Genomic DNA, 55762 nt, shown 5'->3' on the forward strand with positions numbered 1-55762 from the left:
TAGACACCGGTTTCTATCCCGGAACGCAGCATTGAAACAAAGGCCACCTCATTAAATGCCCCGATACCATAGACGTAGTACATATGGGTTCCGGCGAAGACACCGGCAGAGAGCAGGCCGACAAACAGAGGAAACGCGCGGTCGGCGTACCAGAAGTTGTCTTGTGACGATTCCATGGTGATAAGTCTCCTATTTACCGTTCAGCAGGTTATGCAGAGCTCCCAGCCAGCCAGGAACATCCAGCCGGAAGGATTGCAACATCTGGATATCGAATCCGCGGAAGAAAGCGCTCATGGCAAACAGGACGATAACGGCGGCCATCATAATATTAGTGATCCTGTTCCAGCCACTTTCCTCCACACCCTTACCAATCAGGATCCCCAGTACGACACCGGGAACAGCATTCCCCATGATCAGCTGGGATAACCCGCCAAAAACCGTGGCCCAGAGGCCAGACTTTTTACCGGCATCGATCGCTGCCAGCCAGAAGATCACCGGCATAACCGTGTTAACCAGCAGGTTGGCCGCCGGGACCAGTACTTTCACCGCCGTAACCTGCAGCGCCGCCGGCACCGCCGAAGCCGTCGAATTGAGAAATGTCACCACCAGCATCCCGATCAGGGTGCAGGCAAGGGTCATTTTTTTCGGATCGTGCAGGGTTTTCGCGACATTACGGTTGCTGATTAGCAGAACGGCAGCTCCCCAGTTGGGGATAATACGATGGTCAACATCCTGGGTGAATGCACCCGCAGCGACCGAGGATGCCCAGGCATTAAAGAAAAACCCCAGTCCGAAGGAGAAATGAGAAGCAGGATCACCGGCACAGGAATTAAGCTCACCTAACGTTCTGAATGCTCCCATACCTTGTGTCGCCGGCGCATGAAACATACGCGCTGCCCCGGCACCGACCCCCGCGCCCACCAGACCGCCAATAATCAGTGATTTAAATAAAATGAGTAAAAACATAGTGCTTTCCTCGTCGCAGAGCTACTGCAGGGTGAAATTGATACTTTCCGTATCAACGGCAGAAACACTGGCGGTAATTTCCAGCTCAATACTGTAGCGGTAACGTTTTCTCGCCAGGAAAAAGAACAAAAATCGCTCACGCTTACACTGATAATTGGCCTGAATCACTTTCACTTCCCGGGGTTCAATGCGCAGTAACACTTTACGTGTCGATAACAATACCGTCCTCTGTACCTGGCCGAGGGCATCAGTAAAGGCATTGACTTTGCTGATACCGTTTCCCCTGACCCTGACGGTGGTGACAAATTGTTCCTTCATCGGCTATCCACCGTATTTTTTTATCCAGGCCTGCACCAGCCGCTCTCCGAGTACTTCCTGATCCATAAAACCGAAGCCCAGCACTTTGTTTCCCTCGTTAATCGCCGTGACACCCTCGTCAACCGAACGCATGCCATACTTTGCCGGATACCCATATGTTGTCCGGGCGGTAATCGCTCCTGCGCCGCCGCTGCCGCAAAAGGAGAGGCCGAATGATGCACCCTGCGCATGCATGGTTTCGCCCAGCTTCATATCTGCCGCAACGCCGGCAATCACGATGGCGGTACCTCCCGCTTTTTCTACCCCGGCCGCGACTTTCTGACCTTTGCCCAGACGGTCTCCAATCACTACGATCACCTTTGACATATTTTCTTCCTTATTGAGGGGGGGGATAACGCGCCTGTACTGTTTTTCAGGCGTGGCTGCAGGCGACAAAACCTCAGGGGGATTCTCTGGCCACTTCGAAATGAACCGATAATAGCCATGCTTCTTCCTGCGGCAGATTACCGAACAGGCTGACGATGCTGGTGGCCAGTGCCATTGACGCCGGGGAGATTTCATCAAATAGCTCCCTGTCGACCACTGGCAAGGCTTCGCCGGTTCGTGAGCGCAGAGCCATGGCCTGAACGTGTGATTGCAACATCTGTTGCTGTACCGCGGTGGGATGGATACCTGAGGCGGTAAACAGGCAGTGAATCTGTGACATTATCTGGTCGGCAAGTCCCTGAATGGCGAGTTGCTGATCTGTCATTGCTGCTGCCTGCTCCATAGTGACTCCTTTTGCCTGCTGTTTCGCGAAGAACACTGAATCCCTGTTTACGGAATCAATACAGTAGCCTGTGGCAGCGGGGCTGTGTAGCCGGCAGTTTTTCCTGCTGGCTGTGGAAAAAGTCGCGGTGAAGATGATCAGTCGCACAAAAAAACAGCGCATACACCAACGGATTATCTAATTCTGTTATGGCGGCAGAATGCTCCTGACGCAGCAGCCACGTGTGTATAACGGATGCGGACTTTCCTGTGACAGATTCTGATGTCATTATCGGAACCGTCGCCTTATACAGCGTATTATCTATTCAGACAGGAGCCGGTTATGCCGCATATTGAAATACAGTCTTTTCCACGTGAGTTAACTGATGAGCAAAAAACAGCCCTGGCCGGGGCCATGACCGCAGTGTTACAGGAACATCTGAACAGCAGTGATTCAGCGGTCAGTATTGCACTGAAATATGTGCCGCAGGAAAACTGGAAATCCACGGTCTGGGATACGCAAATTGCGCCACAGATGGATCAACTGATAAAGAAACCCGGCTATCAGCTATAAAATAACCGCATAACAGCCATCCGCGTAGCCGGCGGTACGGATTATTCATATCCGGCAATAGCTTTGCCGGATATATTATTTTTCCTTAACCGGTAATTCTGTCATGCTGTGGACACATTTTCTGCTGAAAACAACACACTGATAAGGGGACAGTCATGCGGGTAGTGACTTTAGCCGGAAGTCCGCGTTTTCCTTCGCGCTCTGCGGCATTACTGACACGTAGCCAGAAAATACTTGAATCCCGGGGGGTCGAAGTCCTGCCGTGGAATATTCAGCATTTTGAGCCCGCGGATTTAATTCAGGCCCGGTTTGATGCACCTGCAATCTCTCTGTTTAAAGAAGACCTTGCCAGTGCGCAGGGACTGATTATTGCAACGCCGGTATATAAAGCGTCTTACTCCGGAGCATTAAAAACCGTACTGGATCTGTTACCTGAACGGGCACTGGAAAATAAAGTAGTATTACCGGTGGCGACTGCCGGCAGTCATGCGCATATGCTGGCAATCGATTATGCACTTAAACCGGTGCTGGGTGCCCTGAAAGCCAGGGATATTCTGCATGGGGTTTTTGCCAACGATTCGCAAATCATCCCTGGAGAAAGGGATGTACAGATTGATGATGTGATCCTCACACGGCTCAATGATGAACTGGACGCGTTTCTCAATGCGCTGAACCGTTTGCACAGGGTGTCTGCTGAGCTTGTTGCCTGACCGATACGCGACGGTCGTTTCGGCCGTCCGTGTCTGTCACCCGTCTCATTGTGCGGTAGTTGTACTCTGCTGAACGGCGCGGTTCCGCGAAAAAATGGCGTTTTTGCTATTCCGTACTGGCGTATTGAATAAAATCCTATAACAATATGCTGTATACTTTACATCCGGGCACTGACCCTGATGACGCTTTTTCGCTGTTGCTACGTTTTGGAAATCTGAGTATGTCTGACGCTATCGAAAGAAAACCACTTCCTCTGCCAGGTGGTCATAATAAAGTATTACTGCATTCCTGCTGTGCCCCTTGCTCCGGGGAAGTGATGGAAGCCATGCTGGCATCGGGGATTGAATACACCATTTTCTTCTATAATCCGAATATCCATCCGCTGAAAGAATACGAATTACGTAAAGAAGAAAACATTCGGTTTGCCGAGAAATTTGGTGTGCCTTTTGTGGATGCGGACTATGACCGTGACAACTGGTTTGAGCGGGCTAAAGGAATGGAGTGGTCTCCGGAACGCGGAGAACGCTGTACGATGTGTTTCGATATGCGTTTCGAGCGTACTGCATTATATGCCCACGAGCATGGTTTCCCGGTGATCACTTCGTCGCTGGGGATTTCCCGCTGGAAGGATATGAAGCAAATCAATGGTTGCGGTGTCCGTGCGGCGGAAAAATATCCGGACATGATGTACTGGGAGTTTAACTGGCGTAAAGGCGGTGGCTCCGCCCGGATGATCGATATCAGTAAGCGGGAACGTTTTTATCAGCAGGAATATTGTGGCTGTATCTACTCGTTGCGTGACACTAACCGTCACCGTGTAGCGACGGGCCGTGAACGTATTACCATCGGGGTACAGTATTACGAACCGGAGAATAAAAAATAATTTTTCCGGTCAGTGAAAAGGCGTCCCCGCGGACGCCTTTTTTTGTGCTGCTCTGTCTGCCGGCGATTAGCGGGTCAGAATTTTCTGCTCAGCTAATTCCAGAGCAAAATAACTCATAATAATATCGGCACCGGCGCGTTTTATAGCGCCCAGGCTTTCCAGAACAACGTTCTGCTCATCGATAGCACCGGCCTGAGCAGCGAATTTAATCATCGCATACTCACCACTGACCTGATACGCCGCCAGCGGTAAATCAGTACGTTCGCGAATATCACGCAATATATCCAGATAGGCACCGGCCGGTTTCACCATCAGCGCATCGGCCCCTTCAGCCTCATCAATCAGTGACTCACGGATAGCCTCGCGGCGGTTCATCGGGTTCATCTGATAGGTTTTACGATCCCCTTTCAGTGCTGTGCCGGCGGCTTCGCGGAACGGGCCGTAAAAGGCAGACGCAAATTTGGTGGAATAGGACATAATGGCCGTATCAGTAAATCCGGCAGCATCCAGCGCCTGACGGATCGCTTTTACCTGGCCATCCATCGCTGCGGAAGGGGCGATAAAATCAGCACCGGCAGAGGCTGCGGCAACCGCCTGTTTACCCAGGTTAACCAGCGTCTGATCATTATGTACCGCACCGTTGCACAGGACCCCGCAGTGCCCATGAGAGGTATATTCGCAGAAGCAGGTATCTGACATAACCACCATGTCCGGCACCGTGTCTTTGCAGATACGTGACATTCTTGAGACCAGGCCATTCTCTGCCCAGCTGTCGCTGCCGGTGTCATCCAGATGGTGAGAGATGCCAAAGGTCATCACTGAACGGATCCCTGCCCGGGCAATACGCTCTATTTCATAGGCCAGCCGCTTTTCAGGAATTCGTACCACGCCAGGCATGGCCGTGATTGGCTGATAATCATCCAGCCCTTCTTCGACAAAGATTGGCAATACCAGATCATTCAGGCTCAGAGAGGTTTCTTTGAAGAGTTCACGGACAGATGAGTTTTTACGCAGCCTTCTTGGACGCTGCACAAGAGAGAAATCGGACATACTATACCCGGCACTGATTAAAATGTGATTCCAGTCTACTCCTTTTAACCAGCAGAGACGATGTAAGCCGCAATAATTGTTACATAATATCCCTCAGCGGGGGCCCGCTGAGGGAGAGGGGATTACTCGTTAATGTCCGGATGCTGTTGTACCAGGGTTTTCCGTTTAGCTTCCAGGCGGGCAATTTCCTCGTCAATATCTTCAATTTTGTGTTCGATATTGTCGTGGTGTTCCTGCAGAATCTCTCTGGCTTCTGCCAGATCAGAAGCTGCCGGTGTTGCACCGCTTAAAGGTTTGTTGGCGGTTTCTTTCATAAAGATACCGGTCAGTAAGCCAATCACCGCGATAACCATCAGATAATAAGCCGGCATAAACAGGTTATTGGTCGCCTCCACCAGCCAGGCGGCGAGTGTCGGGGTCAGACCGGCAACCAGAATCGAAATATTAAAGGCACTGGCCAGCGCACTATAACGGATATGGGTCGGAAACATTGCCGGCAGGGTAGAAGCCATGACGCCGGTAAAGGCATTGAGGATCACTGCCAGAATCAGCAGCCCTGCAAAGATCAGTCCGAGTACATTACTGGTGATCAGCATAAACGCCGGAATCGCAAAAATCAGCAGGGCAATACTGCCGATAATTACAAACGGACGACGCCCGAAACGGTCACTGAGCATACCCATTACCGGCTGAACGAACAGCATACCAATCATTATTGCAATGATGATCAGTACCCCGTGATCTTCTGAATAATGCAGATTATGGGTCAGATAGCTGGGCATATAGGTCAGTAACATGTAATAGGTCACATTGGTCGAAATCACCAGACCGACACAGGACAACAGGCTTTTCCAGTGTTTGGTGGCAATTTCTCTGAATGAGACTTTCGGACCATCCTGTAACCCTTCACGGTCGCCTTGCTCAAGTTTATCCACATGTTGCTGAAACGCAGGCGTTTCTTCCAGGGCGTGGCGTAAATAGAGCCCGACCACCCCTAACGGTAATGCCAGGAAGAACGGCAAACGCCAGCCCCATTCCATGAATTTTTCGTCACCGACGATGGTAGAGATAAGCACCACAATCCCTGCACCGAGGACAAAGCCGATAATGGAACCAAAGTCGAGCCAGCTACCCATAAAACCGCGTTTACGGTCAGGGGAGTATTCGGCAACAAAAATAGATGCTCCGGTATATTCTCCGCCGACGGAGAACCCCTGCGCCATTTTAGCAATTAACAGCAGGATCGGTGCCCAGATACCGATGGAGGCATATGAGGGGATAAGTCCTATACAGAAAGTACTGATCGACATAATGACGATAGTGATGGACAGGATTTTCTGTCGGCCGTATTTATCGCCGAGCATACCGAAGAACAGCCCACCCAACGGGCGGATCAGGAACGGAACAGAGAAGGTGGCGAGAGCCGCAATCATCTGGATACCGGGAGATGCTGAAGGGAAAAATACTTTACCTAATGCAAAGGCAACAAATCCATAAACCCCGAAATCAAACCATTCCATGGCGTTGCCTAGCGATGCAGCAGTAATCGCCTTCCGCAACCTGGCGTCATCGATAATGGTGACGTCATCAATCCCAATGGGTTTTATACGCTTCCTACGCAATTTCATATGAATACCTGTATTTTGTTCATAAGTTATCAGCATGATCCCCGGTAATCGATGTGTAAAAATATTACCGGCGATAGTAAGCATAGATGCAAATTGTCGTTTCGGACCACCCTGATCGTACAATAAATTAACGGACTTATTATTGTAATGAACGGTTAAGTATAACCTTTTTGTATACTAAAAGATATTTTGGGTATTTTTTGGTCGTTATGGAGAAGTCAGGGGGAAATGGCAGGTATGTGTCTCACTGACAGAACAGGATTATCACGCCCTGACGAGGCGTGATAATCGTCACTGAAAATTATTTCAGTGTAATTGTTTTCACAATATTTTCGGCGGTAGTTTGTGACTGGGCCTGATTATCGGCAGGTAATGAGATTTGCAGAGTAATCAGTTTTCCGTCAACTTTGGTCATCACCACCGTTGACCAGTTTGTCTGGTTTTTGGCAGAAATAACGCTGTCCAGCTGCTGCGCCGGGTGACCACTCAGGGTAATTTCTTTATCAGAGACGACCTGCAACTGCGGGTCACGGTTGCGCTGCTGTTGTTCCAGCCGCTGACTGAGTACATCCAGTGCTTCACTGGTGTTATCACCGGTAATCACGATAATCGCCTGTTGCCCATTATTGTTTGCATAAACATGCATGTTATTGCCGGTGGTGCCGAGTTTCCCGGTCTGATCTGTCATTCCTGATGGCAGGGTGAAACTCAGTTTTCCCCCGGCCAGGGTCACGGTTTGTGCATCCTGCTGGCTGGCGGCGGCATGCTGCCCGGCAGTATCCTCTTTCTTCTGGTCACATGCAGCCAGACCGATGACCAGTAATCCGACACTGAGGTATTTAAGTAACTTGCTCATCTGAATTCCTTTTTATATTTCACATCGGGTGATCACAACGAAAATGAACGGGAAAAGCAATCCGTTGATTGTCACCAAATCTTAGCTGTTGTCACAGACCCGGTCATTCAGTGTTAACCTGAACTGACCGCGGGTTGTTGCGTCCTGCCGGACATCTTTTTCAGGATAGCATTCAGCAGCACACCATAGGCAGGCAGGAAAAAGACCAGGCAAATAAATATCTTATAACTGTAGTCCGCCAGGGCGATTTCGAACCAGTGCTGAGCCATAAACGCATCACTGCTGTGATAAAATGCGATAAAGAAAAATGCCAGTGTATCGCTGATATTTCCCAGAAACATTGCCGCAGCCGGAGCCAGCCACCAGCGGGACAGGCGGCGCAGCCGGTCGAATACGTAAATATCCAGTATCTGTCCCAGAACATAAGCCATAAAGCTGGCCAGCGCTATTCTGGCGACGACGACATTGATGTGCTGCAGTGAATCCCAGCCCTGCCAGCTGCCCTGATAAAAAAAACAGGACACAACGTAAGAAACCCCCAGAGCAGGGAGCATCACCAGCAAAATAATGCGTCTGGCCAGCGGTGCACCAAAAATGCGTACCGTCAGGTCAGTGGCGAGGAAGATAAACGGAAAACTGAATGCACCCCAGGTGGTATGAAACCCGAAAATATCGACGGGCAACTGCACCAGGTAATTACTTGAGGTAATAATCAGTAAATGAAATACAGACAAAACGACACCGGCAAACCATTGCTGGCGGGGAGTAAAGGTGATCATAGCTGGCCTTTTTAGGTTGGGGTGAGGGAACCCATATATCGGCCGGAGGGCTGCGTGAACGCAGGCAGTCTTCCGGCATTACAGTGTACAATAAACCGCTCGCATGTTACCTGCCTGGCGAGACAATGCAAGAAAAGTCTCTGTTGATCACCGCACCTCAGGCGTTTGTCTGGCTGCCGGGCGCGGGGTAGAATAACCATCCTTTATGTTTATCAGAGTACGTCATGAGTGATCTCTTCAGTAGCGCCGATCATACCCTCGATGCGCTGGGTCTGCGTTGTCCCGAACCGGTAATGATGGTGCGTAAAACCATTCGTTATATGCAGGAAGGTGAGACTTTATTAATTATTGCCGATGATCCGGCAACCACACGCGATATTCCGGGGTTTTGTCGTTTTATGGAACATACCTTGCTGGAACAGGACACCGCGCAGTTGCCTTTTCATTATCTGGTAAAAAAAGGTCTCTGAGACAACAGCACCGCAGACAAAAATTACGGTGTCTGCCTGCGGGTCTGTATCAGGAAAGCCACAGGGAACGAATAATCATAAAGTGGCCGAGGATAAATAAGGCTTCATAAATTGCTCTGTCGGCCGGGAAACGATGACGGAAAAAACTGATTAACCAGCAAAAATTCGCCAGTAACAGTAAAATGGCCCCGGCCATTAAAGACAGCGTCTGATCGGTTTGCAGGCTGACATATTGCAGGATCGCCAGCCAGCACATCACTAATACCATGGTCAGCATGGTGCATACCGGCCAGCAGAGCTCGTCCAGTTGCTTACGAATGGTCATCAGTACCAGCAGACCGGCGACCAGCAGGGCTACCGGGACAGGCCAGTAAATCGTCAGGGTTATCCCGCGGGTCAGACTGAGCGTATACAGTAAATACGACAGGAACATGGTACCGAAGGCGTAGACCAGTTGCGGACGTGACAACAGACTCAGGACCCCGCCAGCCATAGCGGCAACCAGTCCGCCAATCAGTAAATAATCCGTGACCGAGCGGACAGGGGCCTGCCATGCCCATGCCAGCATTAGCAGAAAAGTTACGGGTTTAAACAACCAGCGCTGCCAGCGCGGGCCACGGTAAGAGGCGTCAATATACAGCCATCCGGAAAACAGTACTGCAAGAAATGACCAAAGCATATGCTCTTCCTTAATCCTTTTCGAATCTGGCCGGTAACGGGCAAGAGCGGTGCTATCCGCGATACCCTTTGACTTTCGGCCACTGCCAGCGATTATTACTGTGAATGATGAAAAATACAGGAAAAATAATACAGATTTTATTTCTTCCTGCGCACTGCCCCGGAGGCCTGATGAGTAAACCACCGCTTATTTTTATTATCGTCATCGTTGCTATTATTCTGCTGGCCGGCCGGCAGTTTTTCAGACAACGCAGTGAAAATGCCCTGAATGATGCGTCACCGGTGGTTACACAACAGGCGCTGGTGGTCAGTAAACGCGACTTTACGGCTGATAACCGGCGTTCACGACAACGAGAAGTGATTGCCGGTGAAATAGTGCGTTATGAAGTGACGTTCCGCCGCGAACCGGTGGGTGATGACTTCAGCGTACAGATGTCAGAGGAGCAGTATAATCAGTGCAGGGTCGGGACAACGGGCGCCTTACGTATGCAGGGCACCCGTTTTATCGGTTTTACCGCCGGCGGCCACTGATCAGGGAGTGGCGTTCCGTTGACGGAGTCGCTCAGTGTTTAGGATAATTTTTCTTCTGCCAGGCCAGCAGTTCAAAAACGCCAAAAAAAAATATTTTCAACTGAGTCAGACCGCCGAGTGCCGGCCCGTCTTTGGGCTGGGTGGCACGCAGTAAAACCAGCTGCAGGCCGTGCATCACCACCATAAAAAACAGTGCCACATCAATAAAGTATTTCAATGGTTTCGGGGCCGGATGCACTATATTCATCAGTAAAAAAGCCCAGACAAACAGCATCAGGATACGTCCGCCGATAAGTAACATAATTATTCTCCCTGAGAGTCCGGTGCAGAGTGATGATAGAGGCGATAAGCGACCTGACCTGCCACTTTCTCACGGTGCAGTTGCCAGCTGGCAGGTACCTGCGGAGCGCCTTGTTCCACTTCACATTCAATATAGATCAAGGCATTGCTGGCCAGCCAGCCGCCGGTATCCAGTAAGGTGATTGTCTGTGCCAGCAGTCCTTTACGGAAAGGGGGATCGATAAACACAATATCGTACGGCTGACCGGGAGTCCCTAACCAGCGCAGGGTGTCTGCCTGTATTACCTGTCCGGCGCTACTGTTAAGGGTACGCAGATTCCCTGTCAGCTGACGCGCCACCTGAGGTTCCAGCTCAACTAAGGTGACATGTCCCGCATAACGTGACAATGCCTCGATACCCAGAGCACCACTTCCGGCAAAACAGTCCAGGCAACGGGCCTGTGGCAGGTCTGCCGCCAGCCAGTTGAACAGGGTTTCCCGTACCCGGTCAGTGGTTGGCCGCAGCCCGGCACTTTCCGGGACCGGAAGTTTCCGGCCTCGCCATTGTCCGCCAATAATTCGTATTTGTCCGGCACCTGCCGGTGCCCGGGAATGTTTCTTCATTTCAATCACAACTCTTCATAATTTGTTGCTTAGTTTAACGGGCAGCGGCGTGATAAGAAACGGTAAAAAAGGGTGCTGTAATGCAATGCCAGGAAAATGATAGACTATCTGACTATGCTTTCACGATCTCTGCGGGTGCCTGATCGCGGCAGGGATTTGATAAATTAACATCTATGTTCCGAATTTTTTCTGGCAGAACCTGACGCGGTTCTCTGATTCGGGCCTAAAGGAGTGTCGTTAGATAATGGCAAAAGAAAAAAAACGGGGCTTTTTCTCCTGGCTGGGTTTTGGTCGCGATGAAGATACCGCAGAACCGGAAAAACAACCCGCAGAACAAAAAGAAACCCCGGACGCTGGCCCTGCGCAGGATCCCGCATCTGATACGGAAACCCCTGCGGCCGGCAGTACAGATGTTCCTGTAGTGACAGAAGAAACCTCAGAGCTACCTGCGGCGGCAGATATGGCTGCTGAGATTACAGAGGCTGAGTCGCAACGGCCACCGGCAGTCCCTGACCAGCCGGTTGACGTTGCTTCACCGGAGACAGAACAGCCGGTGACGGCTGACGTGCCTGAACCTGTGACCCTGATACAGGAACCCGGGGTGATGTCCGGCGTTACGGCACCTGACACGGATACGGAGCAGCTACTGGCGGCGAAAGTGGCTGAACAGCAGATGCCTGTTGCGGCTCCGGTCCCGGAGCACGCCGCTCAGGACAGTAACAGCCTGTCTGAATCCTCAGCGGCTGTCGTCGAAAGCCGTCAGGAGATACCGGCAACGATCGCGACGCAAAGCGAAAACGTTCCCTCCGTGTCTCAGAATAGTCCGGAAGCGCAGGTTGTTGATGCCCCTGAATCAGCGAGAGTTACCGAGCAGGAACGTCCGACACGGGAAGGTTTTTTTGCCCGTTTAAAACGCAGCCTGGTGAAAACACGACAGAATCTTGGCTCCGGTTTTATCGGTTTATTTCGCGGTAAAAAAATCGATGATGATCTGTTTGAAGAGCTTGAAGAACAACTACTTATCGCCGATGTCGGGGTTGAAACGACCCGTAAGATTATTGGCAGTCTGACAGAACATGCCAGCCGGAAACAGTTACGGGATGCGGAGGCGCTTTATGGTCTGTTAAAAGACGAAATGTCCTCCATTCTGGATAAAGTTGAACAACCGCTGGATATTGAAGGAAAAACACCTTTTGTTATCCTGATGGTCGGTGTGAATGGTGTGGGTAAAACCACGACCATCGGTAAGCTGGCACGCCAGTTTCAGTCTCAGGGGAAATCGGTCATGCTGGCCGCCGGAGATACCTTCCGTGCCGCTGCGGTGGAACAGCTGGAAGTCTGGGGCAAACGCAACAATATTCCGGTGGTTGCCCAGCACACGGGCGCGGATTCAGCATCGGTGATTTTCGATGCAATTCAGGCGGCTAAATCCCGCGGGATTGATGTGCTGATCGCCGATACCGCAGGGCGTCTGCAGAATAAATCTCACCTGATGGAAGAACTGAAGAAAATCACCCGTGTGATGAGCAAACTGGATGACAGCGCTCCCCATGAGGTGATGCTGACCCTGGACGCCAGCACCGGGCAGAATGCGATCAGTCAGGCGAAATTATTCAATGAAGCCGTTGGCCTGAGCGGTATTACACTGACTAAACTGGATGGTACAGCTAAAGGCGGGGTGATTTTCTCCGTGGCTGACCAGTTCAATATTCCTATCCGGTACATTGGTGTCGGTGAAGGCATTGATGATTTACGGCCATTTAAGGCCGGCGATTTTATAGAGGCATTGTTTGCCCGAGAGGACTAATTTGGATGATTCGCTTTGAAGAGGTCAGTAAAGCTTATCTGGGGGGACGCCAGGCGCTTCAGGGTGTGGATTTTCATCTGCGTCAGGGAGAAATGGCGTTTCTGACAGGTCATTCGGGAGCAGGTAAAAGTACATTGCTCAAATTGATCTGCGGAATTGAACGTCCCAGTGCCGGACAAATCTGGTTTAGCGGCCATAATATAACGCGTTTGCGTAATAGCGAGATCCCGTTCCTGCGCCGGCAAATCGGGATGATCTTTCAGGATCATCATTTGCTGATGGACAGAACGGTCTACGATAATATCGCCATCCCGTTAATTATTTCCGGCGCCAGTGGCGAAGATATCCGCCGCCGGGTGTCTGCCGCACTGGATAAGGTCGGCCTTCTCGATAAAGCGAAAAGTTTTCCGATACAACTTTCCGGGGGTGAGCAGCAACGTGTTGGTATCGCCAGAGCAGTGGTGAATAAACCGGCATTATTACTGGCGGACGAACCGACCGGTAATCTTGATCACGCCTTATCTGAAGATATCCTGCGTTTATTTGAAGAATTTAACCGCGTTGGTGTCACTGTATTGATGGCAACTCATGATATGTCTCTTATTTCCCGTAGAAATTATCGTGTGATGACCCTCAGTCAGGGACGTTTACATGGGGGAGTGGCATGAAGTTCGGTAAGGGAAATCAGGTTAACCGGCGGGTTAAAAAGTCGCCTGCGGCAGCGGCCAGACCAAGGTCTAAGCCAAAGCCAAAACGGGTATCTAAAGAGAAAGCACTGCGCGGCGGGTGGCAGGAGCAATGGCATTATGCCTGGCGCGGAATGCTTGCCGATATGCTGCGTCAGCCGTTAGCGACCTTACTGACGGTAACCGTTATCGCTATTTCACTGACACTGCCCAGTGTCTGTTATATCGTCTGGAAAAACGTCGATCAGGCTGCGACCGAATGGTATCCGGCACCTCAGCTGACGGTCTATCTGTCGAAAACACTGGATGATGACGCAGCACAGAATGTGATTAACCAGCTGAAACAGACAGACGGCGTGCAGCATGTGGATTATCTCAGCCGAGAAGAAGCACTGAATGAATTCCGTAACTGGTCCGGATTTGGCGGTGCGATGGATATGCTTGAGCAGAATCCTCTGCCAGCGGTGGCGATTATCACGCCGTCACTGAATTTCCAGAATTCAGAGACCATGAATACCCTGCGTGATCGGGTAGCAAAAGTGAGTGGTATTGATGAGGTCCGGATGGATGACAGCTGGTTTGCCCGGCTTTCAGCTCTGACCGGACTTGTCGGTCAGGTGGCTTTAATGATCGGGCTGCTGATGGTGGTGGCCGTCTTCCTGGTGATTGGTAACAGTGTCCGGCTGAGTATTTTTGCCCGCCGCGATACGATTAATGTACAGAAACTGATCGGTGCAACAGATGGCTTTATTCTGCGCCCCTTTGTTTACGGCGGTGCGATGCTTGGATTATCCGGCGCTTTTGTCTCGCTGATTTTATCAGAGGTTCTGGTCTTCCGGCTGGAGTCGGTGGTCTCCCATGTCGCCAGTGTGTTCAGTACTTCTTTTACACTGACGGGTTTCTCATGGGATGAAGCGTTACTGCTATTACTGGTTTCGGCGATGGTGGGCTGGATAGCCGCCTGGCTGGCGACGGCACAACATTTACGCCGTTTTACACCGCAGTAATCAGGGGAAATATTTTTTTGCTATACTTTTCCTCTGTTGCCAAAGGTCGGGGAGCAGAGGAGCTTTCCCCGCAGTACTCCGGGCCTTGTCAAAATATTCACAGGTAAAAATGAACCTGTGGATAACTTTTGTGTCTTAATGATTAATAGCACGCATTGCTTTCGATCTTTTGACACGGCTGACATAATAGAGGTGCTGGTTGTAAGGATCAGGCAATATTTTTTATGAATTCTGAGAGGGTTTGAATGACCAAAGAAATGCAAGCTCTGGCTATTGCTCCTCTGGGTAATCTTGATGCATATATCCGGGCGGCTAATGGCTGCCCGATGCTGACAGCCGATGAGGAAAAAATGCTGGCTGAACGGCTGCATTACCAAGGCGATCTGGATGCAGCCAAAAAGCTGATCCTGTCACATTTGCGCTTTGTGGTTCATATCGCTCGTAATTATGCAGGTTATGGTTTACCTCAGGCTGACCTTGTTCAGGAAGGTAATATCGGTCTGATGAAGGCGGTACGCCGTTTTAACCCCGAAGTGGGTGTGCGTCTGGTCTCGTTCGCGGTGCACTGGATCAAAGCTGAAATTCACGAATATGTACTGCGTAACTGGCGGATCGTGAAAGTAGCAACCACCAAAGCACAGCGGAAGTTATTCTTTAATCTGCGTAAAACCAAACAGCGGCTTGGCTGGTTTAACCAGGATGAAGTTGAAATGGTGGCGCGCGAGCTGGGTGTCAGCAGTAAAGACGTACGTGAGATGGAATCGCGGATGGCGGCTCAGGATATGACTTTCGATCCGACTCCGGACGATGAAAATGCCGAGGGTAAGTCTGCAGCACCGGTGTTTTATCTGCAGGACAAAACGTCTGATTTTGCTGATGGTATCGAAGAAGATAACTGGGAATCACACGCAGCCGACAAACTCAGTGATGCTATGCAGGGGCTCGACGAACGCAGCCAGCATATTATTCGCGCCCGCTGGCTGGATGATGACAACAAAACCACATTGCAGGAGCTGGCCGATAAGTACGGTGTTTCCGCTGAGCGTGTTCGTCAGCTGGAAAAAAATGCGATGAAAAAACTGCGTGTTGCTATCGAAGCATGATAAGACGACAGTGCAGTCACAGCAGGGTGGCCCATGGCCACCCTTTTTTATGCCTGTTATTCAACGGGTTTTAGACCAGCACTGCGGGTGCTGTGGCTGAAAACCACAGTATTGTAAAAAAAGGCAGGCCGCGTCAGAAAACGGGAACCCTGCCGTGCTGATTTCCCAGTGGCTGATCGCCGGATTCATCCGCAGGGTTTCTTCCAGCAAAAAATATCCGACACCGCGTCTGCGGGTGGCTTCCCTTACCATGAACCGCCGGATATTCCCGGTCTGGTGTTGCACCTGTAATTCAAGCCCCGCCAGCAGCCGCTGATTAAAACGGGCAACATACCATTCCGGGTGATTCGTGCTGTTCAGGTACTGTTCTGCCGGGGTCTCCGGCCATATTTTCTTCAGGTCAGCCAGGTCCTGTGCTGAGGGATCGGACAGTCGTTCTATGGTCAGTCTCATGGTGATATCCGGTTCTGTTGGCAGGCCGGGGAAAGGCATCCGGGCGAAGATACTATGATCTTTTCCTGATATCTGTCATTACCCGGTCATATCTCTGTCATCTTATATTAATTTTTCTGTCATTTTTCCGTGTCATTTTACCTCGCGAACTTCCCATAGCGCACGATCATGCCACAGGATAAAACTATGTCAGTTCTTAAATTTCGTCGTCATGCCGCATGTGTAATGCTGGCATTAGGGTTGAGCGGAAATGCTTTCGCTGTGACCGAAATACCTTTCTGGCATTCCATGGAAGGCGGGCTGGGTACCGAAGTTGATTCGCTGGCCCAGCGTTTTAACCAGACACACCCGGAATATAAAATTGTACCGGTGTACAAAGGTAACTACGAACAGAGCCTTGCGGCCGGTATTGCTGCTGTTCGCAGCGGTGATGCACCTGCAATATTACAGGTGTATGAAGTGGGTACGGCTACCATGATGGCATCGCATGCGATTAAACCGGTCTATCAGGTCTTTAAAGATGCCGGTGTGCCTTTTGATGAGCAGCAGTTTGTACCGACGATCGTTGGTTATTACAGTGACGCAAAAACCGGTCATATGCTGTCTGAGCCTTTTAACAGCTCGACACCGGTACTGTATTACAACAAGGATGCGTTCAAAAAAGCCGGCCTGAATCCTGATCAGCCACCAAAAACCTGGCAGGAACTTGAAGCGGATGCTGCTGCACTGCGTAAGTCAGGGATGAGCTGCGGTTATGCCAGTGGCTGGCAAGGCTGGATTCAGCTCGAAGAATTCAGTGCATGGCATGGTCTGCCGTTTGCTTCTGAGAATAACGGGTTTGATGGCACAGACGCCAAACTGGTGTTTAATGGCCCTGAGCAGATTCGCCATATTGAGATGCTGGAACGCATGAACAAGGCAGGTACCTTTACCTACTTTGGGCGGAAAGATGAGTCGACTGCTAAGTTCTACAGTGGTGACTGCGGAATGACAACCGCCTCGTCCGCCTCTCTGGCAGATATCCGGCAGTATGCCAAATTTAATTTTGGTGTCGGGATGATGCCATACGATGAAACAGTGAAGAACGCACCGCAGAATGCCATGATTGGCGGAGCCAGTCTGTGGGTGATGCGTGGTCAGAATGATGCAACTTATAAAGGGGTCGCTGAGTTTCTGAAATACCTTGCACAGCCGGAAATTGCTGCCGAATGGCATCAGAAAACCGGTTACCTGCCGGCAACAACGGCAGCCTATGATCTTAGTCGCCAGCAGGGCTTCTACCAGAAGAACCCCGGTGCTGATATCGCCATGAAACAAATGCTGAACAAGCCGCCGCTCGCCTTTACTAAAGGTCTGCGTCTGGGCAATATGCCACAGATCCGTACCGTGGTGGATGAAGAACTGGAAAGTGTCTGGACCGGGAAAGAAACCCCGAAAGCAGCACTGGATAATGCCGTTACACGTGGTAATCAGTTACTTCGTCGCTTCCAGCAGCAGGTTAATTAGTCAAATTACCTGCGGAAAAAGCCGCGTCTGTCAGAGATTACTCCAGTATAACTGACAGTCGCGGCCCGGAGGTCTACCGCCTGAGGTCAGGGTTTTATGTCATCTTCTCGTCCCGTTTTTCGTCACCGTACACTGCCTTATCTGCTGCTGCTGCCCCAGATTGTGATTACGGTTATTTTCTTTATCTGGCCTGCCGCCGAAGCCTTGTGGTATTCGGTACTAAACCTCGACCCGTTTGGTTTTTCGGCACATTTTGTCGGGCTGGAGAATTTTACTCAGCTATTCCGGGATCCTTACTATCTGGACTCCTTTAAAACCACCCTGGTTTTCAGCTTTCTGGTGGCGGGTATCGGGTTGTTGATTTCGTTATTTCTGGCGGCACTGGTCGACCATGTACTGCGGCTGAAAAAGTTCTATCAGACCCTGTTGCTGCTTCCTTATGCGGTTGCTCCGGCGATTGCCGCGGTACTCTGGATGTTCCTGTTTAACCCGGGGATGGGTGTTATCAGCCATTTTTTGCAAAGTATTGGCTATAACTGGAACTATGCGCAAAACAGTGGCCAGGCGATGTTCCTGGTGGTACTGGCCTCCATATGGCAGCAGATCAGTTACAACTTCCTGTTCTTTTTTGCCGGATTACAGTCGATACCCCGGTCACTGGTCGAAGCGGCTGCGCTGGATGGTGCCGGGCCGGTCAGGCGTTTTATACATCTTTCGTTACCACTGATCGCTCCCGTCAGTTTCTTTTTGCTGGTAGTCAATCTGGTGTATGCCTTCTTTGATACCTTCCCGGTGATAGATGCCGCCACCCAGGGCGGGCCGGTACAGTCAACCACCACGCTGATTTATAAAATTTATCGTGAAGGTTTTACTGGTCTTGATCTCAGCTCATCAGCCGCACAGTCGGTCGTTCTGATGGTCATTGTGATTTTGCTGACGGTTGTGCAGTTCCGTTTTATTGAACGTAAGGTTCGTTATCAATGATAGAAAATCGCCGTGGATTAGATATCTTCAGTCACGTCATGCTATGGCTGGGGATCCTTACTATTCTGTTTCCGCTGTATGTCGCTTTTGTTGCGGCCACAATGGATAACCATCAGGTGTTCCAGTCCCCGATATCCCTGTTGCCGGGCGGCCATTTCTGGCAAAACATCGATACGATTTGGACCCGGGGTGTCAGCCCGAACAGCCCGCCCATCGGTCAGATGCTGTTGAATAGCATCATCATGGCACTGGGGATTACGGTCGGTAAAATTGCTATTTCGATCATTTCTGCGTTTGCGCTGGTGTGGTTCCGTTTCCCGTTACGGCAGTTTTTTTTCTGGATGATTTTTATCACTCTGATGTTACCGGTGGAAGTGCGTATTTTTCCCACCGTGGAAGTGATTTCAAAATTACATATGCTGAACAGCTACAACGGATTGATCCTGCCGATGATGGCTTCTGCCACCGCGACATTCCTGTTTCGTCAGTTCTTTATGTCGATGCCCAACGAGTTGATAGAAGCAGCGCGGATCGATGGTGCCAGCCCGATGCGTTTTTTCTTCGATATCGTCTTACCCTTATCGAAAACTAACCTGGCGGCACTGTTCGTTATTACATTTATATACGGCTGGAACCAGTATCTCTGGCCTCTGTTAATTACCAGTGATTCACGGATGAGTACCGCGGTCGCCGGGATCCGCAGCATGATTTCTCTGGGAGAAGGGGTGACCCAGTGGAATCTGGTGATGGCGGCGATGTTACTGACTCTGATCCCGCCATTAGTCGTGGTCCTTATTATGCAGCGTGCCTTTGTGAAAGGCCTGGTAGAGAGTGAGAAATAGTTATGGCAAGTGTGCATTTTCAGGCAGTCACCAAATCTTACGACGGTAAAAACCGCATCCTCCAGCCTCTGGATATCACCATTAATGAAGGTGAATTTATGGTAATGGTCGGCCCTTCAGGGTGCGGTAAATCGACGTTACTGCGGATGGTTGCCGGACTGGAAACCGTCAGTTCCGGTGATATCTATATTGATCAGCGGTGTGTTACCCGGCTGGAGCCAAAAGAGCGTGGCATTGCGATGGTATTCCAGAACTACGCGCTGTACCCGCATATGACGGTTGAGCAGAATATGGGTTATGGACTAAAGATCCGTGGTATGGGTAAAGAGCAGATCCGTCAGCGGGTACTGAATGCAGCCCGTAGCCTGGAACTGGATGCATTACTGACCCGCCACCCGCGTGAACTGTCAGGCGGACAACGTCAGCGGGTCGCCATGGGCAGGGCGATCGTCCGTGAGCCTTCAGTGTTCCTGTTTGATGAACCGTTATCTAACCTTGATGCCCGGCTAAGATCACAGATGCGGCTGGAATTACAGCAATTACATCAGCGGTTAAACACCACCAGTCTCTATGTTACCCATGATCAGGTAGAAGCGATGACGCTTGCCCAGCGGGTGATGGTGATGAATAAAGGCGTGGTGGAACAGGTGGGAACTCCGTCACAAGTTTATGAGAAACCTGCTACCACTTTTGTGGCCGGTTTTATCGGTTCACCGGCGATGAATCTGCTGCCGGGCAAAGTCAGTGCCGATGGCCGTGAGCTGGTGATAGATCCGCAATGCCGGATATTCCTGGCAGAACAACAGCCGGCACTGGCGAATCAGCTGGTGACTCTGGGGATCCGTCCTGAGCATATTCAGACGGTGGCTCAGTCTGCCAGCGCGATAGCCATGCAGGTGGAAACGCTGGAAATCCTGGGTGCAGATAATTTAGTGCATGGTAAAATCGGTGGTCAGCGGCTGGTGGTTCGGTTACCTCATGAACAGCGGCCTGCAGCCGGTACATTACTCTGGCTGGACTTTCCGTATCATGGACGGCATTTATTTAATACCACCACAGGATTACGTCTGGAATGATATATCAGCACTGGCCCTATCCGCATATCGTCGCCCACCGTGGCGGCGGAAAATATGCACCTGAAAATACCCTCGCGGCAATCGATACCGGGCATCGTTACGGTCATACCATGATCGAATTTGATGCCAAACTGTCTGCCGACGGGCAGGTTTTCTTACTGCATGATGATTCACTGGAACGTACGACCAACGGCCACGGGATTGCCGGGCTGCAGACATGGCAAAGCTTATCCGGTCTGGATGCCGGCAGCTGGTTTTCTGAGCAGTTCAGTGCAGAGCCTCTGGCGACGCTGCCGCAGGTTGCAGAACGTTGCCGCCAGTACAGGATGCTGGCAAACATCGAAATTAAGCCGACCCGCGGTGAAGATACGATGACAGGCCGTGCTGTCGCACTGGCAGCAGAAAAACTCTGGCAGGGTCAGACGGCGCCGTTATTGTCTTCTTTTTCTCTGCAGGCACTGGCGGCTGCACAGCAGGCAGTGCCGGGGCTTCCGCGCGGACTGTTACTGGACCAATGGCGCGACGACTGGCAGCAACTGACGATCCGGCTGGGATGTGTGGCCATTCACCTTAATCACCAGTTACTGGATGCTGAACGTGTCCGGTTACTGAAAGAGGCGGGGCTGCGTATTCTGGCTTATACGGTTAATCAGCCAGAGCGGGCCCGGCAGTTGCTCGGGCTGGGGGTCGATATGATTTGTACGGATAATATTGAGTATATCGGTCCTGATTTTCGCTGAGTTGACGGGCGGGTTCTTTCCCCGCCCGTGATATATCAGGGTTGTGCATGAGTAATACGCTGCTGTGCGCGGTTTTGTTGCTGTTGTATTTTTTGCTGTAATGCCTGTGACTCCATCTGCTGATCATTACGCAGTTGCATTTGCTGCTGTTGCTGCTGCATTTGCATCTGATTCAGCATGCGTTGTTGTGACGGGTTATACATCCTGTCCGGCGGGCGAACTCCTGAAGGATCATTATTGAGCGCTGCAGCGGCCAGCAGAGGACAGGCAGCAATAAGCACTGTCAGTAGCATTTTTTTCATTGTGACCTCCGGTCTGAATCTCATCTGACAACAGAGTTTCTGCAGCGGCCTGCGGATAACGGGCCTTTGTCGTGCAGAAAACGTATCTTCTCAAAGGCGGTCACAGTTTTTTTCCCGGCTAGTGCGGTTTTCCGCTGAAACATCAGCTACGCGGCGTAGTGATAAAAAAGCAAAATTTATCTTTACAAGTGATAATGATAATGATTATTATTCACTTGTCTTCACGAGACATCTCACTCAGATAGCTGGTGAAGACACGACATTGCTCACATTGCTTCCAGTATTTTTTGCCAGCCGTCAGGCTGGCTTTTTTTTGCCCACAGCCTGCCAGCAGCAACCTTCATTTTTTTTGAACAGACCCATGAACTTTTTCCGCTATTTTTTCAGGCAGTTCGGGGTCAGACTATAAAAAACGGAGGATTAGCGAATGATTTATTTACGTAAAGCGCAGGACCGTGGTTATGCACAGCATGGCTGGCTGGAAAGCTGGCATACTTTTTCCTTTGCCGGCTATCATGACCCGGATTTTATGGGATTTTCGGCACTCAGGGTAATCAACGAAGATATTATTGCTCCGGGGCAGGGATTCGGAACCCATCCCCATAAAGATATGGAAATTCTGACCTATGTTCTGTCCGGAACGGTGGAACATCAGGACAGTATGGGCAATAAAGAACAGATTCCGGCGGGGGAATTTCAGATAATGAGTGCCGGGACCGGTGTCCGTCACTCAGAATATAATCCCAGTGGCACAGAGCCGTTACATCTGTACCAGATCTGGATTATTCCGCAGACTACCGGCATCACTCCCCGCTATGGACAACGGCGATTTGCTGACCAGCAGGGACGGCAGTGGGTATTGACACCCGATGGCCGGGAAGACTCGCTCACCGTCTGGCAGGATATGACATTATCCCGCTGGGCATTAGTGACCGGGGAGCAGGGGATGTTATCACCGCAAGCGGGGCGTAATATCTGGATTCAGGTGGTAAAAGGCCGCCTGACCATCAATGGGCAACAGGTGAATACCAGCGATGCTCTGGCTATCCGCGATGAAGCCGAATTACAGATCACTGCCGACAGTGACGCCGAAATTCTTATCTTTGATTTACCCCCGGTCTGAAAATAATCTCCAACACCAGGGCCCTGCCGGAATGATCGCCGGCGGGGCATTTTGTCTGCGGAATTGATGCTAAACTCTGCCTAATTTCTCTGGTGTGAGTTGCGATAACAATGAAGAAAAAAAGACCCGTGCTTCAGGATGTTGCCGACCAGCTGGGTGTCACAAAAATGACAGTCAGCCGCTATTTACGTAACCCCGGCCAGGTCTCTGCCGCATTGGGGGAGAAAATAGGGAGAGTACTGGATGAGCTCGGGTATATCCCTAACCGTGTACCGGATATGCTGTCCAGCGCGACCAGCCGCGCCATCGGTGTTTTGTTACCCTCACTGACCAACCATGTGTTTGCCGATGTGCTGCAGGGCATTGAAGCCGTGACGGATAATGCGGGGTACCAGACGCTGGTGGCTCACTTTGGTTATCAGCCAGAAAAAGAGGAACGACAGCTGCGTTCATTACTGGGATGGAATGTCGACGGGGTGATCCTCACCGAGCGAACCCATACCCCGGCAACCTTACGGATGCTGGAAACAGCCGGTATCCCGGTGGTTGAAATTATGGACTCAGTCTCTCCCTGCCTCGATATGGCTGTCGGGTTTGATAATGTAGACGCTGCCCGGCAAATGACCCGGATGCTGATCAGTCACGGTTACCGGTCAGTGGTTTATCTGGGGGCCCGCCTTGATGAACGTACCCTGCAAAAACAGCAGGGTTACGTGCTGGCGATGCGTGAAGCCGGCCTTGAACCACAGAGTGTGATGGACGAAATGCCCTCTTCATTTACCACGGGGGCAGTGTTGTTGCGCCATGCCCTGCAGCGCTTTCCCCGTATGGACAGCCTGTGTTGTACGAACGATGACCTGGCCGTCGGGGCGATGTTTGAATGTCAGCGGCAGGGGATTGCCGTTCCGCAACAGATAGCCATTATGGGGTTCCATGGGCACGATATTACCCGGGTGGTCTCACCGGCACTGGCCACGGTGATGACTCCCCGTAAACAAATCGGAGAAACGGCGGCCGCCATGCTGTTGCAACGTCTGCGAGGTGAAACGGTGACAGACAAAGTCCGTAACCTGGGTTTCAGTCTGTATCGTGGCGGCAGTGTTTAGCTGATTTTATGATTCAGTTCACAGTTTGATGTTTTATTTGCCAAAGCTGTTGCCAGTAATTGTCCGGGTCATGACAATGTTTTAATCAATTGTTATCGGTAACATTACTGTATCTACAGTCGGAGCAAAAAATGACTACACCCTCTTCAAATCATTATGTGTTTATTCTGATGGGCGTTTCCGGCAGTGGGAAATCGGTGGTTGCAAGCCGTGTCGCCCACCAGCTGCAAACCGCATTTCTCGATGGTGATTTTCTGCATCCGAGAGCCAATATCTTAAAAATGGCCGACGGGTACCCCCTGAATGACCAGGATCGTCAGCCCTGGCTACAGGCAATTAATGATGCGGCTTTTGCGATGCAGCGTACTCAGGCTGTATCGTTAATTGTGTGCTCGTCCCTGAAGAAAAGTTACCGTGATATCCTGCGGCAAGGGAATCACAATCTTAACTTTATCTATCTGAAAGGTGATTTTGACACCATAGAATCACGCCTTAAAGCACGGAAAGGGCATTTCTTTAAACCGGCAATGCTGGTGACTCAGTTCGCCACCCTGCAGGAACCTGCTGAGAATGAACACGATGTGATTACGGTAGATATCCGTCAGTCTGTTGATCAGGTTGTTGCGGATACCGTTGCAGCGATAAAACACGCGATTCAGTAAGGGCAGATAATGATGAGTACCGCTACACTGGTATTAACGGCAGCGGGATCTGTGCTGCTGTTACTATTGTTAGTAATGAAAGCACGGATGCATGCTTTTGTGGCCCTGATGTTAGTGTCGGTCGGTGCTGGGATTATGTCCGGAATGCCGCTGGAAAAAATTACCGAAGCAATGCAGGCAGGCATGGGCGGAACCCTGGGTTTTCTGGCGATTGTCGTCGGACTGGGGGCCATGTTCGGGAAAATTTTACATGAAACAGGGGCGGTGGATCAGATAGCGATCCGTATGCTGAAAACTTTTGGTGAAAAGCGTGCCCATTATGCGATGGGGATCGCCGGATTTATCTGTGCGCTGCCACTGTTTTTCGAAGTGGCGATTGTATTACTGATCAGTATTGCCTTCGCCGTTGCCAGACGTACCGGCGGTAACCTGGTACGGCTGGTTATCCCGTTATTCGCCGGGGTAGCCGCTGCAGCGGCTTTCGTACTGCCGGGGCCTGCGCCGATGCTGGTGGCTGCCCAGATGCATGCTGATTTTGGCTGGATGATCCTGTTAGGACTGTGCGCCGCCATTCCCGGTATGCTGATTGCCGGGCCATTATTTGGCAGTTTTATTTCCCGGCATGTGCATTTTTCATTGCCGGAAGATGATGTGCCGCCGCCAGCCGGAACCCATCAGTTACCTTCCTTTGGTTTCAGTATCTCACTGATATTATTTCCGTTAGTGCTGGTCGGGTTAAAAACCATCGGGGCACATTTTGTAACTCAGGGCTCGTCGCTGGATCACCTGCTGGAGTTTATCGGCCATCCGTTTATTGCTATTTTACTGGCCTGCCTTATTACCATCTATGGCCTGGCTTACCGTCAGGGGATGGACAAAACCCGTATCATGCAGATCTGTGGTGAAGCATTACAGCCTGCGGGGATTATTCTGCTGGTGATAGGTGCCGGCGGGGTATTCAAACAGGTACTGGTGGACTCCGGTGTGGGGCCGGCACTGGGTGATGCTGTTGCCGGTGCCGGTATGCCGGTTGCGGTGGCGTGTTTTATTCTGGCCGGTGTTGTCAGGATTATCCAGGGCTCTGCGACTGTTGCCTGTCTGACGGCAGTCGGACTGATTATGCCGGTGATCACCCCGCTTCATTACAGTGGTGCTCAGCTGGCAGCCCTCTCTGTCTGTATCGGCGGCGGATCTATTATCTGTAGTCACGTGAATGATGCGGGGTTCTGGTTATTTGGCCGTTTTACCGGAGCATCTGAAGCGCAGACTTTGAAGACCTGGACTCTGATGGAAACTATTCTGGGGACGACCGGCGGGGTTATCGGCATGATCGCTTTCTGGTTACTTAGTTAAGGAGTTGTCCCGTGTAAAATGCCGCAGCAGGTCACCTGCTGCGGCATTTTTTTATAATTTCATATAGGCGCGGATACCGTCGAGAAACATTTGTGTTGCCAGCATAATCAAAATCAGCCCCATCAGCCGTTCCAGCGCATTGACCCCTTTATTCCCCAGCAACCGTAAAAAGACACCGGACAGTAACAGAATGGTCGAGGTAATCGCCCAGGCGAGCAGCAGTGCCACGACCAGCGTCCCCGGCTGACCAGGATACTGGTGAGACATCAGCATCAGGGTTGCCAGCAGTGATGGCCCTGCCACCAGCGGAATGGCGAGGGGAACCAGGAAAGGTTCTTCGCCTGCCGGCAGCCCGGAACTTTCATTGTCAGGTCCGGGGAAAATCATTTTTATCGCGATCAGAAATAAAATAATTCCGCCGGAAATAGACACGGTTTCTGCCCGCAAATTAAGGAACGACAGTATTTTTTCGCCGGTAAACAGAAACAGCAGCATAATAGCTAACGCAATTAACAGTTCACGAATAATGACGATACGCCGCCGCCGGGGTTCCAGATGTTTAAGCACTGACATAAAGATCGGCAGGTTACCCAGCGGATCCATGATCAGCAGAAGCAGTACAGTGGCAGAAATCATTTCGGTCATAAGAGCGTTAGTATCCTTTAGCTAAACGACAACTATTAGTGCAATTGTTGAAAATGCCCGGCGTATCGAATTAATTCACTTGCCAGACAGTGTGCATTTTGTAGAGTTGGGGGTTACAGGTAAATATGATTATGACACTGAGTACCCTGCAGGGGTATTTTAGTGAATTTTTTTTCATTAATAAGCACCGGACCGGAATCTGGTGACTCAGGGATCGTATAATCCTCTGGTCCGTTGTCAATGTTCCTGACGGTATGGCGTGGAAAAATCTGGCTCAGAATACAGGATAAGCAGGCATAACATGAAAAATGTAGGTTTTATTGGCTGGCGCGGTATGGTGGGTTCCGTACTGATGTCGAGAATGACAGAAGAACGTGATTTTGACAGTATCAATCCGATCTTTTTCTCCACTTCACAGCACGGACAACCGGCGCCTGCGTTTGGCGGCGGTCAGAATGGTGTGTTACAGGATGCGGGAGATATTGACGCATTACGGGCGCTGGATATTATCGTGACCTGCCAGGGGGGCGATTATACCAGCGAGATCTATCCCAGACTGCGGGCATCTGGCTGGCAGGGATACTGGATTGATGCAGCGTCAACCCTGCGGATGAACGATGATGCCATTATTATTCTTGATCCGGTAAACCAGCAGGTTATTCATCAGGGACTGGATAAAGGCATCAAAACCTTTGTCGGCGGTAACTGTACCGTCAGTCTGATGCTGATGTCACTCGGTGCCCTGTTTACACAGGATTTAGTGGAATGGGCCTCAGTCGCGACTTACCAGGCGGCCTCCGGGGGCGGTGCCCGGCATATGCGTGAATTATTAAGCCAGATGGGCATGCTGCATAATCATGTCGCGAAAGAGTTGCAGGATCCTGCGTCAGCGATTCTGGATATTGAGCGTAAGGTAACAGAGTTAACCCGTTCCGGTACCTTACCTGCGGATAACTTCGGTGTGCCGCTGGCAGGCAGTCTTATCCCGTGGATTGATAAACAGCTGGATAACGGGCAGAGCCGCGAAGAGTGGAAAGGCCAGGCGGAGACTAATAAGATCCTTGCGACCCGCCAGCCAGTACCGGTAGACGGCTTATGTGTGCGGGTTGGTGCTCTGCGTTGCCATAGTCAGGCGTTTACCCTGAAACTGAAAAAAGATATTCCGCTGGCTGAAATTGAACAGCTGCTGGCGGGACATAATGAATGGGCCAGAGTAATCCCTAATGATCGTGAACTGACTATGCGTGAACTGACACCTGCGGCGGTGACAGGTACGCTGAATACCCCGGTAGGCCGGTTGCGTAAACTGAATATGGGTCCTGAATACCTGTCGGCCTTTACGGTGGGTGATCAGCTGCTATGGGGGGCTGCTGAGCCTCTGAGAAGAATGCTGCGTCAGCTGGCAGGTTAAGCGGTCAGAAAGGTGAAAAAGGCGACGGTTATGTCGCCTTTTTAGATTACGCAGCGAGTCAGAGGGTACGGGTTTCTGCGGCGGCCGGGCGGGGGATCGTCTGTGGATAACGGACCTGCAGCCATTCAGTAATACGGGCCTGCTGTGCTGGCGTCAGCCACATACCTTGTTTGGTTCTGCGCCAGATGGCATCATCAAGTTCGCGTACCCATTCGTTATCTGCCAGATAGCGCAGTTCGGCCTCATAAAATTCATGACCAAAATTTTCACCCAGCTCTGCCAGTTGCTGCGCATCTCCCAGTAATTTCTCCGTATTACTGCCGTAGGTCCGTGCGTAATGAGTCGCCATACTGGTCGTGATAAACGGATAACGTCTGCGCAGTCCGGCAGCCAGATCCTCTCTGCTGCCGGAGAAGTGACCGCCGGGCAGTACCGCATTTTTCGTCCAGGCCGGGCCGGCTTGCGGGTAGTATTTCGCCAGTTTTTCCAGCGCATGTTCTGCCAGTTTGCGGTAGGTGGTCAGCTTACCGCCAAAAACGGATAATAGCGGGGCTTTACCCTGCTCATCATGCACATCAAGGGTGTAGTCACGGGTCACGGCCTGGGGTGAATCAGACTCATCATCACATAATGGCCGGACGCCGGAGTATGTCCAGACAATGTCCTGACGTGACAGGTTGTGACGGAAATGCTGGTTAAATACTGTTAGCAGGTAGTCAATTTCGTTGTCGTCAATAGCAACCTGCGCCGGATCACCATGGTATTCAACATCGGTGGTGCCAATGATAGAAAATTCGTCCATCCACGGGATGACAAAAACTATCCGGTGATCTTCATTTTGCAGGATATAGGCTTGTTTATCGTTATGTACCCGCGGGACGACAATATGGCTGCCTTTGATTAAACGGATACCGTACGGCGATTTAAGCTGCAGGCCGTGATCAAAAAATTCTTTAACCCAGGGGCCGGCAGCATTTACCAGCCCTCTCGCCTGCCAGCGAAATATTTCTCCCTTGTCCGTATCTTCGGCTTCGACCATCCACAGACCGTTTTCGCGCCAGGCGCGGGTGACCCGGGTACGGGTTCTGACTTCCCCGCCACGTTCCGTGACTGCCTGAGCATTGAGCACAACCATCCGCGCATCATCGACCCAGCAGTCCGAATACTCAAAGCCACGGGTGATTTCGGGTTTCAGTACCGAGTCCTGACCAAAGCTGATCCCCCGGCTGGCGGGCAGACTGGTACGTTTGCCTAAATGATCATACAGGAACAATCCGGCGCGGATCATCCACGCGGGGCGCAGATGCGGGCGATGCGGCAGACGAAATCGCATCGGAAACGCCAGATGCGGTGCCATTCTGAGCAGAACTTCACGTTCGGCAAGGGCTTCACTGACCAGACGGAATTCATAATGTTCCAGATAGCGTAAGCCACCGTGGATCAGTTTCGAACTGGCAGAAGAAGTCGCAGAGGCAAAATCCCTGGCTTCCAGCATCAATACGGACAAGCCGCGTCCGGCGGCATCTGCCGCAATACCGGCACCGTTGATACCGCCACCGATGACGATCAGATCTTTGGTTTCCACGTAGTATCCCCCGGGGTTCGGAAAATCATGTTATGTTCGTTTTCGAGCTTTATGGTAGTCGAAAACAAACATTGACGCCAATAGTTAACCAGAAGAAAACAATTTTGCGTGATACAGGTAACATAAACACACAACAAAAAAACTGACGATTATTTTTTAACGGATTATTGAGCGCCGGGATCAGGTTACAATGTGCGGCAGTGAACTGATGAGATGAATGAGAGAGATTATGGAAACCTATGAGTGTATCAGTGTGCAGCAGGCCGATGAAAAGTTACAGCAGGGGGCATTGCTGGTGGATATTCGTGACCCGCAAAGTTTTGACGCCGCCCATGTGGCAGAAGCTTTTCACCTTACCCAGGGCACTCTTAACACTTTTATGGAAAAAGCTGATCCGGATCAGCCGGTGATGGTGCTTTGTTATCACGGTAACAGCAGCAAAGGGGCTGCCCAGTACCTGATCAATCAGGGCTTTGACCAGGTCTACAGTGTGGATGGTGGTTTCGATGCCTGGCGGACAGCTTTTCCGGCTCAGATTTGTACTGATGCCCGTCAGAGCTGACAGACGATCACAGAGGGGAACCCCATGAAACGTATCTCTCAGCTTGCGAATCCACGCATGGCTCAGGCGTTTATCGACTATATGGCCACCCGCGGTATCAGGCTGCACCTTGAACAGCAGCAGCAATATTATCTGTTATGGCTGGACGATGATGAACAACTGGCACTGGTCGAAAGCGAATACGCGCTCTTTATCCGGGATCCTGATCATCCGCGTTACCAGGATGCCAGCTGGAAAAGTGGCGATACCCGGTTTCAGATAAATTACCCGCGTGGGCATCTGTGGCGTACCGTTCGTGAGCGCGGTGGTCCGATAACGATGACGGTGTCAGCCCTCTGTATTCTGGTATTTATTCTGATGCAGTTGCTGGGGGAGGATAGGGTACTGAGCTGGCTGGCATGGCCGCAGGGGCCGGACCAGTATTTTCAGGTCTGGCGCTGGGTCAGCCCCGCATTTTTGCATTTTTCTTTTTTACATATCCTGTTCAACTTACTGTGGTGGTGGTATCTCGGCGGGGCGGTTGAAAAAAGACTGGGCAGCGGAAAACTGTTTGTGATTACACTGATTTCCGCCTTACTGAGTGGCTGGATGCAGGCTAAATTCAGCGGTGTCTGGTTTGGCGGCCTCTCCGGGGTAGTGTATGCCCTGATGGGATATTGCTGGCTACGCGGTGAACTGGATCCTGACAGCGGGGTGTATCTGGAGCGCGGCCTGATCGTGTTTTCCATTCTCTGGCTGGTGGTGGGATATTACGGTTTATTCGGGATGTCGATCGCCAATATGGCGCATTTCACCGGGTTACTGACCGGCCTGGCAATGGCTTTTGTCGACAGCCGTGCTGCCGGTAAAGCAGGCAGAAAGTAATCTGAACAGCCCGGCAATCTGCCGGCAAAGGAGAGTTATGTGAAGCAGACCCAGCGGCATGACGTAATTATTGAGCTGGTCAAACGTCAGGGATATGTGAGTACCGAAGAACTGGTCGAATATTTCGCGGTAAGCCCGCAGACGATCCGTCGTGATTTAAATGAGCTTGCTGAACAAAACCGTATTCAACGGCATCATGGCGGTGCGGCATTACCTTCCAGTGCAGAAAATACCGCCTGGCATGACCGTAAAATGATGTATTCCGAAGAAAAAGCCCGGATTGCACAGAAGGTAGCAGCGCAAATCCCTGACGGGTCAACCCTGTTTATTGATATCGGGACAACGCCTGAAGCGGTTGCCCATGCTCTGCTTAATCATAACCAATTACAGGTCGTGACCAATAATCTGAATGTGGCGATATTACTGATGGCAAAGCCTGATTTCAGGGTGATTATTGCCGGAGGTGATGTCCGTTCAAGGGACGGCGGAATTATCGGTGAAGCCACCATGGACTTTATCTCTCAGTTCCGTCTGGACTACGGAATACTCGGGATTAGCGGTATTGATATGGATGGTGCCTTGCTGGAGTTTGATTATCATGAAGTTCGCACCAAGCGGGCGATCATCGAAAGTTCACGTAACGTTATACTGGTCACTGATCATTCAAAATTTGGCCGCAGTGCGATGGTGAATCTTGGCAGTATCGATATGCTCGACAGCTTATATACAGATAAGAAACCGCCGGAAGCGGTGCTGAAAGCGATTACACAGGGGGATGTGCAGCTGGTGCTGTGCTGAAACCCGTAAACACCACAGGTCCGTAGCGGGACCTGTGGCATCACTCTTAATAGTAAGAGTGTTCACCTGGCTGATGTTCTGTTAAATCACGTACACCCTTCAGTTCAGGGAATGCGGCCAGCAGCTCTTTTTCGATGCCTTCTTTTAATGTTACATCGACCATAGAACAGCCATTACAACCGCCGCCAAATTGCAAAATGGCGTAACCATCCTCAGTAATTTCCATCAGGGATACTTTTCCGCCATGGCTGGCAAGCTGCGGGTTAATCTGTGCCTGTAACTGATATTCGACCCGCTCAAGTAATGGCGCATCGTCAGCCACCTTACGCATTTTTGCGTTAGGTGCCTTAAGGGTTAGTTGTGAGCCCAGATTGTCGGTCACAAAATCAATTTCTGCCTCTTCAAGGTAAGGGGCACTCAGCTCATCAACATAAGCGATCAGATTATCGAACCTGAGTTCGGTATCTGTACTTTCTACCGCATCAGGCGGGCAATAGGACACACCACATTCTGCACCTGGCGTCCCCGGATTGATCACAAAGACACGGATTTGTGTGCCTTCTTCTTGTTTAGCGAGAAGCTTAGCGAAATGCTCCTGGGCAGTGTCAGTAATACGGATCATAGCATTGCTCAATAGTTGACTGAAACAGTGGGTTATAATACGCCCATCACTGTGACTCTACAAGGTTCGGCACAGGCACCAAACCTGGATGCTGGCCACAGCATGCAGGGACAGTAAGCGTGATATTTCACCGGCGGTACTGCCGCTGGTGACGACATCATCGACCAGGGCAACATGGCGGCCAGTGAGGTCTTTTTCGACGCAAAAGGCATTGCGTAAATTACGTTTTCTCTGACGTATATTCAGCAGGTGCTGCACGGCCGTTTTGCGATGACGGCGTAAGGCAAAGGGTGCAAACTCGCAGGATAACCAATGTGCCAGTGGCTGTGCCAGTAAAGCCGATTGATTAAATCCCCGTTGCCAGAGTCGCTGTCTGTGCAGGGGTGAGCATAGCAGGATATCCGGCTTTCGCAGACCATAGTCTCTGTGCTGCTGCAGAAAGCTTAGCAAAATAAGTCTGGCGAGCATCACCGAGAGTGCGGTGTTGCCGGAAAATTTGAATTTATGCAGTAAACGACTGAGTGGCGGGAGATAGTCGCCGGCACACACCAGATGCTGCCACGGGGGCGGGTCTGTCAGACAACGGCCACATTCAGCGGTGTCCGGGGCGGCCGGTAACCCACAACGGCGACATAAAAAGGGCAGCGGCGGCAGCCGGCACTGACAGCCGGTACAGATACCGGTGGTCCTTAACATCAGCGGCAGATGGCATAACCAGCAATAACTCTTCAGTATCAGCATGGTATCCTGTGATTTTTGACGGGGGAATTTATTATGTCGCTTTTCTGGCATACCTGTGGCGCGGGAGAGAGAGATCTTGTGCTGTTACACGGATGGGGGCTTAACGCTGAAGTCTGGAATTGTGTCACCGCACGGCTTAGCCCGCATTTTCGTTTGCATCTGGTCGATTTGCCGGGGTATGGCCGCAGTCAGGGCGTAACGGCGCTGACGCTGGATCACATGGTCACCCTGCTGGAACCCCGGTTACCGGAAAATGCCATTATTGTCGGCTGGTCTCTTGGCGGGCTGGTGGCTACCAGACTGGCCCGGAGTGCTTCGGTTACGGTACGGGGGTTAATTACGGTTGCCTCTTCCCCTTGCTTTTCAGCACAACAGGGCTGGCCGGGCATTAAGCCTTCGGTATTGCAGGGGTTTCAGCAGCAACTGAGCAGCCACTTTGAAAAGACCATTGATCGCTTTATGGCGCTGCAAACTCTCGGAACCGACACTGCCCGCCATGATGCACGATTACTGCGACAGGCTGTTTTGTCTCAGCCATTACCGGAAGTGACAGTATTAAACGCCGGGCTGGGTATCCTGCAGTCTGCGGATCTCCGTCGCGAACTGTCGTCGGTTAATCTGCCATTCCTGCGTATTTACGGAGCGCTTGATGGGCTGGTACCCCGTGATATTGCCGGGCAAGTCGATACACTGGCGGGCGGTGGCCTCTCCGTCGTGATGCCGAAAGCCGGCCATGCGCCGTTTATTTCCCATCCCGCAGAATTTTGCGAGCAGGTTCTCGCTTTTTCGTCTGACTTATAGAAACGGCGGCGGTTTTATTGCTGTTTCCCCTAACCGGAACTAATAATTCAGAGGTGCCTGACACTCCCGGCAAACGGCCTGTGCTGATCTCCGGTGACTGTCAGTAGCACAGGCAGTGAATTTTGTTACGGCAATACCATAAGGGGCTTATGCTATGAAAATGACGAAATATACGGTGAGTGTGCTGATGGCAGGCATCCTGTCTTTTTCTGCTGTTGCTGCGGAAGAAGTGACTCAGGCACAGGCAGACAGTCAGCAGCTGGTCTCTCTGGGGACCGTATCTACCACGGCTGAAACGACATCGCCGATGGATGCTAAAAAAGAACTCTCCAGACTGGCGGATGAAAAAGGCGGTAAGTATTTTAAAGTGATTGCCGGGCGTGAGCATGGCCGCATCAGCGCGGTTGCCGAAGTGTATAAATAATCCACCCCCGGCGCCGGTAACTGTGGCGGGGGAGTGTTTTATCCCCTGATGCGACAGGGTCCGGTGCCGGTTGCCATCTTCCCCGTGAGCATTGCATACTTAATCACGCTGGAAACTATACCGGTTGTGTTCCGGTATGCCGTGTTAATCACTTCTGCAAGAAGGTCAGATATGAGCCAGGTTATTACTGTTACTGCATTGATTACAGCGAAAGCAGGGGAAGAACAGATCGTTGCTGACGCATTGAAAACAGCCGAAAAAGAGGTTCAGGGAGAACCGGGTTGCGAGTCCTATGTATTACATCAGAATACGCAAAATACCGCCCAGTATCTTATGCTGGAACGCTGGAGCTCCGGACAGCACCTGGCGGATCACGAACAGGCACCTGCATTTCAAAAACTGGCTGCAGCACTGGCTGGCCGTGCTGAATTACAGGTTATTACCTCAACGGCAGTCACTGGTGGTGTGAATAAATAAAATACTGAAACGCCCCGTGAGGGGCATTTCAGTATGCAGGCCGGAGTCAGGATCAGCGCTTCTTACCGAAGGCCGCGGCCAGAGCATCTTCCATTGCACTGTTGGTGACAGGTTTCTGCCGTGGCTTCGCTGAAGGCTGTCGTGTCTGCGGGCGTGGCTGACCGGCAGCAGCGGCAGGCGATCCGGATTTACGGCCTTCCTGAGGCTGTTCATCAAGACGCATCGTCAGAGCAATCCGCTTACGCTGCAGGTCGACTTCCATGACTTTGACTTTCACAATATCACCCGCTTTCACCACCTGATGCGGGTCTTCGACAAATTTGTCGGACAGTGACGAAATATGCACCAGTCCGTCCTGGTGAACACCGATATCCACAAAGGCACCAAAATTGGTGACATTAGTGACAGACCCTTCTAATACCATGCCCGGCAGCAGGTCAGACAGGGTATCCACACCGTCAGCAAAGGTTGCTGTTTTGAATTCAGGCCGTGGGTCGCGGCCGGGTTTTTCCAGTTCTTTTAAAATATCGTTAACCGTCGGCAAGCCAAAACGTTCATCGGTAAACTGTGATGCGGCCAGGGCACGTACAGCTGAACTGTTCCCCATTAATTCATTTAATGCCTGACGTGTCGCGGTAAGAATACGCTCCACCACCGGATACGCTTCCGGATGGACTGTCGATGCATCCAGCGGATTGTCGCCCTGGTTAATACGCAGGAAGCCGGCACATTGTTCAAAGGCTTTTGGCCCCAGCCTGCTGACTTTCAGCAACTGCTGGCGGTTATGAAAACGACCATTTTCATCACGCCAGTTAACGACATTTTGCGCCATAGTACGGGTCAGACCTGCCACCCGGGTCAGCAGGGCAACCGAGGCGGTATTCAGATCCACACCGACGGCGTTAACACAGTCTTCCACCACGGCATCCAGTTTTTTGGCCAGCAGGCTCTGACTGACATCATGCTGGTACTGGCCGACACCAATCGATTTAGGATCGATTTTTACCAGCTCTGCGAGAGGATCCTGCAGACGGCGGGCAATAGAAACCGCGCCACGCAGTGAAACATCCAGCTCAGGGAATTCCAGAGCAGCCAGTTCTGATGCCGAATAAACCGAGGCTCCGGCTTCACTGACGATCACTTTCTGGGCGGTTACCTGCGGGAACTGCTGCTGAAGATCGAGGAAAAAACGTTCTGTTTCACGTGATGCCGTACCGTTACCGATGGCCACCAGTTCTACCTGATGACGTGAACAAAGTGCCGCAACGGCCGCCGCTGCTTTTGCCGCCTGGCCGGTGTGGGGATAAACCGTATCGGTCGCGACCAGTTTACCGGTGGCATCGACAACCGCGACTTTGACGCCGGTACGTAAGCCCGGATCGAGACCCATCGTCGCGCGCATACCGGCCGGGGCTGCCATCAACAGATCATGCATATTACGGGCAAACACGTTGATTGCTTCGTCTTCTGCACGTTCACGAAGCATCCCCATCAGCTCGGTTTCCATATGCAGTAAGACTTTAATACGCCATGTCCAGCTGATAACCGCTTTGCGCCAGCTATCGGCGGGGGCATTATTAAAGATTACCTGCAGATGGCTGGCGATCAGTGTTTCACCATAGCTTTCGCGGGGAGGTTCGTCTGACTGCGGGTCCGGATTGACTGACAGCTGAAGGATGCCTTCATTACGACCACGGAACATCGCCAGGGCACGGTGTGACGGTACCGCAGACAGTGGCTCATGATGGTCGAAATAATCCCGGAACTTTGCACCTTCTGCTTCTTTCCCTTCCACGACCCGTGACACAAGGTGTGCATTGCGGGACAGATAATCACGGACTTTGGCCAGTAATACGGCATCTTCGGCGAACCGCTCCATCAGGATGTAACGTGCACCATCGAGGGCGGCTTTACTGTCAGCAATGCCGTTATCCGCATTGATATAAGCCTGCGCGCTGGCTTCAGGGTCCTGCTGAGGATCCTGCCACAGGCTGGTGGCCAGAGGTTCCAGCCCTGCTTCGATGGCAATCTGACCACGGGTACGGCGTTTGGGTTTAAACGGCAGGTAAAGGTCTTCCAGTTCCGTTTTACTCAGGGTGGCGGTCAGGGCGCTGGCAAGTGCGGGGGTCATTTTCCCCTGTTCTTCAATCGAGCGGAGAATTGTCTGGCGGCGGTCTTCGAGTTCACGCAGGTAACTCAGACGGGACTCCAGCTGGCGTAGCTGTGTGTCATCCAGCCCGCCGGTGACTTCTTTACGATAACGTGCAATAAATGGCACGGTATTCCCTTCGTCCAACAGATGTACGGCAGAATCAACCTGCTCTGTCCGTACCTGAAGTTCACTGGCAATAATCTGATTTGGTGAATTTTTCATCTTTAGCATCAGGTTTGTACGGGGTAAGTTTATAGGGGACAGTTATACGGATTGAGCGAGTAAAATGCCAGCCGCTGTGGTCGCTTTGCAGGATATTCCTATCCGGCGTCGGGGTAGGTTATCTCATTGATGTACCAGACTGCACTGCCCGCGGGTGTGTCGACCCGTGCCGCATCACCGGTTTCTTTTTTTAACAGGGCGCGTGCCATTGGTGAGTCTATGGAGATGTAATCTTTACGCCCGAAGATTTCGTCGTAACCGACAATACGAAACTGCTTAGTTTCACCTTCATCATTTTCGATTTCCACCCGCGCACCGAAAAAGACTTTCCCCTGTTGTTGTGGCGAATAATCGACGATACGCAGTATCCCGAGGCTTTTTGTCAGGTAGCGGACCCTGCGGTCAATTTCCCGTAGCCGCTTTTTGTTATACTGGTAATCAGCATTCTCGCTGCGATCACCCAGACTGGCAGCCCAGGTGACTTTTTTTGTCACTTCAGGACGTTCTTCACGCCACAGATAATCAAGTTCCTGCTTTAATTGATTGTAGCCTTCGCGTGTAATCAGTGGCGTTCTCATTTGGGACCCCTGCAGCTGTCATGGTAGTTGTCAGTTAATTGTCCGTTTTGTTGTTATATGCGTTCGTCAGCGCCTTATCAGCGCGCTATTCGTCCGGTGTAACCGCGGGGGTTAATTTTCATGAATTGACGAACGCCCGGCGGGCCGGCAGAAAAGGCTGAGTGAATTCAGGGCATTTTTTCTGCAATGCCAGACAAAAGCAGACATAACTTGCTGTTTAATATGCTTTGTAACAATTTTGGCCAGAATATAAACCATTATAAACTGTCACTGTAATATATCTTTTTTAACAATACAGCATCAGGCAATTGTGCCTTTGGGAGTGAAGAAATGCAGGAAAATTACAAAGTTTTAGTCGTTGATGATGATATGCGACTGCGTGCACTGCTGGAAAGATATCTGACGGAACAAGGTTTTCAGGTCCGTAGCGTTGCGAATGCTGAACAAATGGATCGTCTGCTGACCCGCGAGTCCTTTCACCTGATGGTGCTGGACCTGATGTTACCGGGGGAAGACGGGTTGTCGATTTGCCGCCGTTTGCGCAGCCAGAGTAACCCGATGCCGATTATTATGGTGACTGCCAAGGGTGAAGAAGTGGACCGGATTGTCGGGCTGGAAATCGGTGCTGACGACTATATTCCTAAACCGTTTAACCCGCGAGAACTACTGGCGCGTATTCGCGCAGTATTGCGTCGTCAGGCGAACGAATTACCGGGAGCTCCTTCACAGGAAGAAGCAGTTATTGCCTTTGGTAAGTTCAAACTGAACCTCGGAACCCGTGAAATGTTCCGCGAAGATGAACCTATGCCGTTAACCAGTGGCGAATTCGCGGTACTGAAAGCGCTGGTCAGCCACCCGCGTGAGCCTTTGTCACGGGATAAGCTAATGAACCTGGCGCGCGGACGTGAATATAGTGCGATGGAACGTTCCATCGATGTACAGATCTCCCGGTTACGTCGTATGGTCGAAGAAGATCCTGCCCATCCGCGTTATATCCAGACGGTCTGGGGCCTGGGCTATGTTTTTGTGCCGGATGGCAGTAAAGCATGAAGCGATTCCGCTTCTCGCCTCGCAGTTCCTTTGCCCGTACCTTGCTATTGATCGTTACCTTGCTGTTTGTCAGTCTGGTAACGACCTATCTGGTGGTACTCAACTTCGCGATTTTGCCGAGTCTGCAGCAATTTAATAAAGTTCTGGCGTATGAAGTCAGGATGCTGATGACGGATAAACTGCAACTGGAAGATGGCACGCAGCTGGAAGTTCCGCCGGCCTTCCGCCGGGAGATCTACCGTGAGTTAGGTATTTCACTGTATACCAATGCGGCAGCAGAGGAAGGAGGATTGCGCTGGGCGCAGCATTATGAATTTCTGAGTGATCAGATGGCACAACAACTGGGAGGCCCTACCGATGTTCGTGTCGAGGTCAATAAAAACTCTCCGGTTGTCTGGCTGAAAACCTGGTTGTCGCCTGATATCTGGGTACGGGTACCGCTGACAGAAATTCATCAGGGTGATTTTTCCCCGCTGTTCCGTTATACCCTGGCGATAATGCTGCTGGCGATTTGCGGTGCCTGGTTATTTATACGAATGCAGAATCGTCCATTGGTCGAACTTGAAAATGCGGCTCTGCAGGTCGGACAAGGGATTATTCCTCCACCGTTACGGGAATACGGTGCTTCTGAAGTCCGTTCGGTAACCCGTGCTTTTAACCAGATGGCGGCAGGGATCAAACAGCTCGCAGAAGACCGTACATTATTAATGGCCGGTGTCAGTCATGATTTACGCACACCCCTGACACGTATCCGTCTGGCAACGGAAATGATGGGCGAGGAAGAGAAATATCTTTCTGAGTCTATCAACAAAGACATTGAAGAATGTAATGCGATAATCGAACAGTTTATCGATTATCTGCGTACTGGTCAGGAAATGCAGACCGAACGTGTCGATCTCAATACCGTACTGGGTGAAGTTGTTGCTGCCGAAAGTGGTTATGAACGGGAAATTGATAATGCCGTCATGGACAGTGAGCTGTTGCTTGATATTAATCCGTTATCGATTAAGCGAGCAGTCGCCAATATGGTGGTAAATGCTGCCAGGTATGGTAATGGCTGGATCCGTGTAAGCAGCGGCCGTGAGCTAAACCGTGGCTGGTTCCAGGTTGAAGATAATGGTCCCGGCATTGAGCCCGGACAGATTGAACATTTGTTGCAGCCCTTTGTGCGTGGTGATAGTGCACGCAGTACCAGTGGTACAGGTTTAGGACTGGCGATTGTACAGCGTATTATTGATGCTCACCGGGGAGAACTGGAGATCGGAAAAAGTGAACGGGGAGGGTTACGTATTCGTGCCTGGTTGCCCGTCCCGGCCACTGAGCCGCCTCTGCCTGCCGCCTCCGCTCACTGACCATCCGTTGAACTGACGGGTATTATACTTAAGCATAATCCCGTCAGTTCTCTGTCAGCTATGCAGTGCCGGGCCTGCTTCCGCCAGTGCTTTACCGGCAGGGGTATCCGTATACTGTTCAAAGTTATCGACAAACTTGCGGGCAAGGGTAATGGCATTTTCCTGCCATTGTTCTGCGGTTTCCCAGCTGTTTCTCGGATCCAGTATCTGTTTGTCGACCTGTTTCAGTGCCACCGGCACCTGCAGGTTAAATACCGGCAGTGTCTGGAACGTCGCCTGCTGTAATTCATCATTAAGAATCGCGTTAATGATGGCGCGGGTATCTTTCAGCGAAATCCTTTGGCCTTTGCCATTCCAGCCCGTATTCACCAGATACGCTTCGGCCCCTGCTGTCTGCATCCGTTTCAACAGGACTTCTGCATAGCGGGTCGGGTGCAGGGTTAAAAAAGCCGCACCAAAGCAGGCAGAGAAGGTCGGTGACGGCGTGATTATGCCCCGTTCAGTCCCTGCCAGTTTAGCCGTGAACCCGGACAGAAAATGGTACTGTGTCTGCTCCGGCGTCAGTCTGGCAACCGGCGGTAAAATACCGAAAGCATCAGCGGTCAGAAAAATGACTTTCCGTGCATGACCGGCTTTTGATACGGGGCTGACAATATTATCAATATGACTGATAGGGTAAGATACCCGTGTATTTTCGGTCTTACTGTTGTCATTGAAGTCAATACTGCCATCTGCCCGTACGACCACGTTTTCCAGTAACGCATCACGGCGTATTGCCTGATAGATTTCCGGCTCAGCCTGCTCTGACAGATGGATAGTTTTGGCATAGCAGCCGCCTTCAAAATTAAAGACGCCGTCGTTATCCCAGCCGTGTTCATCGTCACCGATTAACTGACGGGCCGGATCTGTGGATAAGGTGGTTTTACCGGTACCGGATAAGCCAAAGAACACGGCAACATCACCCTGCTTACCGACATTGGCAGAACAGTGCATGGACGCGATATCTTGCAGTGGCAGCAGGTAATTCATTACTGAAAATAACCCTTTTTTCATCTCGCCGCCGTACCAGGTGCCGCCGATTAACTGAATACGCTCTGTCAGGTTAAATGCCACGAAATTCTCAGAATGCAGTCCGCGGGCCTGCCAGTCAGGACAGGTACATTTCGCCCCATTGAGTACCACAAAGTCAGGTTCGAACTGCTCCAGCTCTGTTTCCGATGGCCGGATAAACATGTTTTTGACAAAATGGGCCTGCCATGCAACTTCGGTGATAAATCTGACGCTCAGACGGCTGTCAGCATTCGCCCCGCAGAATGCATCCACGACAAATAGCCGTTTCCCGGACAACTGTTCGCTGACCAGATTTTTCAGCACCTGCCAGGTTTCCTGTGACAGTGGCTGGTTGTCATTTTTTCCTTTACTGCTGTCACTCCACCAGACGTTGTGGCGGGTGGTTTCATCCCGGACAATATATTTATCTTTGGGCGAACGGCCGGTAAAAATACCGGTATCGACCGAAACAGCACCGCTTTGGGTGAGAGTCGCGCGCTCACAGCCCCGGAGCCCAGGACGGGTTTCCTCATTGAACAACACTTCATAGTCAGGGTTATAAATAACCTCGACAGGGTCGCTGATACCTAGCGATGAGAGGTCGGGTAATTTCCTGCGTCTGGAAGACATGCTGCTGCTCCTTCAATCCTGTATTTGCAAGTGAATATGCCCGCGTCAGTTCTGGCAGATTTATCACACATGGGGACGCTCTGTCTGATAAGCGGAGGCAGTTTACACCGGATAGATAATGCAGAAAGTGGACGCAGGAAAAACTGTGAGGAGAGTTGTACTTCACCGACACAGTTGCCAGAAAACTGACTAATTTATGCCAACTGTGCCGGTTTTTGGGAAGGCCCTGATACGGGCAGGCCTTCCCCGAAGTGATTAGTGAATGGCGTCGTGAGTGTCGCTGCCGGTCACGGTATTATTACGGATATTTGCCACATCAACAGCATCATATAAGTAATGTGCACCACAGTAATCGCAGTGCATATCAATCTTGCCGTCTTCGGCCAGTATCTGATCAATCTCTTCGCTGGCGACAGTTTTCAGTACATCGCCGCAGCGCTGACGGGAACAGGTACATTTGAATTCAATATCTGCCGGATCAAATACGGTCACGTCTTCCTGATGATAGAGACGCCACAACACATCATTTGCCGGCAGAGACACCAGTTCTTCGGCTTTAATGGTGTCAGATAACGTCGCTAAGTGCTCGAAGTCGTCGGTACTGGTATCCTGTGCCGGGAGGACTTGCAGCAATATGCCGCCCGCGCCCTGCGGGTTCTGACGAATAATCATCCGGGTCGGTAACTGCTCTGAGCGCATAAAATAGTCTTCCAGACAGGCCGCAACGGTATCCCCTTCCAGTCCGACAACACCCTGATAGCGCTCTCCTTTTTCCGGAGTAATGGTAATAATCAGGTAACCGTTGCCAGCCATCTGTTTCAGAGTACTGCCTGCGTCGATATCACCGCGGGTGCGGGCAACGCCGCGAAATTGCTGATGATTATTACCATTAATTACCGCCATGGACAACGGACCATCACCCTGTAGCTGTACCGTGATATTCCCTTCAAACTTGAGTGTCGCTGTCATCAGGCTGGTAGCAACCAGCAGTTCCGCCAGCAGTTCCTGTACCGGTTGTGGGTAGTCGTGATCCTTAACAATATCTTTAAGGGTATGTGAAACATTGACGAGTTCACCACGAACCGCGACATTATTAAATAAATAGCGATGGAGCTGGTCTTTTACTGGCATAAGTGTCTCTCTTTGGGTGTGTGATTTACTCATCACCCGTTAATTTAAATTTAATCAAATGACGGCGCTCTTTTTTATCCGGACGTCTGTCAGGATGCGGCATCGTCAGTGCAAACTGTTTGCGGGCGATGGCCTGTGCTTCGCGTTTCCCGATACTTTCCGGAGTTTCCCGGTACAGTAACTGTGCATCGGTTGCACTGCCTCGCCGGCCTGTTATTCCGGTAATAATCACCGTCCGTTGCTCATTGCCCTGACGGAGGCTCAGCTGTGCACTGGCTTCAACCTGTTTACCGGGTTTAGCCCGCTGGCCGTTGTAATGGACTTTACCGCCTTCGATCATCTCTCTGGCGATAGCCCGGGTCTTATAAAAACGGGCTGCCCATAGCCATTTGTCCAGCCGGACACCCTGTTCCTGATTCTGTGATTTCATGCTGACTCCCGCAACATAAGCATGTTTTTGTGAGTTATCTTGTCAGAAACCGGCCAGCCGTGGTTATTATTCCTGTTGACGGAGCGTGCCGGTAAGCGGCTGCACCGGGAATAGCAGCACGCCTGACACACAGGAATCATCGGGTCAGAACCCTGTTGATATTATCCTGTGCCGGATGATCCATAGATATGGGTGGATATAAATAAATCAAGGCAGTGAGCACATCCTGTTCATGGCACTGTCTGTTTAACATCCGGGCTGCAGCCGGGGGCGGCAGGTTACCATAAACAATGACAATGTCAGAACAGTGAACGTGTATCCGCGGGGTGACTCAGGGTCGGGTTAAAGCACTTATCGTAGTATCGCTGAATTGCCAGGCTGCGCTGACGGTCTTTATGGATCCCGCGCAGCAGGAATATAACATTGACCAGCAGGCATGCGATAAGGGCAATCAGAAACAGAGATGTCCCCAGATAACGCCATAGCAGGAATTTACCCGGGACCTCATGTAATGAGACATGAGTTGTACCGTTAGCATCGACAGCAAGAGCAGTAATGATACCGGACGCACTGAATGGCGTATGGAGCAGCATTGCTGAAATACGTTGTAGTTCATCCCACTGTTGCGGGGCATCCAGGTTAAATAACGGCACATCCGGCTGAGGTTGTCTGACAAACTGCCGTCCCTGATCACTGATCAGCAGATACCCCCCCGGCGGCGGACTGTTCAGTGTCTCTATCGCTTTACGTGTTTCGCTGGTAAAAAAGGTTGCAGCAGCATTGTTTACCAGGCTTTCCAGCGTATCCGCACTCACCGGACGCAGTAATACATTAATACCGTTTAGCTGACCAGACTTAGCCTTATCCACCAGAGATGGCCAGTCTTTGGCATTTTCCAGATTAACCAGTGCATTTTTCAGGCGTGTGCAGTCCATCGGTTGTCCGCACAACTGATTGGCGCGGATGACGATATCCGAAAAGTCATCCAGCAGGATCATGCCGGATTTTTCGATAGCCAGGGCCAGTTGCGGATTAATCTTCATGTTTTCTGCTGATCCCGGATGTAGCTGTCGACGGATAGTCTCCAGTAAGGCCATGGTTTCATCGACGGTTTCTGACTGGGGTAATGGCAGCGGAGTGGCGTTATTCCAGTAAATTGCAGAGCAGTCAAAGGGCATATATCCGTACATTCTGTTTCCCTGATAACTGCCGGGAACGGAGCACATTCCCTGGCCTTTCACATCCAGTAAATCCCCGACCCGGAGTTTCATGGCTGAAAGCTGGCTGAGAGAGGTCACCTCAATACGCTGTGTTCCCTGTAACCAGGCAAGACTCAGTTTAAACGGCATGCCCAGCGGTACCCAGCTGGCCATCATTATCAGTACCAATAAAGCACCGCTGGCCAGAACGGCATTTCTGCGCCAGTGACGGAGAGGGTATTCACGAATCTCATCATGCAGAGAAAGGAAGCGGCCCTGACGCACCACCAGCTTCTCTGCATTAATATCAATATCTGTCACTTTCCCCAGGTCGTGGTGAATATAGGGTTTCCAGTAATCCGGATATTGCAGGTCGATAACTCCCAGAGAAATGTTGCTCTGCTCCTGATTAGACTCACCAAATAGTCCCCAGCGTTTAGGAATACCCCGCATACAGTGAATATCCTGGTAGTCGCTCAGTTTTACGGGACGATACATCAGCCACAGACATCCGGCGATAATAAGTAAGGCCGGAATAACCAGCCACAACATAACGACGGTGGGGACCAGCTGGCTGAGGAACAGGATCAGCAGTGCCAGACAGATAATCACCGCTTCGGTTGTGCCGTCTGGTCGTGAAAGCTGATGTTCCTCCGGTGTCTCTTTGCGAATCTGCAGCAGTTCTACATTACTGCTTTTCTCTTTACGGATAGAGGCGGGGGAGTTGACTTGTTCCGGGGGAGGCAGAGGACGCTCAGTGACCTCTTTATCATAATCAATCAGCTGGTGACCATTCAGCGAAGTCACCAGCAGGGTATTACCGGCAGGGATTAATTCAATGGTGTTTTCTGCGGTAATAAATTGTTCCCAGAGGGGCGGCAGATGAATTTCCAGCGTGTCCAGATAGTAACGCCATTGCCGGGGTGACTCTGTTGATAATCCGTAACGGGTTATCGGGTGAGTTACCGAATAAACTTTGTGGCTCTGTAAGGTAAACACCGGGTCTTTACTGGTCTTCTGGCGAGTCAGACGCGAGAAAAATGATGGTTCAGCAGTCCTGAGTGTTGACAGGTACTTAATTACAGCCTGTTTCTCATCAGGATAAATCTTCCGGCAGGAGGCGGGTATCCGTAAGAGTAATTTCTCCGGAAATGAGCGATATCTTGTGAAGTACACTATTGCGGCGACTGCCAGTATAATTGCCAATGCCAATATAGTAATCATCATACTCATGCAATGTTCAACCTGGCCCTGAAAAATCCACGAAGGTGAGTTGCCCTGGAAAAAAACGCTATTGTCATTTTTACCGAAAAGATAGCGGCTGACCGCCAGCGATGCAATGGAAGTGCTCCCATTATCAGCGGGGCGTAAACTCCGGGATGATTGATAAATACGCTATGCCGGACATATTTTACGGCACAAAGTGCTCTCAGTGTATCGGTTAATTCTGATTGTGTTGTGCGCTTTTTCAGGGATGGTGTTGGCGAAAATAATGCCTTAGCCAGTGCCTGTTGTGAAGAGTTAACACCGGGATATTTGAGCTTAACAGGGCAGCTGTGGTTCAATAGCAGCTAATAATATACGCGTTCATTACGACGCTCTTTTCGAGGTTATCAATGGGTTCCCTGAAAAAACCGGAAATTTTAAATGTCAGTGAGGTTGCCCGTTCCCGGCTGTTTACGATTCAGGAAGTCAGTCTGGAATTCAGTAACGGAGAGCGACGGGTCTATGAACGGATGAAGCCGAACGGCAGAGAAGCAGTCATGATCCTTGCTCTCGACGGGGATTCGGTTCTGCTGATTGAAGAGTATGCAGTCGGACTTGAAAGTTATGAACTGGGCTTCCCTAAAGGATTAATTGATCCCGGGGAAACACCGTTGCAGGCGGCACAGCGCGAGCTTAAGGAAGAGGTGGGTTTTGGTGCCGGAAAGACAGAGCTGCTGGCGAGCCTGACGATGGCCCCTTCCTACTTTTCCAGCCGTATGAATATTATTGTTGCACAGGACCTCTACCCTGAAAAGCTGGCAGGGGATGAACCTGAGCCACTTGTTGTCCATCGCTGGCCGGTGGATGATTTGCTTGCCTTGCTGGATAAAGAACAGTTTAGTGAGGCCCGTAATATCAGCGCACTGTTTTTATTACGTGAATGGCTGCTGAAACAGAGCACTGGCGCGGAATAACCCTCAAATCTGACAAAAAGCCGGCAGTGCCGGCTTTTTGTTGCTCAGTGAACCTCAGAACAGGTCATGGCTCTGGCCATTATCCATAATAGTCGGGCTGCTATCGCTGACTGAATATTCCGTCGGCTCGGTACCGGTAATAAAATATTCCTGGCGACTGTTACTTCCGCCTTTAGATAACTTACCGGTACTGCGATCGATAGTGACTGTCGTAATTCCCTCCGGCGGTATCAGTGGTTGCAGGGCAACACCGTCCAGAGCGACTTTCATATAATCATCCCACGCCGGCTGGGCTGTTTTGGCTCCGCCCTCATAGCCGGAAGCCTGATCTTTTATCACGCCGGACAAGGTACTGCGGCCCAGGTCTCTGCGGGCATCATCGAAACCGATCCAGACGGATGTCGCAATGTCCGGACCATAACCGGAAAACCATGCATCTTTAGAACTATTGGTGGTTCCGGTTTTGCCGCCGATATCATTACGTTTCAGGTCTCTCCCTGCACGCCAGCCAGTTCCTTGCCAGCCCGGTTCGCCGAAGATATTTGAGTTCATTGCACTTTTAATCAGGAAAGATAGCTGAGTACTGATGACATGGGGTGCGTATTGTTGATCGGTAGCCGGCTGACCGGGAGCCTGCTCAAGATCGGTCTGCGGCGGTGCCGGTTCCGTGACCGGAGTTTCATCCGGCCGGGCCACGTTCTCGATACTGTCTTCATTCAGTGCCGCAGATTTCGGTGTATCACCATAAATCACCGGGATATTACACTGCGGGCAGGCAATTTTGGGTTTTTCCTCAAATACGGTAGCCCCCGATGGATCTTCGATTCGCTGGATAAACCAGGGATCAATCAGGAAGCCGCCATTGGTTAAGGTTGCATACCCACGGACGACCTGCATCGGGGTGAAAGATGCCGCACCTAACGCCAGTGATTCGGTGCGCACAATATTCTGTGCCGGGAATCCGAGACGTTGCAGATACTGCACTGCATAGTCTACGCCCATCGCCCGCATTGCTCTGACCATCACCACGTTTTTCGACAGACCCAGGCCTTCACGTAAGCGGATAGGCCCGTCATAGGTATTTGGCGAATTATGGGGGCGCCAGTCAGTGCCGGCACCGGCATCCCAGCGGGAAATCGGTACATCGTTTAACATGGTTGCCAGTGTCAGCCCTTTATCCAGAGCAGCGGTATAAAGGAGAGGTTTAATATTAGAACCTACCTGGCGTAATGCCTGAGTGGCCCGGTTAAACATACTCTGGCTGAAGTCAAAACCACCGACCAGTGCTATGACAGCCCCGGTTTTAGAGTTCAGAGAAACTAACGCCGAGTTAACTTCCGGAACCTGTGCCAGTAACCACTGGCTGTTATCCTGACGTACCCAAATCTGTTGTCCGGCCTGGAGAACCTGGCTGACCGAACGTGGTACCGGGCCCTGCACAGTGTCTGACCGAAAAGGTCTCGCCCAGCGTACTGCAGCAAGGTCGAGGGATAGCCTGTTACCGCCTTTTATCACCACGCTGGCAGCAGTGCTGTCAGCAGAGGTGACTACCGCAGGGATCAGGGGACCGTAAACCGGCAGGCTGTTCAGCTCGTCATTGATCTTTGAAGGTGCCCAGGCCTGCTCCTGAGGTTTCCACAATACTTTTTGTGGTCCGCGATAGCCGTGGCGCATATCATAATCAATCACATTCTTCCGGACGGCATCCTGGGCCGCGGTCTGTAACCGGCGGGTGATAGTGGTGTATACCTTGAAGCCATCAGTATACGCATTATCCCCGTAGCGTTTAATCATTTCCTGACGCACCATTTCGGTAATATACGGTGCGGTAAAAACCACTTCCGGACCATGATAGCTGGCATCAATTTTCTGCTGACGGGCGTCATCATATTGCTGGCGGGTAATATAGTTCTGGTCCAGCATACGGGACAGAACAACGTTACGGCGTGCCAGAGCTCGCTCAGGGGAATAGAGCGGGTTAAACGTGGAAGGGGCTTTCGGCAATCCGGCAATCATTGCCATCTCACTCAATGTCAGCTGGTCAACATTTTTGCCGAAGTACACCTGCGCTGCCGCACCCACACCATAAGCCCTGTAGCCGAGATAAATTTTATTCAGATACAACTCAAGAATTTCATCTTTACTGAGCAGCTGTTCGATACGGATAGCGAGGAACGCTTCTTTGATTTTCCTCATCAGCGTTTTTTCCGGGGTGAGGAAAAAGTTCCGTGCTAATTGCTGGGTAATAGTACTGGCACCCTGGCTGGCATGGCCGGAGACCAGCGCAATACTCGCGGCGCGGAAAACGCCGACAGGATCAACCCCGTGGTGCTCATAAAAACGACTGTCTTCGGTCGCGATGAACGCTTTTACCATCTCCGGCGGGATCTGATTAAGTTTTAACGGCACACGGCGTTTTTCGCCAAATTGTGCGATGAGGTCGCCGTCAGCACTGTACACCTGCATGGGTGTCTGCAGGCGAACGTCTTTCAGCGTGTTAACGTCGGGTAACTGAGGCTCTATATATTTATATAAGCCATAAACCGAGCCCACGCCCAGTAGCACGCAACACACTGCCAAAATGAATAAATACTTTAAGAACTTCACCTGAAATTTCCCGCTATAGGTCAACCGGACAGTTTATAAACAATCGGCGCGTAGTATAAAGGCTGTCGGAATGGTTTGATACGTCATTTTACGCACAGACACAATGGAGGTGTCCTGGATGAAGGCAAATTACTGGCATATCGGGCTTGATATTCAGCCCGGGCAGGTTACCGCCCTCGGGGTTCAGCCGCGACGTAATGGCTGGCAACTACGCCACTGGTGGCAGCAACCTGTTCCCTGTCAGGATAGTAATCAGGATATGAATGGCCCCCGGACCGTGCTGGTCCGGTTATTAGAGCGCTGGCGCAGATTACTGCCGCGAAAGTTCTCATTACGTGTAGGGTTACCGCCACACCTGGTATTACAGCGGCAGCTGGATGTTCCGTCTGCTGTTGCCTGCGAACCTGTGCTGGGGAGTTATATCAGGGCGGCCGCAGGGCGGTTATTTCCTGAAGGCAGCGGCCCGTTAGCGATAGATTATCAGCCGGCTGTCCTGCAGTCTGACAGTGTCAGTATTACGGTAGCCAGTCAGACAGTTATTGAACAATGGCAAAATATTTTCTATCGGGCCGGACTCAGCCCTGATGTTTTTGAACTAATGCATGGCAGTCTTGCGGTCGCCCTGAGTATGCAGGGTTCCGGTCATGACCGGATCCTTGTCCATGAAAGCGATACATTCTGGCTATGGGCCTGCTATCGTCAGGGTAAGCTGCAACATGGCTGGCAGTTTCGGCAGCAGTGTCCCGATGCTGAATTCATATGTACGCAGCAATGCCCTGAGGCAGAGGCTCGTTTTTTTTGTGGCAGTCAGCTTCCGCCACGGGTCCCCGCCGGATTTCGTCTTTTTTCGCCTTTCCCTGCCATTGTGTATCGCCAGCCGCCGTTACCGGCAGAAGAAAGCAGTTTTACGTTAGCTGCCGGGCTGGCACTGCGTCAGGACGATCGTCTGTGATCCGGGTAAATTTATTACCATGGCGGGAAGCTGTATTGCAACGCAGGAAGCAGCAATGGCTGACCCGTGCTCTGTTAATGCTGGTTGTCCTTCTGACGGTCAATAGTGCCCTGTGGTTATCTCTGACACAGTCCGGGAAACAGACCGCGGTATGGGTTGCCCAGCAGAAAAAATTACAGGCACTGACCAGTCGCCTGCTGGCAGAGCAACAACAGTTATCTCAGCAGTTAGTTGACCGACAGCAACAGGATGAAGCCCGTCAGGCACTGGCCGACAGACTGGATAACTGGCGCCGTTTCTGGGTGAAGTTACCGGCCCTGATGCCTTTATCTCTGTGGCTGATATCGGTAGCACAGGAACAGACGACACTGACGTTTCGTGGCCAGGCGGATACCCTCTCCAGCCTGATGTTGTTTACAAGAAACCTCCGGCGACAAGCATTCTTCACCCGGGTCGATATTCAGGAAATGCAGGGGACAGGGCAGGGGGATTACCGTTTTACCCTCAGGGCCTATCTGGCGGTAAGCATGCAACTGTACGGGGGATGGGCAGATGACTGAATGGGCAACTGGCATGCTTTATCGGCCGCATTATCAGCAATGGGGCCTGTTTCTCCTGACCTCCGCGTGTGGTCTGCTATTTTCTGCACTGCTGCTGATTCTTCCGGAATGGCAGCGCTGGCAGCGCAGTGAACAACAGTATCTGCGTCAGGACAACTTTCTCCGACAGCAACAGGAACAATTATCCCGTTTACTGCCAGCGGAGCAGTTACGTGACCAGTTACTGATTCGACGAAACACACAACAGCAGAAAACAGGGATTGCCCTGGAAGAAATACTGGCAGGCAACGAGATAACCCTCAGACGCTGGCGTAATACAGAGTCACCGGCAGAGATACAATTGCAGCTTGATTGGCCGCAAGTTGCGGTCTTTTTCAGACAGATGAGGATATTACAGCCCTCTCTGTTACCGATCCGGTTTGGTCTTGAATACCGGGAAGAGGGGCTGGAAATGGTGATGTGGTTAAATCCTGATGAATAATATTCATTATTACTCGCTGATGTTTTTTTGCTGCTTTTACGTATCAGGAGCGGCCCGCAACCCTTTTCAGCCACCCGATATCAGTCTCCAGTGCCGCCTGCCGGACAGGGGGGAACCACAATGGCGCTTACAGGGGACAGTACTGCAACAGGATAAACAAGCAGCCCGGCTTTCACATCCCTCACAGGGCTATTACTTGTTGTTCGCCGGACAGTACTTACCGGGAACGTTATGGCAGGTTGAACAGATAACGCGGGGCCGTGTGATATTACGCAATACGGGTGAATGCCAGACCCCTTTATGGCTACTGACAATGGCCACTGGTCATGCCCATGAACGCTAAACTGCTGTGTTTTTTGCTCTCTGTTGCAGCGACTGGCAGTGTCACTGCAAACCCTGTGACCGTGGATTTTGAGGATACACCGGTAGCACAAATATTTTATCACCTCGCCGAGTTCCGGCAGGCTAACCTGGTGATCGCTCACGGGGTGAGCGGAAGCTTAACTGTCAGATTACGCGACGTTGAATGGCCGCAGGCAGTAGCGCTGGTGGCAGAAATGGCGGGGGTGACCGCCCGGTGTAAACAAAATATTTTACGTATATCTCCACGCTCCGGAGATGAGAAAACCGGACATCCGCCACTGGATTCAGTTGAAGCAGCATTACCTCTGGAAACCCGCCGTTTTGTACTGCGCTATACGGATGTTAATCAGGTCAGGTCATTGTTGCTTAAGGAGAACGCTGGCCCTCTGACTCCCCGGGGACGAATCTCTCTGAATAGCAGAGCAAATATGTTAATTATCCGCGATACCGGCCCGGCGCTGGTCAGCATTGCGCAGTGGATAACCCTGTTCGATATACCCGTCCCGCAGGTAGAAATTACGGCCCATATCGTGACTATCAGTGAAGAGCAGTTACGTGAACTGGGTGTCGGCTGGGGACTGGGTGGTGTTTCATCGGTGAATGATATTCTGGCATCGCCGTCGCTGGATATACCGTTAAGTGTTGAGTCGGCTTTCTTCTCTGCGGGAATGACGCTGGCCAGAATCAATGGTCAGTTGCTGAATCTTGAACTGAGCGCACTTGAGCAGGAAAACCAGATTGAGATCATCGCCAGCCCGCGTCTGATAACCTCACATGGTAATGTGGCCTCCATAAAACAGGGGACAGAAATCCCTTATATTGTCTCGCAGGGCAGAAATGAAAACGCGACCGTGGAATTTAAAGAAGCGGTACTGGGGATGCAGATTACACCGGAAGTGCTGGGAGAAGGCAATGTCAGGCTGACCATCCGGCTGAGCCAGAATGTCCCGGGCAAGGCCCTGCAAAAAGGCAATAATGTGCCTCTGAGTATTGATAAGCAGGAAATTGAGACCAAAGTCACTATTCAGGACGGACAGACGGTAGCACTTGGCGGGATCTTTCAGCAACAGACGAATAACCAGCAGAACAAAGTCCCGGTTATCGGGGAATTACCCGCGATTGGCCGTCTTTTCCGGCAGGATGTCAGCCAGCAGACGAAGCGGGAACTGGTGATATTTATCACCCCCAGATTGGTATTTCCCTGATTATTCCCTGTAATTATCCCCACAGCAGGGAACAACGTTGACGCAGCGTAATATTTAGCATAAAAGATTAGCGATTTTGTAAACCTGTATGTAGTTATCCGGGACCAGATAAAGTATCAGGTTATCTTTGTTGTCTGCAGCAATGTTGTTGTAAAAATGAACAAAAGATACGATTTAATATCGCTCCGGAGGAGAAAGCTTCGCCGGAAATCATTTATTTGGTTGCCAAACGACCCATAGTGTTGAGATAATTTTTTGTCTGACTCTTATTAACGCTTATGAGGTCTCAGTTTCTGTCCCGCCTGTCAGCAAGGCTGAACGCGGGGTATCATCAACGAATTCTTAGTAATACCGATAAAATGGCAGAGAAACGAAATATCTTTCTGGTTGGGCCTATGGGTGCCGGCAAAAGCACTATTGGTCGTCAGTTAGCTCAGCAACTCAATATGGAATTTTATGATTCCGATCAGGAAATTGAGCGACGTACCGGAGCTGATGTTGGCTGGGTATTTGATGTAGAAGGCGAAGATGGTTTTCGTGATCGTGAAGAAAAAATCATCAACGAGCTGACTGAAAAACAAGGCATTGTTCTTGCGACGGGGGGGGGCTCAGTAAAATCACGTGAAACCCGCAATCGTCTTTCCGCCCGTGGTGTGGTTGTGTATCTGGAAACGACAATAGAAAAGCAACTGGCACGTACACAGCGTGACAAACGACGTCCTTTACTTCAGGTTGATTCTCCTCCGCGGGAAGTGCTGGAAGAACTGGCGGGTGAGCGAAATCCGCTGTATGAAGAAATTGCAGATGTGACCATTCGAACTGATGAGCAAAGTGCTAAAGTGGTCGCGAACCAGATTATTCATATGCTGGAAAGTAATTAATTTATCTTAAGCAGACTAAGTTGCAGGGTATCGATCATTATGGAGCAGATCACGGTCTCACTTGAAGAACGTAGTTATCCGATAAGAATAGCTGCAGGTTTGTTTGATGATCCTGCCTCATACTGGCCGCTGGGTGCCGGAAATCCTGTAATGGTGGTGACCAATGATACATTGGCACCGCTGTATCTGGATGCTGTGACTGAAAAACTATCAGCTGCAGGCGTTTTAGTTGACCAGGTTATATTGCCTGACGGTGAACAGTATAAAACGCTGACTGTCCTTGAACAAATATTCACCGCATTACTTGAAAAACCTCATGGCCGTGATACCACCCTGATCGCTCTCGGCGGCGGTGTAATTGGCGACATGACGGGTTTTGCTGCGGCCTGCTATCAGCGTGGTGTCCGCTTTATTCAAATACCCACCACCTTACTCTCACAGGTAGATTCCTCTGTCGGGGGAAAAACAGCGGTAAACCATCCGCTGGGTAAAAATATGATCGGCGCGTTTTATCAGCCTGCCTCGGTCATCATTGATACTGATTGTCTGAAAACGCTGCCCCCGCGTGAACTTTCGTCCGGACTGGCAGAAGTGATTAAATACGGTATCATTCTGGATAATGATTTTTTCGTATGGCTGGAAAACCATATGGAAGCATTAGTTGCTCTGGATGAAAAAGCACTGGCGCAGTGTATTCGTCGTTGCTGTGAGCTTAAAGCCCGGGTTGTGGCTGCCGATGAGCGTGAGTCCGGTGTCCGGGCCCTGCTTAATCTGGGGCATACCTTCGGTCATGCGATTGAAGCACATATGGGCTATGGCAACTGGCTGCACGGCGAAGCGGTGTCTGCCGGTATAGTGATGGCGGCCAGGACCGCTGAATATATCAATGGTTTCAGCCCTGATGATACTCAACGTATTATTAAGTTACTGGAGCGTGCCGGTTTGCCGGTGCACGGACCGCGGGAAATGACCGCCAGCCAGTATCTGCCGCATATGATGCGGGATAAAAAGGTATTAGCCGGTGAACTTCGTCTGGTTCTGCCTCGTAATATCGGGCAGTCAGAAGTGAGAGGCGATATTTCTCATGATATTGTTACCAGGGCAATCAATGATTGTCTGCCCGGCTGATAATACGGCATACAGTGTTCCCGCGGCACGAAAAGGCAGCGAGAGATCAATGGTTAAGTATGAGGTGGTTTAATGGATGAGTTTCAACCGGAAGATGAGTTAAAGCCTGACGCCAGTGATCGTCCTGCTGCGCGAAACCGTAAACCCTCTGCAGGGCCGAAATTACCGGTATCATTACTGGTATCTAAGCAACATATTATGATTGCCGTCGGGATTCTGGTGCTGTTACTGTTGATCCTCGGTATTGGTTCTGCACTGAAATCACCCTCCGGACATGCACCTGCTGCCCCGGCCAGCTCATCCGGCAGTGCTGGTAAAGATATTGATCTTTCAGGTACCTCTGCCATGAGCGGGCAGTCTGCCCCGGCGTCTGCTGCCGCGACAGAGACACCCTCAGATACTGAGACACCTGCCAATAATGCCTCCGCCGGAAGTAACACTATTGCTATGCCCGCTATCTCGTCGACGCTATCTCAGGCAGCGGCAGGGACGGCTCCGGCTGATCAGCAGCGTATTACGGTGGCTGGCGGTATAAACAGTGCGCTGAATAATACACAGGTACCGGCAGAGTCCGCGGCGGCTACAACATCTTTGCCGTTGACTCCTGCCACGCTTGACCGCAGTGGAAAACTGGCCAATCCCATACCGGCGACTGGTCAGACAGGTAACCTGAACGCTCCGGCCAATAAGCCGTCAGTCGTTCACCGGACTCCGCAAAACAGCGCCAGCCAGGCGAATGAACGTAAAACAGTCGCCGCTGAACGTGAGCGTCAACGGGAAAATCGTCGCAGTGCAGAACGGCGTCGTACAGAAGAACAACGCCGGGCGGTACAACAG

61 protein-coding genes (2 of these 61 only partly in view) are annotated in these 55762 nt (G+C 51.2%); 36 read left to right on the forward strand and 25 right to left on the reverse strand.

Going from position 1 to position 55762, the window contains the following annotated elements; translation table 11 throughout:
- From JK198_RS06500 to JK198_RS06520, 5 genes are all read right to left on the reverse strand, one after another.
- Positions 1-176: the 5' portion of a DUF4310 family protein gene (locus tag JK198_RS06500; protein WP_212707340.1), read on the reverse strand. The gene continues 469 nt to the left of window position 1, outside the view; only the first 176 of its 645 coding nucleotides appear in the window; the start codon lies at positions 174-176; its stop codon lies off the left edge, out of view.
- A gap of 13 nt (positions 177-189) precedes the next feature.
- On the reverse strand, positions 190-966 hold the full coding sequence (locus JK198_RS06505) for a DUF4311 domain-containing protein (protein ID WP_212707341.1): 777 nt from the start codon (positions 964-966) through the stop codon (positions 190-192).
- Between the two features lie 21 nt (positions 967-987).
- The gene (locus tag JK198_RS06510) at positions 988-1284 is read right to left on the reverse strand and encodes a DUF4312 family protein (RefSeq protein ID WP_212710307.1); all 297 of its coding nucleotides are present in this window, start codon (positions 1282-1284) and stop codon (positions 988-990) included.
- A gap of 3 nt (positions 1285-1287) precedes the next feature.
- Positions 1288-1650, reverse strand: coding sequence for an SFCGS family glycine-rich protein (locus tag JK198_RS06515; RefSeq protein WP_212707343.1), 363 nt, complete (start codon positions 1648-1650; stop codon positions 1288-1290).
- Between the two features lie 73 nt (positions 1651-1723).
- Positions 1724-2053, reverse strand: a complete 330-nt coding sequence (locus tag JK198_RS06520) for a glycine dehydrogenase (RefSeq protein ID WP_212707428.1) — start codon at positions 2051-2053, stop codon at positions 1724-1726.
- Between the two features lie 321 nt (positions 2054-2374).
- On the opposite strand from JK198_RS06520, the gene pptA reads away from it, so the two are divergent.
- From pptA to JK198_RS06535, 3 genes are all read left to right on the forward strand, one after another.
- Positions 2375-2605 (forward strand): tautomerase PptA, encoded by a 231-nt coding sequence (gene pptA, locus JK198_RS06525; RefSeq protein ID WP_212707344.1) that lies wholly within the window; start codon positions 2375-2377, stop codon positions 2603-2605.
- A gap of 155 nt (positions 2606-2760) precedes the next feature.
- Entirely contained in the window at positions 2761-3315 is a 555-nt protein-coding gene (gene ssuE, locus JK198_RS06530) for an NADPH-dependent FMN reductase (protein ID WP_212707345.1), read from the forward strand.
- Between the two features lie 221 nt (positions 3316-3536).
- The gene (locus tag JK198_RS06535; RefSeq protein ID WP_212707429.1) at positions 3537-4199 is read left to right on the forward strand and encodes an epoxyqueuosine reductase QueH; all 663 of its coding nucleotides are present in this window, start codon (positions 3537-3539) and stop codon (positions 4197-4199) included.
- Between the two features lie 66 nt (positions 4200-4265).
- Here the strand turns inward: JK198_RS06535 and hemB are convergent, their stop codons facing one another.
- The 4 genes from hemB to JK198_RS06555 form a co-directional block, all read right to left on the reverse strand.
- Entirely contained in the window at positions 4266-5249 is a 984-nt protein-coding gene (gene hemB, locus JK198_RS06540) for a porphobilinogen synthase (protein ID WP_212707346.1), read from the reverse strand.
- Between the two features lie 122 nt (positions 5250-5371).
- Positions 5372-6877, reverse strand: a complete 1506-nt coding sequence (gene proP / locus JK198_RS06545) for a glycine betaine/L-proline transporter ProP (RefSeq protein WP_212707347.1) — start codon at positions 6875-6877, stop codon at positions 5372-5374.
- A 301-nt stretch (positions 6878-7178) separates the two neighbouring features.
- Positions 7179-7733 (reverse strand): DcrB family lipoprotein, encoded by a 555-nt coding sequence (locus tag JK198_RS06550; protein ID WP_212707348.1) that lies wholly within the window; start codon positions 7731-7733, stop codon positions 7179-7181.
- Between the two features lie 113 nt (positions 7734-7846).
- Positions 7847-8512, reverse strand: coding sequence for a 7-cyano-7-deazaguanine/7-aminomethyl-7-deazaguanine transporter (locus JK198_RS06555; protein ID WP_212707349.1), 666 nt, complete (start codon positions 8510-8512; stop codon positions 7847-7849).
- A gap of 224 nt (positions 8513-8736) precedes the next feature.
- Here JK198_RS06555 and tusA point away from each other — a divergent pair, with 224 nt between their 5' ends.
- Positions 8737-8982: a sulfurtransferase TusA gene (gene tusA / locus JK198_RS06560; RefSeq protein ID WP_212707350.1), complete on the forward strand. Its 246-nt coding sequence runs from the start codon at positions 8737-8739 to the stop codon at positions 8980-8982.
- Positions 8983-9031: 49 nt separating this feature from the next.
- Here tusA and JK198_RS06565 read toward each other — a convergent pair whose 3' ends face one another.
- Positions 9032-9661 (reverse strand): lysoplasmalogenase family protein, encoded by a 630-nt coding sequence (locus JK198_RS06565; RefSeq protein WP_212707351.1) that lies wholly within the window; start codon positions 9659-9661, stop codon positions 9032-9034.
- Between the two features lie 170 nt (positions 9662-9831).
- Here JK198_RS06565 and JK198_RS06570 point away from each other — a divergent pair, with 170 nt between their 5' ends.
- Positions 9832-10191 carry a DUF2500 domain-containing protein gene (locus JK198_RS06570; RefSeq protein WP_212707352.1) on the forward strand — a complete coding sequence of 120 codons (360 nt, stop codon included), beginning with the start codon at positions 9832-9834 and terminating at the stop codon, positions 10189-10191.
- Positions 10192-10222: 31 nt separating this feature from the next.
- Here the strand turns inward: JK198_RS06570 and JK198_RS06575 are convergent, their stop codons facing one another.
- A complete protein-coding gene (locus JK198_RS06575; RefSeq protein WP_212707353.1) occupies positions 10223-10492 on the reverse strand; it encodes a DUF1145 family protein in 270 nt (89 codons plus the stop codon).
- Between the two features lie 2 nt (positions 10493-10494).
- The gene (gene rsmD / locus JK198_RS06580; RefSeq protein WP_212707354.1) at positions 10495-11094 is read right to left on the reverse strand and encodes a 16S rRNA (guanine(966)-N(2))-methyltransferase; all 600 of its coding nucleotides are present in this window, start codon (positions 11092-11094) and stop codon (positions 10495-10497) included.
- Between the two features lie 244 nt (positions 11095-11338).
- On the opposite strand from rsmD, the gene ftsY reads away from it, so the two are divergent.
- The 4 genes from ftsY (at position 11339) to rpoH (ending at position 15697) form a co-directional block, all read left to right on the forward strand.
- Positions 11339-12901, forward strand: a complete 1563-nt coding sequence (gene ftsY / locus JK198_RS06585) for a signal recognition particle-docking protein FtsY (RefSeq protein WP_212707355.1) — start codon at positions 11339-11341, stop codon at positions 12899-12901.
- Between the two features lie 5 nt (positions 12902-12906).
- Positions 12907-13569 carry a cell division ATP-binding protein FtsE gene (gene ftsE, locus JK198_RS06590; RefSeq protein ID WP_029685343.1) on the forward strand — a complete coding sequence of 221 codons (663 nt, stop codon included), beginning with the start codon at positions 12907-12909 and terminating at the stop codon, positions 13567-13569.
- Positions 13566-14594, forward strand: coding sequence for a permease-like cell division protein FtsX (gene ftsX / locus JK198_RS06595; RefSeq protein ID WP_212710308.1), 1029 nt, complete (start codon positions 13566-13568; stop codon positions 14592-14594). Before ftsE ends, ftsX begins: the two co-directional genes overlap by 4 nt.
- A 245-nt stretch (positions 14595-14839) precedes the next feature.
- Positions 14840-15697 (forward strand): RNA polymerase sigma factor RpoH, encoded by an 858-nt coding sequence (gene rpoH / locus JK198_RS06600; RefSeq protein WP_212707357.1) that lies wholly within the window; start codon positions 14840-14842, stop codon positions 15695-15697.
- 60 nt (positions 15698-15757) lie between these two features.
- On the opposite strand, the gene panM is transcribed toward rpoH, so the two are convergent.
- On the reverse strand, positions 15758-16150 hold the full coding sequence (gene panM, locus JK198_RS06605) for an aspartate 1-decarboxylase autocleavage activator PanM (protein WP_212710309.1): 393 nt from the start codon (positions 16148-16150) through the stop codon (positions 15758-15760).
- A gap of 186 nt (positions 16151-16336) precedes the next feature.
- On the opposite strand from panM, the gene ugpB reads away from it, so the two are divergent.
- The 5 genes from ugpB to ugpQ all read left to right on the forward strand — a co-directional run bounded on the left by ugpB (position 16337) and on the right by ugpQ (position 21298).
- Entirely contained in the window at positions 16337-17656 is a 1320-nt protein-coding gene (gene ugpB / locus JK198_RS06610) for a sn-glycerol-3-phosphate ABC transporter substrate-binding protein UgpB (protein ID WP_212707359.1), read from the forward strand.
- A 96-nt stretch (positions 17657-17752) separates the two neighbouring features.
- Complete coding sequence (gene ugpA / locus JK198_RS06615; protein WP_212707360.1) at positions 17753-18640, forward strand: sn-glycerol-3-phosphate ABC transporter permease UgpA; 888 nt, start codon at positions 17753-17755, stop codon at positions 18638-18640.
- Positions 18637-19482 (forward strand): sn-glycerol-3-phosphate ABC transporter permease UgpE, encoded by an 846-nt coding sequence (gene ugpE, locus JK198_RS06620; RefSeq protein ID WP_212707361.1) that lies wholly within the window; start codon positions 18637-18639, stop codon positions 19480-19482. The genes ugpA and ugpE overlap by 4 nt, the downstream gene beginning before the upstream one ends.
- Before the next feature lie 2 nt (positions 19483-19484).
- A complete protein-coding gene (locus JK198_RS06625) occupies positions 19485-20558 on the forward strand; it encodes a sn-glycerol-3-phosphate import ATP-binding protein UgpC (protein WP_212710310.1) in 1074 nt (357 codons plus the stop codon).
- Complete coding sequence (ugpQ, locus tag JK198_RS06630) at positions 20555-21298, forward strand: glycerophosphodiester phosphodiesterase (protein ID WP_212710311.1); 744 nt, start codon at positions 20555-20557, stop codon at positions 21296-21298. The genes JK198_RS06625 and ugpQ overlap by 4 nt, the downstream gene beginning before the upstream one ends.
- 35 nt (positions 21299-21333) lie before the next feature.
- Here the strand turns inward: ugpQ and JK198_RS06635 are convergent, their stop codons facing one another.
- Positions 21334-21600 carry a DUF2756 domain-containing protein gene (locus tag JK198_RS06635; RefSeq protein ID WP_212707364.1) on the reverse strand — a complete coding sequence of 89 codons (267 nt, stop codon included), beginning with the start codon at positions 21598-21600 and terminating at the stop codon, positions 21334-21336.
- A gap of 427 nt (positions 21601-22027) precedes the next feature.
- Here JK198_RS06635 and JK198_RS06640 point away from each other — a divergent pair, with 427 nt between their 5' ends.
- The 4 genes from JK198_RS06640 to gntU all read left to right on the forward strand — a co-directional run bounded on the left by JK198_RS06640 (position 22028) and on the right by gntU (position 25844).
- Positions 22028-22723, forward strand: coding sequence for a pirin family protein (locus JK198_RS06640; protein WP_212707365.1), 696 nt, complete (start codon positions 22028-22030; stop codon positions 22721-22723).
- Positions 22724-22833: 110 nt separating this feature from the next.
- Positions 22834-23829, forward strand: a complete 996-nt coding sequence (gntR, locus tag JK198_RS06645; protein ID WP_212710312.1) for a gluconate operon transcriptional repressor GntR — start codon at positions 22834-22836, stop codon at positions 23827-23829.
- Positions 23830-23960: 131 nt separating this feature from the next.
- Positions 23961-24491, forward strand: a complete 531-nt coding sequence (gene gntK, locus JK198_RS06650; RefSeq protein WP_212710313.1) for a gluconokinase — start codon at positions 23961-23963, stop codon at positions 24489-24491.
- A gap of 12 nt (positions 24492-24503) precedes the next feature.
- Positions 24504-25844, forward strand: coding sequence for a gluconate transporter (gntU, locus tag JK198_RS06655; RefSeq protein ID WP_212707430.1), 1341 nt, complete (start codon positions 24504-24506; stop codon positions 25842-25844).
- A 51-nt stretch (positions 25845-25895) separates the two neighbouring features.
- On the opposite strand, the gene JK198_RS06660 is transcribed toward gntU, so the two are convergent.
- Entirely contained in the window at positions 25896-26489 is a 594-nt protein-coding gene (locus JK198_RS06660; RefSeq protein WP_212707368.1) for a YhgN family NAAT transporter, read from the reverse strand.
- A 301-nt stretch (positions 26490-26790) separates the two neighbouring features.
- Here JK198_RS06660 and asd point away from each other — a divergent pair, with 301 nt between their 5' ends.
- Entirely contained in the window at positions 26791-27900 is a 1110-nt protein-coding gene (asd, locus tag JK198_RS06665; protein ID WP_212710314.1) for an aspartate-semialdehyde dehydrogenase, read from the forward strand.
- A gap of 58 nt (positions 27901-27958) precedes the next feature.
- Here the strand turns inward: asd and glpD are convergent, their stop codons facing one another.
- The gene (gene glpD, locus JK198_RS06670) at positions 27959-29485 is read right to left on the reverse strand and encodes a glycerol-3-phosphate dehydrogenase (RefSeq protein WP_212707370.1); all 1527 of its coding nucleotides are present in this window, start codon (positions 29483-29485) and stop codon (positions 27959-27961) included.
- 217 nt (positions 29486-29702) lie between these two features.
- Here glpD and glpE point away from each other — a divergent pair, with 217 nt between their 5' ends.
- Genes glpE through JK198_RS06685 form a run of 3 tightly spaced genes read left to right on the forward strand, consistent with a single transcriptional unit; the run spans position 29703 to position 31709 of the window.
- Positions 29703-30047 (forward strand): thiosulfate sulfurtransferase GlpE, encoded by a 345-nt coding sequence (gene glpE, locus JK198_RS06675; protein WP_212707371.1) that lies wholly within the window; start codon positions 29703-29705, stop codon positions 30045-30047.
- A 24-nt stretch (positions 30048-30071) separates the two neighbouring features.
- A complete protein-coding gene (glpG, locus tag JK198_RS06680) occupies positions 30072-30911 on the forward strand; it encodes a rhomboid family intramembrane serine protease GlpG (RefSeq protein ID WP_212710315.1) in 840 nt (279 codons plus the stop codon).
- Between the two features lie 39 nt (positions 30912-30950).
- Positions 30951-31709 (forward strand): DeoR/GlpR family transcriptional regulator, encoded by a 759-nt coding sequence (locus JK198_RS06685; RefSeq protein WP_212707373.1) that lies wholly within the window; start codon positions 30951-30953, stop codon positions 31707-31709.
- A 46-nt stretch (positions 31710-31755) separates the two neighbouring features.
- Here JK198_RS06685 and nfuA read toward each other — a convergent pair whose 3' ends face one another.
- Positions 31756-32331, reverse strand: a complete 576-nt coding sequence (gene nfuA / locus JK198_RS06690; protein WP_212707374.1) for a Fe-S biogenesis protein NfuA — start codon at positions 32329-32331, stop codon at positions 31756-31758.
- A gap of 57 nt (positions 32332-32388) precedes the next feature.
- Positions 32389-33072, reverse strand: coding sequence for a DNA utilization protein GntX (gene gntX / locus JK198_RS06695; RefSeq protein WP_212707375.1), 684 nt, complete (start codon positions 33070-33072; stop codon positions 32389-32391).
- Between the two features lie 30 nt (positions 33073-33102).
- On the opposite strand from gntX, the gene bioH reads away from it, so the two are divergent.
- From bioH to JK198_RS06710, 3 genes are all read left to right on the forward strand, one after another.
- On the forward strand, positions 33103-33873 hold the full coding sequence (bioH, locus tag JK198_RS06700) for a pimeloyl-ACP methyl ester esterase BioH (RefSeq protein WP_212710330.1): 771 nt from the start codon (positions 33103-33105) through the stop codon (positions 33871-33873).
- Between the two features lie 154 nt (positions 33874-34027).
- Complete coding sequence (locus JK198_RS06705; protein WP_212707376.1) at positions 34028-34297, forward strand: DUF1471 domain-containing protein; 270 nt, start codon at positions 34028-34030, stop codon at positions 34295-34297.
- A 171-nt stretch (positions 34298-34468) separates the two neighbouring features.
- A complete protein-coding gene (locus JK198_RS06710; protein WP_212707377.1) occupies positions 34469-34774 on the forward strand; it encodes an antibiotic biosynthesis monooxygenase family protein in 306 nt (101 codons plus the stop codon).
- Between the two features lie 52 nt (positions 34775-34826).
- Here JK198_RS06710 and JK198_RS06715 read toward each other — a convergent pair whose 3' ends face one another.
- Positions 34827-37148, reverse strand: coding sequence for a Tex family protein (locus JK198_RS06715; protein ID WP_212710316.1), 2322 nt, complete (start codon positions 37146-37148; stop codon positions 34827-34829).
- 98 nt (positions 37149-37246) lie between these two features.
- A complete protein-coding gene (gene greB, locus JK198_RS06720) occupies positions 37247-37726 on the reverse strand; it encodes a transcription elongation factor GreB (RefSeq protein WP_212707379.1) in 480 nt (159 codons plus the stop codon).
- A gap of 330 nt (positions 37727-38056) precedes the next feature.
- Here greB and ompR point away from each other — a divergent pair, with 330 nt between their 5' ends.
- Positions 38057-38776 carry a two-component system response regulator OmpR gene (gene ompR / locus JK198_RS06725; RefSeq protein WP_025901501.1) on the forward strand — a complete coding sequence of 240 codons (720 nt, stop codon included), beginning with the start codon at positions 38057-38059 and terminating at the stop codon, positions 38774-38776.
- Positions 38773-40128, forward strand: a complete 1356-nt coding sequence (gene envZ, locus JK198_RS06730; RefSeq protein ID WP_212707380.1) for a two-component system sensor histidine kinase EnvZ — start codon at positions 38773-38775, stop codon at positions 40126-40128. The genes ompR and envZ overlap by 4 nt, the downstream gene beginning before the upstream one ends.
- Before the next feature lie 54 nt (positions 40129-40182).
- Here the strand turns inward: envZ and pckA are convergent, their stop codons facing one another.
- The 4 genes from pckA to JK198_RS06750 form a co-directional block, all read right to left on the reverse strand.
- Positions 40183-41808 (reverse strand): phosphoenolpyruvate carboxykinase (ATP), encoded by a 1626-nt coding sequence (pckA, locus tag JK198_RS06735; RefSeq protein WP_212710317.1) that lies wholly within the window; start codon positions 41806-41808, stop codon positions 40183-40185.
- Positions 41809-42063: 255 nt separating this feature from the next.
- Positions 42064-42939: an Hsp33 family molecular chaperone HslO gene (hslO, locus tag JK198_RS06740; protein WP_212710318.1), complete on the reverse strand. Its 876-nt coding sequence runs from the start codon at positions 42937-42939 to the stop codon at positions 42064-42066.
- Between the two features lie 25 nt (positions 42940-42964).
- The gene (gene hslR / locus JK198_RS06745) at positions 42965-43369 is read right to left on the reverse strand and encodes a ribosome-associated heat shock protein Hsp15 (protein ID WP_212707383.1); all 405 of its coding nucleotides are present in this window, start codon (positions 43367-43369) and stop codon (positions 42965-42967) included.
- Between the two features lie 299 nt (positions 43370-43668).
- Complete coding sequence (locus tag JK198_RS06750) at positions 43669-45801, reverse strand: IgaA/UmoB family intracellular growth attenuator (protein ID WP_212707384.1); 2133 nt, start codon at positions 45799-45801, stop codon at positions 43669-43671.
- A gap of 383 nt (positions 45802-46184) precedes the next feature.
- Here JK198_RS06750 and nudE point away from each other — a divergent pair, with 383 nt between their 5' ends.
- Entirely contained in the window at positions 46185-46748 is a 564-nt protein-coding gene (gene nudE / locus JK198_RS06755; protein WP_212707385.1) for an ADP compounds hydrolase NudE, read from the forward strand.
- Between the two features lie 54 nt (positions 46749-46802).
- Here nudE and mrcA read toward each other — a convergent pair whose 3' ends face one another.
- The gene (gene mrcA, locus JK198_RS06760) at positions 46803-49355 is read right to left on the reverse strand and encodes a peptidoglycan glycosyltransferase/peptidoglycan DD-transpeptidase MrcA (protein WP_212707386.1); all 2553 of its coding nucleotides are present in this window, start codon (positions 49353-49355) and stop codon (positions 46803-46805) included.
- A gap of 118 nt (positions 49356-49473) precedes the next feature.
- On the opposite strand from mrcA, the gene JK198_RS06765 reads away from it, so the two are divergent.
- From JK198_RS06765 to JK198_RS06800, 8 genes are all read left to right on the forward strand, one after another.
- A complete protein-coding gene (locus JK198_RS06765) occupies positions 49474-50307 on the forward strand; it encodes a pilus assembly protein (RefSeq protein WP_212707387.1) in 834 nt (277 codons plus the stop codon).
- Complete coding sequence (locus JK198_RS16935; RefSeq protein WP_212710319.1) at positions 50304-50867, forward strand: PilN domain-containing protein; 564 nt, start codon at positions 50304-50306, stop codon at positions 50865-50867. Before JK198_RS06765 ends, JK198_RS16935 begins: the two co-directional genes overlap by 4 nt.
- Positions 50860-51348: a hypothetical protein gene (locus JK198_RS06775; protein WP_212707389.1), complete on the forward strand. Its 489-nt coding sequence runs from the start codon at positions 50860-50862 to the stop codon at positions 51346-51348. The genes JK198_RS16935 and JK198_RS06775 overlap by 8 nt, the downstream gene beginning before the upstream one ends.
- Entirely contained in the window at positions 51341-51691 is a 351-nt protein-coding gene (locus tag JK198_RS06780) for a HofP DNA utilization family protein (protein ID WP_212707390.1), read from the forward strand. Before JK198_RS06775 ends, JK198_RS06780 begins: the two co-directional genes overlap by 8 nt.
- Positions 51681-52916 carry a type IV pilus secretin PilQ gene (gene pilQ, locus JK198_RS06785; protein ID WP_212710320.1) on the forward strand — a complete coding sequence of 412 codons (1236 nt, stop codon included), beginning with the start codon at positions 51681-51683 and terminating at the stop codon, positions 52914-52916. The genes JK198_RS06780 and pilQ overlap by 11 nt, the downstream gene beginning before the upstream one ends.
- Positions 52917-53275: 359 nt before the next feature.
- Complete coding sequence (gene aroK / locus JK198_RS06790) at positions 53276-53797, forward strand: shikimate kinase AroK (RefSeq protein ID WP_212707392.1); 522 nt, start codon at positions 53276-53278, stop codon at positions 53795-53797.
- 39 nt (positions 53798-53836) lie between these two features.
- A complete protein-coding gene (gene aroB, locus JK198_RS06795) occupies positions 53837-54925 on the forward strand; it encodes a 3-dehydroquinate synthase (protein ID WP_212707393.1) in 1089 nt (362 codons plus the stop codon).
- A 72-nt stretch (positions 54926-54997) separates the two neighbouring features.
- Positions 54998-55762 carry the 5' portion of an SPOR domain-containing protein gene (locus JK198_RS06800; RefSeq protein WP_212710321.1) on the forward strand. Its footprint extends 372 nt past the window's final position, so the window shows 765 of its 1137 coding nt (coding positions 1-765); the start codon lies at positions 54998-55000; its stop codon lies beyond the right edge, outside the window.

Origin of the sequence: Tatumella sp. JGM91, from assembly GCF_018257575.1 — a bacterium.
Lineage (GTDB): Bacteria > Pseudomonadota > Gammaproteobacteria > Enterobacterales > Enterobacteriaceae > Tatumella > Tatumella punctata.

Excerpts from the sequence above, each read along its gene's own strand:
- JK198_RS06750 (WP_212707384.1), bottom strand. The coding sequence starts at position 45,801 with ATGAGTATGATGATTACTATATTGGCATTGGCAATTATACTGGCAGTC.
- rsmD (WP_212707354.1), bottom strand. The coding sequence starts at position 11,094 with ATGAAGAAACATTCCCGGGCACCGGCAGGTGCCGGACAAATACGAATT.
- JK198_RS06640 (WP_212707365.1), top strand. The coding sequence starts at position 22,028 with ATGATTTATTTACGTAAAGCGCAGGACCGTGGTTATGCACAGCATGGC.
- greB (WP_212707379.1), bottom strand. The coding sequence starts at position 37,726 with ATGAGAACGCCACTGATTACACGCGAAGGCTACAATCAATTAAAGCAG.
- nfuA (WP_212707374.1), bottom strand. The coding sequence starts at position 32,331 with ATGATCCGTATTACTGACACTGCCCAGGAGCATTTCGCTAAGCTTCTC.
- ugpA (WP_212707360.1), top strand. The coding sequence starts at position 17,753 with ATGTCATCTTCTCGTCCCGTTTTTCGTCACCGTACACTGCCTTATCTG.
- JK198_RS06710 (WP_212707377.1), top strand. The coding sequence starts at position 34,469 with ATGAGCCAGGTTATTACTGTTACTGCATTGATTACAGCGAAAGCAGGG.
- JK198_RS06515 (WP_212707343.1), bottom strand. The coding sequence starts at position 1,650 with ATGTCAAAGGTGATCGTAGTGATTGGAGACCGTCTGGGCAAAGGTCAG.
- asd (WP_212710314.1), top strand. The coding sequence starts at position 26,791 with ATGAAAAATGTAGGTTTTATTGGCTGGCGCGGTATGGTGGGTTCCGTA.
- hemB (WP_212707346.1), bottom strand. The coding sequence starts at position 5,249 with ATGTCCGATTTCTCTCTTGTGCAGCGTCCAAGAAGGCTGCGTAAAAAC.
- ugpQ (WP_212710311.1), top strand. The coding sequence starts at position 20,555 with ATGATATATCAGCACTGGCCCTATCCGCATATCGTCGCCCACCGTGGC.
- glpG (WP_212710315.1), top strand. The coding sequence starts at position 30,072 with ATGAAACGTATCTCTCAGCTTGCGAATCCACGCATGGCTCAGGCGTTT.
- panM (WP_212710309.1), bottom strand. The coding sequence starts at position 16,150 with ATGAGACTGACCATAGAACGACTGTCCGATCCCTCAGCACAGGACCTG.
- JK198_RS06570 (WP_212707352.1), top strand. The coding sequence starts at position 9,832 with ATGAGTAAACCACCGCTTATTTTTATTATCGTCATCGTTGCTATTATT.
- JK198_RS06555 (WP_212707349.1), bottom strand. The coding sequence starts at position 8,512 with ATGATCACCTTTACTCCCCGCCAGCAATGGTTTGCCGGTGTCGTTTTG.
- JK198_RS06550 (WP_212707348.1), bottom strand. The coding sequence starts at position 7,733 with ATGAGCAAGTTACTTAAATACCTCAGTGTCGGATTACTGGTCATCGGT.
- JK198_RS06505 (WP_212707341.1), bottom strand. The coding sequence starts at position 966 with ATGTTTTTACTCATTTTATTTAAATCACTGATTATTGGCGGTCTGGTG.
- gntU (WP_212707430.1), top strand. The coding sequence starts at position 24,504 with ATGAGTACCGCTACACTGGTATTAACGGCAGCGGGATCTGTGCTGCTG.
- JK198_RS06780 (WP_212707390.1), top strand. The coding sequence starts at position 51,341 with ATGAATAATATTCATTATTACTCGCTGATGTTTTTTTGCTGCTTTTAC.
- hslR (WP_212707383.1), bottom strand. The coding sequence starts at position 43,369 with ATGAAATCACAGAATCAGGAACAGGGTGTCCGGCTGGACAAATGGCTA.
- pckA (WP_212710317.1), bottom strand. The coding sequence starts at position 41,808 with ATGTCTTCCAGACGCAGGAAATTACCCGACCTCTCATCGCTAGGTATC.
- nudE (WP_212707385.1), top strand. The coding sequence starts at position 46,185 with ATGGGTTCCCTGAAAAAACCGGAAATTTTAAATGTCAGTGAGGTTGCC.
- gntX (WP_212707375.1), bottom strand. The coding sequence starts at position 33,072 with ATGCTGATACTGAAGAGTTATTGCTGGTTATGCCATCTGCCGCTGATG.
- JK198_RS06660 (WP_212707368.1), bottom strand. The coding sequence starts at position 26,489 with ATGACCGAAATGATTTCTGCCACTGTACTGCTTCTGCTGATCATGGAT.
- aroK (WP_212707392.1), top strand. The coding sequence starts at position 53,276 with ATGGCAGAGAAACGAAATATCTTTCTGGTTGGGCCTATGGGTGCCGGC.
- JK198_RS06635 (WP_212707364.1), bottom strand. The coding sequence starts at position 21,600 with ATGAAAAAAATGCTACTGACAGTGCTTATTGCTGCCTGTCCTCTGCTG.
- envZ (WP_212707380.1), top strand. The coding sequence starts at position 38,773 with ATGAAGCGATTCCGCTTCTCGCCTCGCAGTTCCTTTGCCCGTACCTTG.
- ftsE (WP_029685343.1), top strand. The coding sequence starts at position 12,907 with ATGATTCGCTTTGAAGAGGTCAGTAAAGCTTATCTGGGGGGACGCCAG.
- JK198_RS06535 (WP_212707429.1), top strand. The coding sequence starts at position 3,537 with ATGTCTGACGCTATCGAAAGAAAACCACTTCCTCTGCCAGGTGGTCAT.
- aroB (WP_212707393.1), top strand. The coding sequence starts at position 53,837 with ATGGAGCAGATCACGGTCTCACTTGAAGAACGTAGTTATCCGATAAGA.
- rpoH (WP_212707357.1), top strand. The coding sequence starts at position 14,840 with ATGACCAAAGAAATGCAAGCTCTGGCTATTGCTCCTCTGGGTAATCTT.
- pilQ (WP_212710320.1), top strand. The coding sequence starts at position 51,681 with ATGAACGCTAAACTGCTGTGTTTTTTGCTCTCTGTTGCAGCGACTGGC.
- JK198_RS06575 (WP_212707353.1), bottom strand. The coding sequence starts at position 10,492 with ATGTTACTTATCGGCGGACGTATCCTGATGCTGTTTGTCTGGGCTTTT.
- JK198_RS06625 (WP_212710310.1), top strand. The coding sequence starts at position 19,485 with ATGGCAAGTGTGCATTTTCAGGCAGTCACCAAATCTTACGACGGTAAA.
- ssuE (WP_212707345.1), top strand. The coding sequence starts at position 2,761 with ATGCGGGTAGTGACTTTAGCCGGAAGTCCGCGTTTTCCTTCGCGCTCT.
- JK198_RS06510 (WP_212710307.1), bottom strand. The coding sequence starts at position 1,284 with ATGAAGGAACAATTTGTCACCACCGTCAGGGTCAGGGGAAACGGTATC.
- proP (WP_212707347.1), bottom strand. The coding sequence starts at position 6,877 with ATGAAATTGCGTAGGAAGCGTATAAAACCCATTGGGATTGATGACGTC.
- ftsX (WP_212710308.1), top strand. The coding sequence starts at position 13,566 with ATGAAGTTCGGTAAGGGAAATCAGGTTAACCGGCGGGTTAAAAAGTCG.
- JK198_RS06775 (WP_212707389.1), top strand. The coding sequence starts at position 50,860 with ATGACTGAATGGGCAACTGGCATGCTTTATCGGCCGCATTATCAGCAA.
- hslO (WP_212710318.1), bottom strand. The coding sequence starts at position 42,939 with ATGCCAGTAAAAGACCAGCTCCATCGCTATTTATTTAATAATGTCGCG.
- JK198_RS06520 (WP_212707428.1), bottom strand. The coding sequence starts at position 2,053 with ATGGAGCAGGCAGCAGCAATGACAGATCAGCAACTCGCCATTCAGGGA.
- ompR (WP_025901501.1), top strand. The coding sequence starts at position 38,057 with ATGCAGGAAAATTACAAAGTTTTAGTCGTTGATGATGATATGCGACTG.
- JK198_RS06705 (WP_212707376.1), top strand. The coding sequence starts at position 34,028 with ATGAAAATGACGAAATATACGGTGAGTGTGCTGATGGCAGGCATCCTG.
- gntR (WP_212710312.1), top strand. The coding sequence starts at position 22,834 with ATGAAGAAAAAAAGACCCGTGCTTCAGGATGTTGCCGACCAGCTGGGT.
- JK198_RS06565 (WP_212707351.1), bottom strand. The coding sequence starts at position 9,661 with ATGCTTTGGTCATTTCTTGCAGTACTGTTTTCCGGATGGCTGTATATT.
- ugpB (WP_212707359.1), top strand. The coding sequence starts at position 16,337 with ATGTCAGTTCTTAAATTTCGTCGTCATGCCGCATGTGTAATGCTGGCA.
- pptA (WP_212707344.1), top strand. The coding sequence starts at position 2,375 with ATGCCGCATATTGAAATACAGTCTTTTCCACGTGAGTTAACTGATGAG.
- gntK (WP_212710313.1), top strand. The coding sequence starts at position 23,961 with ATGACTACACCCTCTTCAAATCATTATGTGTTTATTCTGATGGGCGTT.
- tusA (WP_212707350.1), top strand. The coding sequence starts at position 8,737 with ATGAGTGATCTCTTCAGTAGCGCCGATCATACCCTCGATGCGCTGGGT.
- JK198_RS06765 (WP_212707387.1), top strand. The coding sequence starts at position 49,474 with ATGAAGGCAAATTACTGGCATATCGGGCTTGATATTCAGCCCGGGCAG.
- ugpE (WP_212707361.1), top strand. The coding sequence starts at position 18,637 with ATGATAGAAAATCGCCGTGGATTAGATATCTTCAGTCACGTCATGCTA.
- JK198_RS06715 (WP_212710316.1), bottom strand. The coding sequence starts at position 37,148 with ATGAAAAATTCACCAAATCAGATTATTGCCAGTGAACTTCAGGTACGG.
- glpE (WP_212707371.1), top strand. The coding sequence starts at position 29,703 with ATGAGAGAGATTATGGAAACCTATGAGTGTATCAGTGTGCAGCAGGCC.
- ftsY (WP_212707355.1), top strand. The coding sequence starts at position 11,339 with ATGGCAAAAGAAAAAAAACGGGGCTTTTTCTCCTGGCTGGGTTTTGGT.